The organism is Streptomyces sp. NBC_01525, assembly GCF_045040405.1.
GTDB classification, from domain to species: domain Bacteria; phylum Actinomycetota; class Actinomycetes; order Streptomycetales; family Streptomycetaceae; genus Streptomyces; species Streptomyces benahoarensis.
The window spans coordinates 2,898,762-2,953,191 of sequence record NZ_CP109397.1 but is presented as its reverse complement, the minus strand read 5'-3'; the positions used below and the strand labels follow the sequence as shown (position 1 = coordinate 2,953,191).

Sequence of the window (54,430 nt, the reverse complement as noted above, 5' to 3'; positions counted from 1 at the left end):
GCCGCGTCCGCAAGGCGCCGCCGCGCCCCGGCCCCCTCAGCCCGCCAGCCACCCGTCGATCCCCGCCAGCAGCCGCTCCCGCTCCGGCTGCGGCGCCCGCGAACCGCGTACCGACTGCCGGGCCAGCTCCGCCAACTCCGCGTCCGTGAAGCCGTGCGTGCGCCGCGCGATGTCGTACTGTGCGGCCAGCCGCGAGCCGAACAGCAGCGGATCGTCGGCGCCCAGCGCCACCGGCACCCCGGCCGCGAAGAGTGTCCGCAGCGGCACGTCCTCCTGCTTCTCGTACACCCCCAGCGCCACATTGGACGCCGGGCACACCTCGCACGTCACCCCGCGCTCCGCCAGCCGCCGCAGCAGCACCGGGTCCTCCGCGGCGCGCACCCCGTGGCCGACCCGCCCGGCGTGCAGATCGTCCAGGCAGTCCCGCACGCTCGCCGGGCCCGACAGCTCCCCGCCGTGCGGCGTCGCCAGCAGCCCGCCCTCCCGCGCGATGGCGAAGGCGCGGTCGAAGTCCCGTGCGAAACCACGGCGTTCGTCGTTGGACAGCCCGAACCCGATGACGCCCCGATCGGCATAGCGCACCGCGAGCCGGGCCAGCGTCCGGGCGTCCAGCGGATGCTTCATGCGGTTCGCGGCGATCACCACCCGCATCCCCAGCCCGGTCTCCTGCGAGGCGGCGCGCACCGCGTCCAGGATGATCTCCAGCGCCGGGATCAGCCCGCCCAGCCGCGGTGCGTACGACGTCGGGTCGACCTGGATCTCCAGCCAGCCCGACCCGTCGGCGACGTCCTCCTGGGCGGCCTCGCGCACCAGCCGCTGGATGTCCTCGGGGGCCCGCAGACACGACCGGGCGATGTCGTACAGCCGCTGGAAGCGGAACCAGCCGCGTTCGTCCGTCGCCCGCAGCCGCGGCGGCTCCCCGCCGCGCAGCGCCTCGGGCAGATGGACGCCGTACTTGTCGGCCAGCTCCAACAGGGTCGTGCTCCGCATCGACCCCGTGAAGTGCAGGTGCAGATGGGCCTTCGGCAGCTGACGCACGTCACGAACGCTCTCCATTCACCGATCTTGCCGCACGGACCCGCCACGCCGGTAGCCCGGTCCCCGAACGAGCTGACCGGGGAAAACGCGTACGGGCCACCGGGAAGCCCCGATGGCCCGTACGGACGGCATCCGCGCAGCTACCGCGCGCCCGCCAGCAGCTCCTGGATCCGCGTGACGCCCTCGGCCAGGTCGTCGTCGCCGAGCGCGTACGACAGCCGCAGATAGCCGGGGGTGCCGAACGCCTCGCCCGGGACGACCGCGACCTCCGCCTCCTCCAGGATCAGCTCCGCCAGCTCCGTGCTGCTGCCCGGCCGCCGCCCGCGGATCTCCTTGCCCAGCAGCCCCTTCACCGACGGATACGCGTAGAACGCGCCCTCCGGCTCCGGGCACACCACACCGTCGATCTCGTTCAGCATCCGCACGATGGTGCGGCGCCGCCGGTCGAAGGCGGTCCGCATCGCGTCGACGGCCGTCAGATCGCCGGTCACCGCGGCGACCGCCGCCGCCTGCGAGACGTTCGCGACGTTGGACGTGGCGTGCGACTGGAGGTTGGTCGCCGCCTTGACGATGTCCTTCGGCCCGAGCATCCACCCCACCCGCCAGCCGGTCATCGCATATGTCTTGGCCACGCCGTTGACCACCACGCACCGGTCCCGCAGCTCCGGGACGACCACCGGCAGCGAGCAGAACTCCGCGTCGCCGTAGACCAGATGCTCGTAGATCTCGTCGGTCAGCACCCACAGCCCGTGCCGCGCCGCCCAGCGGCCGATCGCCTCGACCTGTTCACGCGGGTACACCGCGCCGGTCGGGTTCGACGGCGAGACGAACACCAGCACCTTGGTGCGCTCCGTGCGGGCCGCCTCCAACTGCTCGACGCCCACCCGGTACCCGGTCGTCTCATCGGCCACCACCGGTACGGGGATGCCCCCGGCCAGCCGGATCGACTCCGGGTACGTCGTCCAGTACGGCGCCGGGATGATCACCTCGTCGCCCGGGTCGAGCAGCGCGGCGAACGCCTCGTAGATCGCCTGCTTGCCGCCGTTGGTGACCAGGACCTCGGCCGGTTCGACCACATACCCCGAATCGCGGCGCGTCTTCGCGACGATCGCCGACTTCAGCTCTGGCAGCCCGCCGGCCGGGCTGTAGCGGTGGTACTTCGGCATGCGGCAGGCGGCGACGGCCGCCTCCACGATGTAGTCGGGCGTGGGGAAGTCGGGCTCCCCGGCGCCGAACCCGATCACCGGGCGGCCGGCGGCCCGCAGGGCCTTGGCCTTGGCGTCGACGGCGAGCGTGGCGGACTCGGAGATGGCCCCGACGCGGGCGGACACGCGGCGGATCCCGCCCGCGGCGCCGGTCGGTTCTGAGGGGGGTACAGCGCTCATGACGGCATCGTCGCAGACCTCCGATCGCCCCGGCGCGGGGCTCCACCGGCACTGCCCGGGACGTTTCTGTTCGACGCCCGGCCTCGGAACACGTACACTCGCTCACCGTTGGCTCCCAACCGGGCAGCGTGTTCCACGCACTTGGTGCGCCGGACACATGAGGTAGGTTGGGGGACGCACAAAGGGTCGTAGCTCAATTGGTAGAGCACTGGTCTCCAAAACCAGCGGTTGGGGGTTCAAGTCCCTCCGGCCCTGCTACACGCACTTCTTCACCGCTGTGCGTGCACGCGTACGTACTGAAATGCACCGCCGTGCGGCCGGGCCGGACGCTGTACGGCCACGACCCGGATTCAGGTGAGGACGAGTGACGGACGCCCTGGGCTCCATCGACATGCCTGAGCGTGGTCGTTCCGAGGACGACACCGCGGAATCCAAGAAGAAGCCCCGCCGCGGCGGTAAACGCGGCAAGAAGGGCCCGCTCGCGCGTATGGCGCTCTTCTACCGCCAGATCGTCGCGGAGCTCCGCAAGGTCGTCTGGCCCTCCCGCAGCCAGCTGTCGACGTACACCACCGTGGTGATCGTCTTCGTCGTCATCATCATCGGTCTCGTAACCGTGATTGACTTGGGAATCAACCGAGTCGTCGGGTACGTCTTCGGCTGATCCCGCGGAGGGCACCTCAGCGGGGTGCCCTTTCGCATGTTCAACCCCTTGAAGCCAGGAAGAAGCAGCCACGTGTCTGACCCGAACCTGAACGACGCCGCCGAGCCCGTCACGGCCGCAGAGGCCGACGTGGACGCGGCCGTCCCGGCCGAGGTCGAGGGCGACGCTGCCGCCGTCTCCGATGGCGAGGGCGCCGTCGACATCGTCGAGAACGCCGACGGCGCAGACGAGATCGACGCCGAGGACACCGAGGCCGGTGAGCCCGCCGAATCCGCCGCCGCCGTCGACGTCGACGGCGAGGACGAGGAGGCCGAGAACGCCGCCGAGGTTGAGGACGCCGCCGAGGCCGAGGAGGAGCCGGTCGACCCGGTCACCGCCCTCCGCGACGAGCTGCGCGGTCTGCCCGGTGAGTGGTACGTCATCCACACCTACGCGGGCTACGAGAAGCGCGTGAAGGCCAACCTGGAGCAGCGCGCCGTCTCGCTCAACGTCGAGGACTTCATCTACCAGGCTGAGGTCCCCGAGGAAGAGATCGTCCAGATCAAGAACGGCGAGCGCAAGAACGTCCGCCAGAACAAGCTCCCGGGCTACGTGCTCGTGCGCATGGACCTGACGAACGAGTCCTGGGGCGTCGTCCGCAACACCCCCGGTGTCACCGGCTTCGTCGGCAACGCCTACGACCCGTACCCGCTGACGCTGGACGAGATCGTCAAGATGCTCGCCCCGGAGGCCGAGGAGAAGGCCGCCAAGGAAGCCGCCGCGGCCGAGGGCAAGCCCGCGCCGCAGCGCAGGGTCGAGGTCCAGGTGCTGGACTTCGAGGTGGGCGACTCCGTCACCGTCACCGACGGCCCGTTCGCGACGCTGCAGGCCACGATCAACGAGATCAACGCCGACTCGAAGAAGGTCAAGGGCCTCGTCGAGATCTTCGGCCGCGAGACCCCGGTCGAGCTGAGTTTCGACCAGATCCAGAAGAACTGACGCTCTTCCGGACCCCCGCTTCCGAACAGGTCAGACCGGCTGTCGCAGCCGGTCTGACCTGCTCGGTTTTTGGCCGCACGACCCTACCCGTTATCGTGGTGCGGTATGCCTCCATCCGGATGACCGGATGGCATGGCGAAAAACCTCTCACTAGGACCCGGAGAGAGCATGCCTCCCAAGAAGAAGAAGGTCACGGGGCTCATCAAGCTCCAGATCAGCGCCGGCGCCGCGAACCCGGCTCCGCCGGTCGGCCCCGCGCTGGGCCAGCACGGCGTGAACATCATGGAGTTCTGCAAGGCCTACAACGCCGCGACCGAGTCGCAGCGCGGCATGGTCGTGCCGGTGGAGATCACGGTCTACGAGGACCGTTCCTTCACCTTCGTGACCAAGACCCCGCCGGCCGCGAAGCTGATCCTCAAGGCCGCTGGTGTGGACAAGGGCTCCGGCGAGCCCCACACCAAGAAGGTCGCGAAGATCACCGACGCCCAGGTGCGCGAGATCGCCACGACCAAGATGCCCGACCTCAACGCCAACGACCTGGACGCCGCCGCGAAGATCATCGCGGGCACCGCCCGGTCCATGGGCGTCACGGTCGAGGGCTGACCAGCTCGTACCGGCGTACTCGCCACCCGTGGCAGGGCCAGGCGCTGGCCCGCACCACGACTCCATCCTCCGCGCGGTGAAAGCCGCACGGTCGCATCTGTTCAGGAGCAGCAGTGAAGCGCAGCAAGACTCTTCGCAACGCGGACGCGAAGATCGACCGGGAGCGTCTGTACGCCCCGCTCGAGGCCGTCCGTATCGCCAAGGACACCTCGTCCGCCAAGTTCGACGCGACCGTCGAGGTCGCCATGCGTCTGGGTGTCGACCCGCGCAAGGCCGACCAGATGGTCCGTGGCACCGTGAACCTCCCGCACGGCACCGGTAAGACCGCCCGGGTCCTGGTCTTCGCGACCGGCGACCGTGCTGCGGCCGCGGAAGCCGCGGGCGCCGACATCGTCGGCTCCGACGAACTGATCGACGAGGTCTCCAAGGGCCGTCTGGACTTCGACGCCGTCGTCGCCACCCCGGACCTCATGGGCAAGGTCGGCCGCCTCGGCCGCGTGCTCGGTCCCCGTGGTCTGATGCCGAACCCGAAGACCGGCACCGTCACCCCGGATGTCGCCAAGGCTGTCACCGAGATCAAGGGCGGCAAGATCGAGTTCCGCGTGGACAAGCACGCGAACCTCCACTTCATCATCGGCAAGGCCTCCTTCGACGAGACCAAGCTGGTGGAGAACTACGCCGCGGCGCTTGAGGAGATCAACCGTCTCAAGCCGTCCGCCGCGAAGGGCCGCTACATCAAGAAGGCGACCATCACCACCACGGTGGGCCCCGGCATCCCGCTGGACGCCAACCGCACCCGCAACCTCCTTGTCGAGGACGAGGCCGTCTGATCCGAGTGATCGACGTGCTCTAGCGCGCGCAGCATGACGCAGGCCCCGCCGTCCGGTTCCGGATGGCGGGGCCTGTCGCGTGCGGTGTCGGTGGGCTGCATTAGAGTCACCACCGCATTCCGCACAGCGATTCAAGGGGGAGCCTCAGATGCGTAGCACGCGAATCACCGCCGCGGTGGCGGGGGTTGTTCTGCTGGTGGGCGGTCTCAGCGCCTGTAACGACGGTTCCAAGGCGTCCGGCAGCGGCGGCGGGGGCAGCGACGCGGCGGGCGGCGACAAGGCGCCCCAGGGCCCGGTCGAGGCCCTTAAGGCGGCCAAGGAGGCCACCGCGGCCAAGAACTCCGCGAAGTTCGACGGCACGACGGAGACCACCACCTCCAACGGCCGGTTCAAGCAGACCACCAAGGGCGGTCTCGACTGGTCGCAGGGTATGCAGATGAACGTCGAGAACACCCTGACCGGCGACAAGAGCCCCACGGGCGGCAAGCCCATCAAGGCGCTCTACACCCAGGACGCGGTCTACATGAACGCGGGCGCGGCCATGCCCGGCGCGGGCGGCAAGCCGTGGGTCAAGTACTCCTACGAGGCGCTGTCGAAGCAGATGGGCGCGTCCGGCACGGCGGTCAAGGACGTCCTCGACAACGCCAACCCGAGCCAGCCGATCGATGTGCTGATCGCCTCCGGCACCGCCAAGGTCGTCGGCAAGGAGAAGGTGAACGGCGTCGAGGCGACGCACTACACCGGCACCGTCACCATGGCCGACCTGAGCAAGAACCTCGGCAAGGAGATCCGCGACGCCGTCCAGAAGCAGCTGGAGCAGGGCGGGGCGAAGAGCGAGAAGCTCGACCTCTGGATCGACGGTGACAACCTCCTGGTGAAGAAGGAGGAGCACGTCGCCGGCAAGATGCCCACCGACGCCACGGCGTTCTACTCCGACTACGGCACCAAGGTCTCCGTCGAGGCGCCGCCGGCGAGTCAGACGATGACCGCTCCCGCCGCCTGACCGAGGCGCGGAACCGCAGGCGAGGGGCGTTGCGGCGCCCCTCGCGGCGGATTTGCCTGAGCGTGGGCCGTTCGCGTACCGTACCGAGGAAGCCAAAGACCGCTGGTTGTCTCTGCGCGTCCTTTCCCGGACGTGTGGTGGCCGAAGGATCCGCTAGCTGCGGACGGCCTGCGCAGGTATGTGTGGATGAACTCCCGGACGCTCCGTCGTACGGTCGAGTCACGCCCCGTGCACCTGCGCCGGGGCGTTTGTTTTGCCCAGCCCCTTCTGCGCGGTCCTCATCACCCGGAAGGAGGCCGAGGCTCATGGCAAGTCCCGACAAGGTCGCAGCTGTCGAGGAGATCACGGACAAGTTCCGTAACTCCAACGCTGCTGTCGTCACCGCGTACACCGGACTTACCGTCGCGCAGATCAAGGATCTGCGTCGTTCGCTCGGTGACAACGCTCAGTACCGTGTGGTGAAGAACACGCTGACCAAGATCGCGGCCCAGGAGGCCGGGATCTCCGTGCTGGACGAGCACCTTCAGGGCTCGACGGCCGTCGCCTTCGTCACCGGTGACCCGGTCGAGGCGGCGAAGGGTCTTCGTGACTTCGCCAAGGAGAACCAGAACCTCGTCATCAAGGGTGGTGTCTTCGAAGGGAAGGCACTGTCCGCCGATGACATCAAGAAGCTTGCGGACCTCGAGTCCCGCGAGGTTCTGCTCAGCAAGCTGGCCGGTGCCTTCAAGGGGAAGCAGTCGCAGGCTGCCTCCGTCTTCCAGGCGCTGCCGTCGAAGCTCGTCCGCACCGTGGACGCGCTCCGTGCCCAGCAGGCCGAGCAGGGCGGTGCCGAGTAATTCGGCTCGCACATTGGCGGCTTCCGTCTAGGCGTGCCTAGGCGGAGCGGCCACAGCGGGCCCGACGTACGCCCGCCTCACATGTACATCCGGCACCAGCCGAATAGTGGAAGGACCGCCACCATGGCGAAGCTCAGCCAGGAAGACCTGCTCGCGCAGTTCGAAGAGATGACCCTCATCGAGCTCTCCGAGTTCGTGAAGGCGTTCGAGGACAAGTTCGACGTCACCGCCGCCGCTGCCGCGCCGGTCGTCGTCGCCGGTGCCGCTGGTGGCGCCGCCGCCGAGGCCGTCGAGGAGCAGGACGAGTTCGACGTCATCCTCACCGGTGCCGGCGACAAGAAGATCCAGGTCATCAAGGTCGTGCGTGAGCTGACCTCCCTGGGTCTGAAGGAGGCCAAGGACCTCGTGGACGGCACCCCGAAGCCGGTCCTGGAGAAGGTCGACAAGGCTGCCGCCGAGAAGGCCGCCGAGGCCCTCAAGGGTGCCGGCGCCTCCGTCGAGGTCAAGTAACCTCACTGAGTCTCCGACTCACGTCCTGAGCGCCCTCGTGGCGTAGCTGGACCAGCGAAGGGCGATCACCCAAGCGGGTGGTCGCCCTTCGGCGTGCTCGTCACGGCTGCGGCGCCCCGCCCGACGTGCGAGTATGGTGATCTTCGTCGTCCGGACGTCGGCCGTGTGACGTTCCCGCCGGGGCAGGGGGCCTTGACGAACCGCACGCGGCGCGCAATTCTCGGGACGCGATGCAGAAGCGATCCGCGCTCCGAGGCATGGATCGCGAACGAAGAGGGAAGCATCGAGGTGCGCCTCAGGCGCGGGGCTTTCGGCAGGCGCAGGGCTTTGGAAGCACGGCAGAACAACGAGGGGTCCCTCCGCTGCGGAGGTATCACCTCCCGGAGGGAGAAGAGCGGTATCACGGCGTTGAACCGGTCTTCCGGAAACTCGCTCTGGACATCAGTGGGCCAAGTGGCTACACTGACCCTTTGCGCTGCCTGTTAGCTGCTCCCTGCCCGTCACCAGGGGCATACCCGAAGTCGAACATCACTGATTGAGCGGCCCTGACCTGGGCTTTCCCTCAGTCTGTTCCTCTCGGGGCCGGTACGCGCGTAGTGAGTCCGAGCCCTCGGAAGGACCCCCTCTTGGCCGCCTCGCGCAACGCCTCGACTGCCAATACGAACAACGGCGACAGCACCGCCCCGCTGCGCATCTCCTTTGCGAAGATCAAGGAGCCCCTCGGGGTTCCGAACCTCCTTGCGCTGCAGACCGAAAGCTTCGACTGGCTGCTCGGCAATGCCGCATGGAAGGGTCGCGTCGAGGCTGCGCTGGAGAGTGGGCAGGAAGTTCCCACCAAGTCCGGTCTGGAAGAGATCTTCGAAGAGATCTCCCCGATCGAGGACTTCTCCGGGTCGATGTCGCTGACGTTCCGCGACCACCGCTTCGAGCCCCCGAAGAACAGCATCGACGAGTGCAAGGAGCGCGACTTCACGTACGCGGCTCCGCTCTTCGTCACCGCCGAGTTCACCAACAACGAGACCGGCGAGATCAAGTCCCAGACGGTCTTCATGGGCGACTTTCCGCTCATGACCAACAAGGGCACCTTCTGCATCAACGGCACCGAGCGTGTCGTCGTCTCGCAGCTGGTCCGCTCGCCGGGCGTCTACTTCGACAGCTCCATCGACAAGACGTCCGACAAGGACATCTTCTCCGCCAAGGTCATCCCGTCCCGCGGTGCCTGGCTGGAGCTGGAGATCGACAAGCGCGACATGGTCGGTGTGCGCATCGACCGTAAGCGCAAGCAGTCCGTGACCGTCCTGCTCAAGGCGCTCGGTTGGACGACCGAGCAGATCCTTGAGGAGTTCGGCGAGTACGAGTCCATGCGCGCCACCCTGGAGAAGGACCACACCCAGGGCCAGGACGACGCGCTGCTCGACATCTACCGCAAGCTGCGTCCGGGCGAGCCGCCGACCCGTGAGGCCGCGCAGACGCTGCTGGAGAACCTCTACTTCAACCCGAAGCGCTACGACCTCGCGAAGGTCGGCCGCTACAAGGTCAACAAGAAGCTCGGTGGCGACGAGCCGCTCGACGCCGGTGTGCTGACCACCGACGACGTCATCGCCACGATCAAGTACCTGGTGAAGCTGCACGCCGGGGAGACCGAGACGCTCGGTGAGTCGGGCCGGACGATCGTCGTCGAGACCGACGACATCGACCACTTCGGCAACCGCCGCCTGCGCAACGTCGGCGAGCTGATCCAGAACCAGGTCCGTACGGGTCTCGCCCGTATGGAGCGCGTCGTGCGTGAGCGCATGACCACCCAGGACGTCGAGGCGATCACGCCGCAGACCCTGATCAACATCCGGCCGGTCGTCGCCTCCATCAAGGAGTTCTTCGGCACCAGCCAGCTGTCGCAGTTCATGGACCAGACGAACCCGCTGTCGGGTCTGACCCACAAGCGCCGTCTGTCCGCGCTGGGCCCCGGCGGTCTCTCCCGTGAGCGGGCCGGCCTGGACGTCCGTGACGTGCACCCCTCGCACTACGGCCGCATGTGCCCGATCGAGACGCCCGAAGGCCCGAACATCGGTCTGATCGGTTCGCTCGCGTCGTACGGCCGGGTCAACGTCTTCGGCTTCATCGAGACGCCGTACCGCAAGGTCGTCGACGGCCAGGTCACGGAGGAGGTGGACTACCTCACCGCGGATGAGGAGGACCGCTTCCTGATCGCGCAGGCCAACGCCAAGCTGACCGACGACATGCGTTTCGCCGAGCAGCGTGTGCTGGTCCGCCGCCGTGGCGGCGAGGTCGACCTCGTCCCCGCCGACGAGGTGGACTTCATGGACGTCTCGCCGCGCCAGATGGTGTCGGCCGCGACCGCCATGATTCCGTTCCTGGAGCACGACGACGCCAACCGCGCGCTCATGGGATCGAACATGATGCGCCAGGCCGTTCCGCTGATCAAGGCGGAGTCGCCGCTGGTCGGCACCGGCATGGAGTACCGCTGCGCGGTCGACGCCGGTGACGTCATCAAGGCGGAGAAGGACGGTGTGGTCCAGGAGGTCTCCGCGGACTACATCACCGTCGCCAACGACGACGGCACGTACAACACGTACCGCGTCGCCAAGTTCACCCGCTCCAACCAGGGCACCTCCTTCAACCAGAAGGTCGTCGTGGATGAGGGCGCGCGGGTGATCGAGGGCCAGGTCCTCGCCGACGGTCCGTCCACGGACGAAGGCGAGATGGCGCTCGGCAAGAACCTGCTCGTGGCGTTCATGCCGTGGGAGGGTCACAACTACGAGGACGCGATCATCCTGTCGCAGCGCCTCGTGCAGGACGACGTCCTCTCCTCGATCCACATCGAGGAGCACGAGGTCGACGCCCGTGACACCAAGCTCGGCCCGGAGGAGATCACCCGGGACATCCCGAATGTCTCCGAGGAGGTGCTCTCCGACCTCGACGAGCGCGGCATCATCCGCATCGGTGCCGAGGTCGTCGCCGGCGACATCCTCGTCGGCAAGGTCACGCCCAAGGGTGAGACCGAGCTGACCCCCGAGGAGCGCCTGCTCCGCGCGATCTTCGGTGAGAAGGCGCGCGAGGTCCGTGACACCTCGCTGAAGGTGCCGCACGGCGAGATCGGCAAGGTCATCGGCGTCCGCGTCTTCGACCGCGAGGAGGGCGACGAACTGCCCCCGGGCGTGAACCAGCTGGTCCGCGTCTACGTCGCGCAGAAGCGCAAGATCACCGACGGTGACAAGCTCGCCGGCCGCCACGGCAACAAGGGCGTCATCTCGAAGATCCTGCCGGTCGAGGACATGCCGTTCCTGGAGGACGGCACCCCGGTCGACATCATCCTCAACCCGCTGGGTGTCCCGTCCCGAATGAACCCGGGACAGGTCCTGGAGATCCACCTCGGCTGGCTCGCCAGCCAGGGCTGGAAGGTCGAGGGCGCCGAGGAGGAGTGGAAGAAGCGTCTGCACGCGATCTCCGCCGACGAGGTCGCCCCCGGCTCCAACGTCGCCACCCCGGTGTTCGACGGTGCGCGCGAGGACGAGATCTCCGGTCTCTTCGACTCGACGATCCCGAACCGCGACGGCGAGCGCATGGTGAAGGGCTCCGGCAAGGCGCGGATGTTCGACGGCCGCTCCGGTGAGCCGTTCCCGGACCCGATCTCGATCGGGTACATGTACATCCTCAAGCTGCACCACCTGGTCGACGACAAGCTCCACGCCCGCTCGACCGGTCCGTACTCGATGATCACCCAGCAGCCGCTGGGTGGTAAGGCCCAGTTCGGTGGCCAGCGCTTCGGTGAGATGGAGGTGTGGGCGCTGGAGGCGTACGGCGCCGCGTACGCACTCCAGGAACTGCTCACGATCAAGTCCGACGACGTCACCGGCCGCGTGAAGGTCTACGAGGCCATCGTCAAGGGCGAGAACATCCCCGAGCCCGGCATTCCCGAGTCCTTCAAGGTGCTCATCAAGGAAATGCAGTCGCTCTGCCTCAACGTGGAGGTGCTGTCCTCGGACGGCATGTCCATCGAGATGCGCGACACCGACGAGGACGTCTTCCGCGCGGCGGAAGAGCTCGGTATCGACCTGTCCCGGCGAGAGCCGAGCAGCGTCGAAGAGGTCTGACGGGTCTGGCCGGGGCCTCCCAGCGAGGTCCCGGCCAACCCCGGACCCCGTCAGACCAAGATTGAGACTCGTCCCTGACAGCAACAATTGTCGGGGCAACCCCCGAAGGTGGGATTGACGACAGTGCTCGACGTCAACTTCTTCGACGAGCTGCGGATCGGCCTCGCCACCGCTGACGACATCCGTCAGTGGTCGCACGGTGAGGTCAAGAAGCCGGAGACCATCAACTACCGCACCCTCAAGCCCGAAAAGGACGGACTCTTCTGCGAGAAGATCTTCGGTCCGACGCGGGACTGGGAGTGCTACTGCGGTAAGTACAAGCGCGTCCGCTTCAAGGGCATCATCTGCGAGCGCTGCGGCGTCGAGGTCACTCGCGCCAAGGTGCGTCGTGAGCGGATGGGCCACATCGAGCTGGCCGCTCCCGTGACCCACATCTGGTACTTCAAGGGCGTTCCGAGCCGGCTGGGCTACCTGCTGGACCTCGCGCCGAAGGACCTTGAGAAGGTCATCTACTTCGCCGCCTACATGATCACCTGGGTGGACGAGGAGCGCCGTACGCGCGACCTGCCCTCGCTGGAGGCACACGTCTCCGTCGAGCGTCAGCAGATCGAGCAGCGCCGCGACTCCGACCTGGAGGCCCGCGCCAAGAAGCTCGAGACCGACCTGGCCGAGCTGGAGGCCGAGGGCGCCAAGGCCGATGTGCGCCGCAAGGTGCGCGAGGGCGCCGAGCGTGAGATGAAGCAGCTGCGCGACCGCGCGCAGCGCGAGATCGACCGTCTCGACGAGGTCTGGAACCGCTTCAAGAACCTCAAGGTCCAGGACCTGGAGGGCGACGAGCTGCTCTACCGCGAGCTGCGTGACCGCTTCGGCACGTACTTCGACGGTTCCATGGGCGCCGCCTCGCTGCAGAAGCGCCTGGAGACCTTCGACCTCGACGAGGAGGCCGAGCGCCTCCGCGAGATCATCCGTACCGGCAAGGGCCAGAAGAAGACCCGTGCGCTCAAGCGCCTCAAGGTCGTCTCCGCGTTCCTGCAGACCCGCAACAGCCCCAAGGGCATGGTGCTGGACTGCATCCCGGTCATCCCGCCGGACCTGCGTCCGATGGTGCAGCTGGACGGTGGCCGCTTCGCGACCTCCGACCTCAACGACCTGTACCGCCGCGTGATCAACCGCAACAACCGCCTGAAGCGGCTTCTCGACCTCGGCGCGCCCGAGATCATCGTGAACAACGAGAAGCGCATGCTCCAGGAGGCCGTCGACGCGCTCTTCGACAACGGCCGTCGTGGCCGCCCGGTGACGGGCCCCGGCAACCGTCCGCTGAAGTCGCTGTCCGACATGCTCAAGGGCAAGCAGGGCCGCTTCCGTCAGAACCTGCTCGGTAAGCGAGTCGACTACTCGGCGCGTTCCGTCATCGTCGTCGGCCCGCAGCTCAAGCTGCACCAGTGCGGTCTGCCGAAGGCCATGGCGCTGGAGCTCTTCAAGCCGTTCGTGATGAAGCGCCTGGTCGACCTGAACCACGCGCAGAACATCAAGTCGGCGAAGCGGATGGTCGAGCGCGGCCGCACGGTCGTGTACGACGTCCTCGAAGAGGTCATCGCCGAGCACCCGGTTCTGCTGAACCGTGCGCCCACCCTGCACCGCCTCGGCATCCAGGCCTTCGAGCCGCAGCTGGTCGAGGGCAAGGCCATTCAGATTCACCCGCTCGTCTGCACCGCGTTCAACGCGGACTTCGACGGTGACCAGATGGCCGTCCACCTGCCGCTCTCCGCGGAGGCGCAGGCCGAGGCCCGCATCCTGATGCTGTCCTCGAACAACATCCTCAAGCCGGCCGACGGCCGTCCGGTCACCATGCCGACCCAGGACATGGTGCTGGGCCTGTTCTTCCTCACCACCGACGAGGAGGAGCGCAAGGTCATCGGTGAGGGCCGTGCGTTCGGTTCGGTCGCCGAGGCGATCATGGCGTTCGACGCCAAGGAGCTGTCGCTCCAGGCGAAGGTCGACATCCGCTTCCCGATCGGCACGGTTCCGCCCCGCGGTTGGACCCCGCCGGCACCCGAGGAGGGTGAGCCGGAGTGGCAGCAGGGTGACTCGTTCCGTCTGCGGACGACCCTGGGCCGCGCGCTCTTCAACGAGCTGCTGCCCGAGGACTACCCGTTCGTCGACTACTCGGTGGGCAAGAAGCAGCTCTCCGCGATCGTCAACGACCTCGCCGAGCGCTACCCCAAGGTCATCGTGGCGGCGACGCTCGACAACCTGAAGGCGTCCGGTTTCCACTGGGCGACCCGTTCCGGCGTCACCGTCGCCGTCTCGGACATCGTCGTCCCGGAGGCCAAGAAGGCCATCGTCGCGGGCTACGAGGCCCAGGACGAGAAGGTCCAGAAGCAGTACGAGCGCGGTCTGATCACCAAGGACGAGCGCACTCAGGAACTGATCAACATCTGGACCAAGGCGACCAACGAGGTCGCCGAGGCGATGAACGAGAACTTCCCCAAGACGAACCCCATCTTCATGATGGTTGACTCGGGTGCCCGAGGAAACATGATGCAGATGCGGCAGATCGCCGGTATGCGTGGTCTGGTGTCGAACGCGAAGAACGAGACCATCCCGCGTCCGATCAAGGCGTCGTTCCGCGAGGGCCTGTCCGTGCTGGAGTACTTCATCTCCACGCACGGTGCCCGTAAGGGTCTGGCGGACACCGCCCTGCGTACCGCCGACTCGGGTTACCTGACCCGTCGTCTGGTCGACGTCTCGCAGGACGTGATCATCCGCGAGGAGGACTGCGGCACCGAGCGCGGCCTCAAGCTGAAGATCGCGACCCGCGGCGCCGACGGCAGCCTGCGCAAGACGGACGACGTCGAGTCGAGCGTCTACGCCCGGATGCTGGCCGAGGACGTCGTCGTTGACGGCAAGGTCGTCGCCCCGGCCAACGTCGACCTCGGTGACGTGCTCATCGACGCCCTGCTCAACGCGGGCGTCGAGGAGGTCAAGACCCGCTCGGTCCTGACCTGTGAGTCGGCGGTCGGCACCTGTGCCTTCTGCTACGGCCGTTCGCTGGCCACCGGCAAGCTGGTCGACATCGGTGAGGCGGTCGGCATCATCGCCGCCCAGTCCATCGGTGAGCCCGGCACCCAGCTGACGATGCGTACCTTCCACACCGGTGGTGTGGCGGGTGACGACATCACGCTGGGTCTGCCGCGTGTCGTCGAGCTCTTCGAGGCCCGTACGCCCAAGGGTGTCGCCCCGATCTCGGAGGCGGCCGGCCGCGTCCGGATCGAGGAGACCGAGAAGACCAAGAAGGTTGTCGTCACCCCCGACGACGGCAGCGAAGAGATGGCGTACGGCGTCTCCAAGCGCGCCCGTCTGCTGGTGGGCGAGGGCGACCACGTCGAGGTCGGCCAGCCGCTCACCCTGGGTGCCATCAACCCGCACGACGTGCTGCGGATCCTCGGCCAGCGTGCCGTCCAGGTCCACCTCGTCGGCGAGGTCCAGAAGGTCTACAACAGCCAGGGCGTGGCGATCCACGACAAGCACATCGAGATCATCATCCGGCAGATGCTGCGCCGCGTGACGATCATCGAGTCCGGCGACGCGGAGCTGCTGCCGGGCGAGCTGGTGGAGCGCTCGAAGTTCGAGGGCGAGAACCGTCGTGTCGTGGCGGAGGGTGGCCACCCGGCCTCCGGCCGTCCGCAGCTGATGGGTATCACCAAGGCTTCGCTGGCGACGGAATCCTGGCTGTCGGCCGCCTCCTTCCAGGAGACGACCCGGGTGCTGACGGACGCGGCGATCAACGCCAAGTCCGACAGCCTCATCGGCCTCAAGGAGAACGTCATCATCGGTAAGCTCATCCCGGCCGGTACGGGCCTGTCCCGCTACCGCAACATCCGGGTGGAGCCGACCGAGGAGGCCAAGGCCGCGATGTACTCGGCCGTCGGTTACGACGACATCGACTACTCGCCGTTCGGCACCGGCTCCGGCCAGGCGGTCCCGCTGGAGGACTACGACTACGGTCCGTACAACCAGTAAGGGTCCGGTTCGTACGACGTCGACAGGGCGGTCATCCCGTAAGGGGTGGCCGCCCTGCGGCGTTGTTGACGCAGGCGCCACCGGTTGGGGAACTCGCGCTCCCATTGCTGCGTCTGTGATGAGAAGATGGGGATCAACTGTCGAGCGGGGGAGGATCGCGCATGGCATTCCAGCCCTGGCAGGGTGGGCAACCCGCTCAGCCGCATCAGGTACCGGCGATGCGTGCCTCGCACGCCGACCGTGAGCGTACGGTCGACGTGCTGAAGGCAGGGTTCGCCGAGGGGCGGCTCGCGCAGGGGGAGTACGAGCAGCGGATCGGGCGGGCCTACCAGGCGCAGACCCATGCCGAGCTGCAGATGCTGGTGGCGGATCTGCCGACGGGCCCGGTGCCGCAGTCGCAGTTCGAGCCGCGTCCGGTCCCGGCGACGTTCATGCCGGTCGCGCCGATGCCCGCGCCGCAGCACACCAACAGCTCCGCCACCGCCGCGCTGGTCTGCGGCATCCTGACGCCGGTGACGTGGGGGTTGACCGCGATCCCCGCGGTGATCCTCGGCCACAAGGCGCGCGCGGAGATGCGCCGCACCGGCGAGCGCGGTGAAGGCCAGGCGCTGGCCGGGGTGGTCCTGGGCTGGCTCGGTATCGGCGGCTGGGCGCTGTTCATCCTGCTCATGATGGTCGCGGTGGTCAGCCACGGCTGATCCGGCGGTTCGCGCCGGGCGGGCCGTCCGGGTGACGGGCGGGTGACATCCGTTCGGCCGTCCGGATGACGGTCCGTGAGCACTCCGTCCGGTTGCGCCCGGCGTGTCGGCCGCGGGGCATTTGTTTTGACCGGAGTCGGTGAGGTAGGTACGCTCAGACCTTGTGCCTGGGGTGTGCCCTGGCTGCCATGCGTGTCTTCAACCGTATGGGGAGCCACTACCGGCCGCGCCGCAATCTGCGCCCTTCTTCCGCCTCGCGGAGAGTGTTGCAGTGTTCGACACACCCGACCTCGTGGGTCGGTGCGTGTTCCAGGTTAGCTTTAACGTGATCGGCACACAGAAACCGGAGAAGTAGTGCCTACGATCCAGCAGCTGGTCCGTAAGGGCCGGCAGGACAAGGTCGAGAAGAACAAGACGCCCGCACTGGAGGGTTCGCCCCAGCGCCGTGGCGTCTGCACGCGTGTGTTCACGACCACCCCGAAGAAGCCGAACTCGGCCCTGCGTAAGGTCGCGCGTGTGCGTCTGACCAGCGGGATCGAGGTCACCGCTTACATTCCGGGTGAGGGCCACAACCTGCAGGAGCACTCGATCGTGCTCGTGCGTGGCGGCCGTGTGAAGGACCTGCCGGGTGTTCGGTACAAGATCATCCGCGGCTCCCTCGACACGCAGGGCGTCAAGAACCGTAAGCAGGCTCGCAGCCGCTACGGCGCCAAGAAGGAGAAGTAAGAATGCCTCGTAAGGGCCCCGCCCCGAAGCGCCCGGTCATCATCGACCCGGTCTACGGCTCTCCTCTGGTGACCTCCCTCATCAACAAGGTTCTGCTGAACGGCAAGCGCTCCACCGCTGAGCGCATCGTTTACGGCGCCATGGAGGGTCTGCGCGAGAAGACCGGTAACGACCCGGTCATCACGCTCAAGCGCGCGCTCGAGAACATCAAGCCGACCCTTGAGGTCAAGTCCCGCCGTGTCGGTGGCGCGACCTACCAGGTCCCGGTCGAGGTCAAGCCCGGCCGCGCCGCCACCCTCTCGCTCCGCTGGCTCGTGGGCTACTCCCGCGCCCGTCGCGAGAAGACCATGACCGAGCGCCTCATGAACGAACTGCTCGACGCCTCCAACGGCCTCGGCGCTTCGGTCAAGAAGCGTGAGGACACGCACAAGATGGCCGAGTCCAACAAGGCCTTCGCGCACTACCGCTGGTAGCCGCAACCCCCATCGAGACCGAGAGAAGACTGAGCCGATATGGCTACCACTTCGCTTGACCTGGCCAAGGTCCGCAACATCGGGATCATGGCCCACATCGACGCGGGCAAGACGACCACCACCGAGCGGATCCTGTTCTACACCGGTGTCTCGTACAAGATCGGTGAAGTCCACGACGGCGCTGCCACGATGGACTGGATGGAGCAGGAGCAGGAGCGCGGCATCACCATCACGTCCGCCGCGACGACCTGCCACTGGCCGCTGGAGGACGTCGACCACACGATCAACATCATCGACACCCCGGGGCACGTCGACTTCACCGTTGAGGTGGAGCGCTCCCTGCGCGTGCTCGACGGTGCCGTGACCGTGTTCGACGGCGTCGCCGGTGTCGAGCCCCAGTCCGAGACTGTCTGGCGTCAGGCGGACCGCTACGGCGTTCCGCGTATCTGCTTCGTCAACAAGCTCGACCGCACCGGCGCCGACTTCCTGCGCTGCGTCGACATGATCGTGGACCGCCTGGGCGCGGTGCCGATCGTGATGCAGCTGCCGATCGGTGCCGAGGCGGACTTCCAGGGCGTCATCGACCTGGTCCGCATGAAGGCCCTGGTCTACTCCGCCGAGGCGGCCAAGGGCGAGATGTACGACGTCCTCGACATCCCGGCCGACAAGGTCGAGCTCGCCGAGGAGTACCGCGGCAAGCTGATCGAGGCCGTCGCCGAGAACGACGAAGAGATCATGGAGCTGTACCTGGAGGGCGAGGAGCCCACCGAGGAGCAGCTGTACGCCGCGATCCGTCGTATCACGATCGCCGCCGGCAAGGCCGAGAACACCACCGTCACCCCGGTGTTCTGCGGTACCGCGTTCAAGAACAAGGGCGTGCAGCCCCTGCTCGACGCCGTGGTCCGTTACCTGCCGTCGCCGCTCGACGTCGAGGCCATCGAGGGCCACGCGGTCAACGACTCCGAGCAGGTCGTCACCCGCAAGCCCTCCGAGGACGAGCCGCTCGCGGCGCTGGCGTTCAAGATCGCCAGCGACCCGCACCTGGGCAAGCTCACCTTCATCCGTGTGTACTCGGGCCGCCTTGAGGCCGGCTCGCAGGTGCAGAACTCGGTGAAGGGCAAGAAGGAACGCATCGGCAAGATCTACCGGATGCACGCGAACAAGCGTGAGGAGATCGACTCGGTGGGTGCCGGTGACATCGTCGCCGTCATGGGTCTGAAGCAGACCACCACCGGTGAGACCCTCTGCGACGCGGGCAACCCCGTGATCCTGGAGTCGATGGAGTTCCCGGCCCCGGTCATCCAGGTCGCCATTGAGCCCAAGTCCAAGGGCGACCAGGAAAAGCTGGGTGTCGCCATCCAGCGTCTCGCCGAGGAAGACCCCTCGTTCCAGGTGCACACCGACGAGGAGACCGGCCAGACCATCATCGCGGGTATGGGCGAGCTGCACCTCGATGTGCTGGTCGACCGTATGAAGCGTGAGTTCCGCGTCGAGGCCAACGTCGGTAAGCCGCAGGTCGCGTACCGCGAGACGCTGCGCAAGCCGGTGGAGCGCCTGGACTACACGCACAAGAAGCAGACCGGTGGTTCCGGTCAGTTCGCGAAGGTCCAGATCGCCATCGCGCCGCTCGAGGGCGACGGGTACGAGTTCGAGAACAAGGTCACCGGTGGCCGCATCCCGCGGGAGTACATCCCGTCCGTGGACGCGGGCTGCCAGGAGGCCATGGAGTTCGGCGTGCTCGCCGGCTACCCGCTGACCGGCGTCAAGGTCACCCTTCTCGACGGTGCCTACCACGAGGTCGACTCCTCCGAGATGGCCTTCAAGATCGCCGGTTCGATGGCCTTCAAGGAGGCCGCCCGCAAGGCCAGCCCGGCCCTGCTGGAGCCGATGATGAAGGTCGAGGTGACGACGCCCGAGGACTACATGGGTGACGTCATCGGCGACATCAACTCCCGTCGCGGTCAGATCCAGTCCATGGAGGACCGCCACGGCGCCAAGCTCGTCACGGGCCTGGTTCCGCTGTCGGAGATGTTCGGCTACGTCGGCGACCTCCGCAGCAAGACCTCGGGTCGCGCAAGCTACTCGATGCAGTTCGACTCCTACGCCGAGGTTCCCCGGAACGTCGCCGAGGAGATCATCGCGAAGGCCAAGGGCGAGTAGCTCCGCCAGCCGGAACACGCTTTAGGCTTGACACCGTCCGCCGGGGCAAACCCCGCAATCCGTGAGGATTGCCCCGGCGGCCGGCATCCCAGCAAAGATCACCTGGCGCCGATGAGTAAGGCGTACAGAACCACTTCAGGAGGACCCAGTGGCGAAGGCGAAGTTCGAGCGGACTAAGCCGCACGTCAACATCGGCACCATCGGTCACATTGACCACGGTAAGACGACCCTCACGGCCGCCATTACCAAGGTGCTGCACGACGAGTACCCCGACCTGAACGAGGCCTCGGCCTTCGACCAGATCGACAAGGCTCCCGAGGAGCGTCAGCGCGGTATCACGATCTCGATCGCGCACGTCGAGTACCAGACGGAGAGCCGTCACTACGCCCACGTCGACTGCCCCGGTCACGCGGACTACATCAAGAACATGATCACCGGTGCCGCCCAGATGGACGGCGCGATCCTCGTGGTCGCCGCGACCGATGGTCCGATGCCGCAGACCAAGGAGCACGTGCTCCTGGCCCGCCAGGTCGGCGTTCCCTACATCGTTGTCGCCCTGAACAAGGCCGACATGGTGGACGACGAGGAGATCCTGGAGCTCGTCGAGCTCGAGGTCCGTGAGCTCCTCTCCGAGTACGAGTTCCCGGGCGACGACGTCCCGGTCGTCAAGGTCTCGGCGCTGAAGGCGCTTGAGGGCGACCCCGAGTGGGCCAAGTCCGTCGTGGACCTGATGAAGGCCGTCGACGAGGCGATCCCGCAGCCCGAGCGCGACGTCGACAAGCCGTTCCTGATGCCGATCGAGGACGTCTTCACGATCACCGGCCGTGGCACCGTTGTCACCGGTCGTATCGAGCGTGGTGTCCTCAAGGTCAACGAGACCGTCGACATCATCGGCATCAAGCAGGACAAGACCACCACCACGGTCACCGGCATCGAGATGTTCCGGAAGCTCCTCGACGAGGGCCAGGCCGGTGAGAACGTCGGTCTGCTCCTCCGCGGCATCAAGCGCGAGGACGTCGAGCGCGGCCAGGTCATCATCAAGCCGGGCTCGGTCACGCCGCACACCTCCTTCGAGGCGCAGGCGTACATCCTGTCGAAGGACGAGGGTGGCCGCCACACCCCGTTCTTCAACAACTACCGCCCGCAGTTCTACTTCCGTACCACGGACGTGACCGGCGTCGTGACCCTCCCCGAGGGCACCGAGATGGTCATGCCGGGCGACAACACCGAGATGAGCGTCGAGCTCATCCAGCCCGTCGCCATGGAGGAGGGCCTGAAGTTCGCCATCCGTGAGGGTGGCCGGACCGTCGGCGCCGGCCAGGTCACCAAGATCAACAAGTAAGTGTTGATCGGGGTGACCCGGTAGCTCCCTGCGAGCATTCGAGCCTCGGCTCACGGAGGCGCCCGTACGGCTTCGGCTGTACGGGCGCTTTCCGCTGCCCGGAATCGGGCCGGACGGCGCGCTCCGGGGGTGCGGCCGGGGCCGGATGGCGCGCCCGGAGGCGCGGTGGCAGGTGTAAGTGATCGTCGGGTGGGATAGCCTCTAAGGCTCGATTGGCCTCGGCCCTGAGCTGTGTGGCACACTGTCCAGGTTGCTCGGTTGAGTGCCGATGTTGCGCGCCTCCCGCCGGGGGGACCGGAAGCGAGTCCTAGGTATTCGTCGCCTCTTATCAGGGGCGGAAGTACGGGAATCTTCCGGGAAGCGTCAGCGGGGTGCCTCAGTCAGGCGCTCGGTGGGTGTTCCGCCCCCACGTCTCCTTCTCGAAGGATTTCCGTACGGAAATTTCTCCGATGGGAGTGCGACACGCCCGACCGCGTGGGTCGGAGGCGGGACGCGTACGCACCGAGTCCCAGAGCGTTACGAGAGACAGGACTACGAAGTAGCCATGGCGGGACAGAAGATCCGCATCCGGCTCAAGGCCTACGACCACGAGGTCATCGACAGCTCGGCGAAGAAGATCGTCGAGACGGTGACCCGCACTGGTGCGTCGGTCGCAGGCCCGGTGCCGCTGCCCACTGAGAAGAACGTGTACTGCGTCATCAAGTCGCCGCACAAGTACAAGGACTCGCGCGAGCACTTCGAGATGCGCACGCACAAGCGCCTGATCGACATCCTCGACCCGACGCCCAAGACCGTTGACTCGCTGATGCGCCTGGACCTTCCGGCCGGCGTTGACATCGAGATCAAGCTCTGAGAGGCGCGGAAGAGATGGCTAAGCAGATCAAGGGCATCCTGGGCGAGAAGCTCGGCATGACCCAGGTCTGGGACGACAACAACCGTGTCGTTCCGGTGACCGTGGTGAAGGCCGGCCCCTGTGTCGTTACCCAGGTGCGCACCAATGACCAGGACGGCTACGACTCCGTCCAGATCGCCTTTGGCGAGATCGACCCGCGCAAGGTGAACAAGCCCCTCAAGGGCCACTTCGCGAAGGCCGACGTCACCCCCCGCCGTCACCTCGTCGAGGTCCGTACCACCGACGCCGGTGAGTACACCCTCGGCCAGGAGCTGACCGCTGAGACCTTCGAGTCCGGCGTCAAGGTGGACGTGACCGGCAAGAGCAAGGGCAAGGGCTTCGCCGGCGTCATGAAGCGTCACGGCTTCCACGGCGGCAAGGCTTCCCACGGTGCCCACCGCGTGCACCGTAAGCCGGGCTCCATCGGTGGCTGCGCCACCCCGGGCCGCGTGTTCAAGGGCATGCGGATGGCCGGTCGTATGGGCAACGAGCGGGTCACCACCCAGAACCTGACCGTCCATGCCGTTGACGCGGAGAAGGGTCTGCTGCTCATCAAGGGCGCAGTTCCTGGTCCGAACGGCGGCCTCGTCCTGGTCCGTACCGCGGCCAAGGGGGCCTGAGGTAACCGATGAGCACCATTGACATCCTTTCGCCGGCAGGCGACAAGGCCGGGACCGTCGAGCTCCCCGCGGAGATCTTCGACGCGAAGGTCAGCATTCCGCTGATCCACCAGGTCGTTGTCGCGCAGCTGGCCGCTGCCCGTCAGGGCACGCACAAGACCAAGACCCGTGGCGAGGTCCGCGGCGGTGGCAAGAAGCCGTACCGCCAGAAGGGCACCGGCCGCGCGCGCCAGGGTTCGACCCGTGCGCCGCAGTTCGCCGGCGGTGGCGTCGTCCACGGCCCGCAGCCGCGTGACTACTCGCAGCGGACGCCCAAGAAGATGAAGGCCGCCGCCCTGCGCGGTGCCCTCTCCGACCGGGCGCGCAACAGCCGTATCCACGTCGTCTCCGGCGTGGTCGACGGCGCGATCTCCACCAAGGCCGCCAAGGGTCTCCTCGGCAAGGTCAGCGAGCGGAAGAACCTGCTCCTGGTCGTCGAGCGCTCCGACGAGGCCGCGTGGCTGTCCGCCCGCAACCTGCCCCAGGTTCACATCCTGGAGCCGGGCCAGCTGAACACGTACGACGTGCTCGTCTCGGACGACGTGGTCTTCACCACGGCCGCTTTCGAGTCCTTCGTGTCTGGCCCCAAGGCCGATGAGACCGAAGGGAGCGACGCCTGATGACTGAGGCCGTCGTCACCAGCAAGACCTTCTCGGACCCGCGCGACATTCTCGTCAAGCCGGTTGTCTCGGAGAAGAGCTACGCGCTGCTGGACGAGAACAAGTACACGTTCGTCGTCGACCCGCGCGCCAACAAGACCCAGATCAAGCAGGCCGTCGAGGCGGTCTTCTCGGTCAAGGTCACCGGGGTCAACACGATCAACCGGCAGGGTAAGCGCAAGCGCACCAAGACCGGTTTCGGCAAGCGCGCTGACACCAAGCGCGCCATCGTGACCCTCGCCGAGGGCGACCGTATCGACATCTTCGGCGGCCCGACCTCCTGACGGAGGTCGAGTCGTCCGGAATCGGACGAGGACTGAGAAATGGGTATCCGCAAGTACAAGCCGACGACCCCGGGCCGTCGTGGCTCCAGCGTCGCCGACTTTGTCGAGATCACGCGGTCCACGCCGGAGAAGTCGCTGGTCCGCCCGCTGCACAGCAAGGGCGGCCGTAACAACGCCGGTCGTGTGACCGTTCGCCACCAGGGTGGTGGCCACAAGCGCGCCTACCGAGTGATCGACTTCCGTCGTCACGACAAGGACGGCGTGCCGGCCAAGGTCGCGCACATCGAGTACGACCCCAACCGCACCGCGCGCATCGCGCTGCTGCACTACGCAGACGGCGAGAAGCGCTACATCATCGCGCCCCGTGGCCTGTCGCAGGGTGACCGGATTGAGAACGGCCCCGGCGCCGACATCAAGCCCGGTAACAACCTGCCGCTGCGCCACATCCCCGTGGGTACGACGATCCACGCGATCGAGCTGCGTCCGGGCGGCGGTGCGAAGTTCGCCCGCTCGGCCGGTGCCTCCGTGCAGCTGCTGGCGCGGGAGGGCTCCATGGCCCACCTGCGTATGCCCTCCGGTGAGATCCGCCTGGTCGACGTCCGCTGCCGCGCCACTGTTGGCGAGGTCGGCAACGCCGAGCAGTCGAACATCAACTGGGGCAAGGCCGGCCGTATGCGCTGGAAGGGCGTCCGCCCGACCGTGCGTGGTGTCGTGATGAACCCCGTCGACCACCCGCACGGTGGTGGTGAGGGCAAGACCTCCGGTGGTCGCCACCCGGTCTCGCCGTGGGGTCAGAAGGAGGGTCGTACGCGTTCGCCGAAGAAGGCTTCGAACAAGTACATCGTCCGCCGCCGCAAGACGAACAAGAAGCGCTAGGAGCGGGTTTAGATGCCGCGTAGTCTCAAGAAGGGGCCCTTCGTCGACGACCACCTCTCCAAGAAGGTGGATGTTCAGAACGAAGCCGGCACCAAGAACGTCATCAAGACCTGGTCCCGCCGCTCCATGATCGTCCCGGCCATGCTCGGCCACACGATCGCGGTGCACGACGGCCGCAAGCACATCCCGGTGTTCGTCACCGAGTCGATGGTTGGCCACAAGCTCGGCGAGTTTGCGCCGACCCGCACCTTCCGCGGCCACGAGAAGGACGACCGCAAGTCGCGGCGTCGTTGATCGGCGGAGTGCGAAGACTATGACTGACACCGAAGGGACAACCATGGAAGCCAGGGCCCAGGCGCGGTACATCCGCGTCACGCCCATGAAGGCCCGCCGCGTGGTGGACCTTATCCGTGGCATGGATGCCACGGAGGCTCAGGCGGTCCTGCGTTTCGCCCCGCAGGCCGCGAGCGTGCCGGTGGGCAAGGTGCTGGACAGCGCCATTGCCAACGCCGCGCACAACTACGACCACACCGACGCCGACAGCCTCTTCATCTCCGAGGCGTACGTCGACGAGGGCCCGACCCTGAAGCGGTTCCGTCCGCGTGCCCAGGGCCGCGCCTACCGGATCCGCAAGCGGACCAGCCACATCACCGTGGTCGTCAGCAGCAAGGAAGGAACCCGGTAATGGGCCAGAAGGTAAACCCGCACGGGTTCCGGCTCGGCATCACCACCGACTTCAAGTCGCGTTGGTACGCCGACAAGCTGTACAAGGACTACGTCAAGGAAGACGTCGCCATTCGTCGCATGATGACGAAGGGCATGGAGCGCGCCGGTATCTCCAAGGTGGAGATCGAGCGCACCCGTGAGCGCGTCCGCGTTGACATCCACACCGCTCGTCCGGGCATCGTCATCGGCCGCCGTGGCGCCGAGGCCGACCGCATCCGCGGCGAACTGGAGAAGCTGACCGGCAAGCAGGTCCAGCTGAACATCCTCGAGGTCAAGAACCCCGAGACCGATGCTCAGCTCGTGGCCCAGGCCGTCGCCGAGCAGCTGTCCTCCCGCGTCTCCTTCCGTCGCGCCATGCGTAAGAGCATGCAGTCGACGATGAAGGCCGGCGCCAAGGGCATCAAGATCCAGTGCGGTGGCCGTCTCGGCGGCGCCGAGATGTCCCGCTCGGAGTTCTACCGCGAGGGCCGTGTGCCCCTGCACACCCTCCGGGCCAACGTCGACTACGGCTTCTTCGAGGCCAAGACCACCTTCGGCCGTATCGGCGTGAAGGTCTGGATCTACAAGGGCGACGTCAAGAACATCGCCGAGGTTCGTGCGGACAACGCTGCCGCCCGTGCGGGTAACCGCCCGGCGCGTGGTGGCGGCAACGACCGCCCGCGCCGCGGTGGCGAGCGTGGCGGCCGCGGCCGCAAGCCGCAGCAGCAGAACGCCGCTGCCGAGGCCCCCAAGGCCGAGGCCGCAGCCGCTGCTCCGGCTGAGAGCACCGGACAGGAGGCCTGACCGACATGCTGATCCCTCGCAGGGTCAAGCACCGCAAGCAGCACCACCCCAAGCGCAACGGCATGGCCAAGGGTGGCACCGAGCTTGCCTTCGGTGAGTACGGCATCCAGGCCGTCACCCCGGCGTACGTGACGAACCGTCAGATCGAGTCGGCTCGTATCGCCATGACCCGTCACATCAAGCGTGGCGGCAAGGTCTGGATCAACATTTACCCGGACCGCCCGCTCACGAAGAAGCCGGCCGAGACCCGCATGGGTTCCGGTAAGGGTTCTCCGGAGTGGTGGGTCGCGAACGTCAAGCCCGGTCGGGTGATGTTCGAGCTGTCCTTCCCGAACGAAAAGGTTGCCAAGGAGGCGCTGACCCGCGCCGCCCACAAGCTTCCGATGAAGTGCCGCATTGTGCGGCGCGAGGCAGGTGAGTCGTGATGGCGGCCGGTATCAAGGCGACCGAGCTGCGCGAGCTGAACAGCGAGGACCTCGTTGCCAAGCTTCGTGAGGCCAAGGAGGAGCTGTTCAACCTCCGCTTCCAGGCGGCGACCGGACAGCTTGAGAACCACGGTCGGCTCAAGTCCGTCCGTAAGGACATCGCCCGGATCTACACCCTGATGCGTGAGCGTGAGCTGGGCATCGAGACGGTGGAGAGCGCCTGATGAGCGAGAAGAATGTGACTGAGACGAACGACCGCGGCTTCCGCAAGACCCGCGAGGGTCTCGTCGTCAGCGACAAGATGGACAAGACCGTCGTCGTCGCCGTCGAGGACCGCGTCAAGCACGCGCTGTACGGCAAGGTCATCCGCCGTACCAACAAGCTCAAGGCGCACGACGAGCAGAACGCCGCGGGTGTCGGCGACCGTGTCCTCCTCATGGAGACCCGGCCGCTGTCCTCCTCGAAGCGCTGGCGCATCGTCGAGATCCTCGAGAAGGCCAAGTAGGCAGTTTCCGTAAGGGAGCTCCACGAAATACCGCCTGAGGGTTCCCCCTCAGGTCAGTTCCGCCAGGCTCGGCGGGGCCCCGCCTCACCGCGGGGCCCCGCCGGGAACCGGCAGACGATCAGGAGATAGACGTGATCCAGCAGGAGTCGCGACTTCGGGTCGCCGACAACACGGGTGCGAAGGAAATTCTCACCATCCGTGTTCTCGGTGGCTCGGGTCGCCGCTACGCGGGCATCGGTGACGTCATCGTCGCCACCGTGAAGGACGCGATCCCCGGTGGCAACGTGAAGAAGGGTGACGTCGTCAAGGCCGTCATCGTTCGCACCGTCAAGGAGCGCCGCCGTCCGGACGGCTCGTACATCCGCTTCGATGAGAACGCGGCCGTCATCCTCAAGAACGATGGCGACCCCCGCGGCACCCGTATCTTCGGCCCCGTGGGCCGTGAGCTGCGCGAGAAGAAGTTCATGAAGATCATCTCGCTCGCGCCGGAGGTGCTGTAACCGATGAAGATCAAGAAGGGCGACCTGGTCCAGGTCATCACCGGTAAGGACAAGGGCAAGCAGGGCAAGGTCATCGTGGCCTTCCCCCGCGAGGACCGTGTCCTGGTCGAGGGTGTCAACCGGGTCAAGAAGCACACCAAGGCCGGCCAGACCGCCCGCGGTTCGCAGACCGGCGGCATTGTCACGACCGAGGCCCCGATCCACGTCAGCAACGTTCAGCTGGTTGTGGAGAAGGACGGCAACAAGGTTGTCACCCGCGTCGGGTTCCGGTTCGACGATGACGGCAACAAGATCCGCGTTGCCAAGCGGACCGGTGAGGACATCTGATGACTGCCACCACCAACGCGCCGCGTCTCAAGCAGCGCTACCGCGAAGAGATCGCCGGGAAGCTGAAGGACGAGTTCTCGTACGAGAACGTCATGCAGATCCCCGGTCTGACCAAGATCGTGGTCAACATGGGTGTGGGCGACGCCGCCCGCGACTCCAAGCTGATCGACGGTGCCATCAAGGACCTCACCACGATCACCGGCCAGAAGCCGGCTGTCACCAAGGCTCGGAAGTCCATCGCGCAGTTCAAGCTGCGTGAGGGTCAGCCGATCGGTGCCCACGTCACCCTCCGCGGTGACCGTATGTGGGAGTTCCTGGACCGCCTGCTGTCGCTCGCGCTGCCGCGCATCCGCGACTTCCGTGGTCTGTCGCCGAAGCAGTTCGACGGCCGGGGCAACTACACCTTCGGTCTCACGGAGCAGGTCATGTTCCACGAGATCGACCAGGACAAGATCGACCGTACCCGGGGTATGGACATCACCGTGGTCACCACGGCGACCAACGACGACGAGGGCCGTGCCCTTCTGCGTCACCTCGGCTTCCCGTTCAAGGAGGCGTGAGCGAGATGGCGAAGAAGGCTCTGATCGCGAAGGCTGCTCGCAAGCCCAAGTTCGCTGTGCGCGCTTACAACCGCTGCCAGCGCTGCGGCCGCCCGCACTCCGTGTACCGCAAGTTCGGCCTCTGCCGCGTGTGCCTTCGTGAGATGGCTCACCGTGGCGAGCTGCCGGGCGTGACCAAGAGCTCCTGGTAATCCCCTAGTTGGGATGACCCGGAAGCTCTCGGTAAGCATCCGGTCGGCAGGCGCCCCGCTCTTCGTCCCGTAAGGTAGAAGGGTTGGGCGCCCCGCCGCCCGAGACCGACCGCGGGCATCTCGCCCGCATAACGTCGCTTACTACGCCGTAGGTCCCCGTGCCGCACCCGTCCCGACACTGATCGGGGAGAGGGATGGCACATATAGGAAACCCCGGCGAGAGAGGCCGAAGGCCAATTCATGACCATGACTGATCCCATCGCAGACATGCTGACCCGTCTGCGGAACGCGAACTCGGCATACCACGACACCGTCGTGATGCCGCACAGCAAGATCAAGTCTCACATCGCGGAGATCCTCCAGCAGGAGGGCTACATCACCGGCTGGAAGGTTGAGGACGCCGAGGTCGGCAAGAACCTCATCCTCGAGCTGAAGTTCGGCCCGAACCGCGAGCGCTCGATCGCCGGCATCAAGCGCATTTCGAAGCCGGGCCTGCGGGTCTACGCAAAGTCCACCAACCTGCCGAAGGTCCTCGGCGGCCTGGGCGTGGCGATCATCTCCACGTCCCACGGTCTCCTGACCGGCCAGCAGGCCAGCAAGAAGGGCGTGGGTGGGGAAGTCCTCGCCTACGTCTGGTAACCAGGGAACGGAGGAAGAGCTCATGTCGCGTATTGGCAAGCTGCCCATCCAGGTTCCCGCTGGTGTGGACGTCACCATCGAGGGCCGCACGGTCAATGTGAAGGGTCCCAAGGGCTCCCTTTCGCACACCGTCGCCGCGCCCATCGAGGTCGCCAAGGGTGAGGACGGCGTCGTCAACGTCTCCCGCCCGAACGACGAGCGTCAGAACAAGGCCCTTCACGGCCTGTCCCGCACGCTGGTGGCGAACATGATCACCGGCGTGACCGCGGGCTACAGCAAGGCGCTCGAAATCAGCGGTGTCGGCTACCGCGTCCAGGCCAAGGGCTCCAACCTGGAGTTCTCCCTGGGCTACAGCCACCCGATCCTCATCGAGGCGCCCGAAGGTATCTCCTTCAAGGTCGAGTCCCCGACCAAGCTCAGCGTCGAGGGCATCGACAAGCAGAAGGTCGGCGAGGTTGCGGCGAACATCCGCAAGCTGCGCAAGCCTGACCCGTACAAGGCCAAGGGCGTCAAGTACGCCGGCGAGGTCATCCGCCGCAAGGTCGGAAAGGCTGGTAAGTAAGCCATGGCATACGGTGTGAAGATCGCGAAGGGCAATGCCCGTAAGGGTGCCGCCCTCAAGCGGCGCCACATCCGCATCCGTAAGCGGATTGCGGGTACCCCGGCGCGTCCGCGTCTGGTCGTGACGCGTTCCAACCGTGGCATCACCGCCCAGGTCATCGACGACATCGCGGGCCACACGCTCGCGTCGGCGTCGCACCTGGACGCGTCGATCCGTGGTGGTGAAGGCAGCAAGGGCGACCAGGCCAAGCAGGTCGGTTCCCTGGTCGCCGAGCGCGCCAAGGCCGCCGGCGTCGAGGCCGTCGTGTTCGACCGCGGTGGCAACCAGTACGCCGGGCGCATTGCCGCTCTGGCGGACGCCGCCCGCGAAGCCGGGCTGAAGTTCTAAGCCCCGGTTCCGGAGCTAGCGGACGTAACAGAGAGAGGTAAATCCAATGGCTGGACCCCAGCGCCGCGGCAGCGGTGCCGGTGGCGGCGAGCGGCGGGACCGGAAGGGTCGCGACGGTGGCGCTGCCGCCGAGAAGACCGCATACGTTGAGCGCGTTGTCGCGATCAACCGTGTCGCCAAGGTTGTCAAGGGTGGTCGTCGTTTCAGCTTCACTGCGCTGGTCGTGGTGGGCGACGGTGACGGCACCGTAGGTGTCGGTTACGGCAAGGCCAAGGAAGTTCCGGCTGCCATCGCCAAGGGCGTGGAAGAGGCCAAGAAGAACTTCTTCAAGGTCCCCCGTATCCAGGGCACCATCCCGCACCCCATCCAGGGCGAGAAGGCTGCGGGCGTCGTCCTGCTCAAGCCGGCTTCCCCTGGTACCGGTGTGATCGCCGGTGGCCCGGTGCGCGCCGTTCTGGAGTGCGCGGGCATCCACGACGTCCTGAGCAAGTCGCTCGGCTCGTCGAACCCGATCAACATCGTGCACGCCACGGTGACCGCGCTTCAGGGCCTTCAGCGCCCCGAGGAGATCGCGGCCCGTCGTGGCCTGCCGCTGGAGGACGTTGCTCCCGCAGCCCTGCTGCGTGCGCGTGCCGGGGTGACCGCGTAATGGCGCACCTCAAGATCACGCAGACTAAGTCCTACATCGGTAGCAAGCAGAACCACCGCGACACCCTTCGTTCGCTGGGCCTCAAGCGGCTCAACGACGTGGTTGTCAAGGAGGATCGTCCCGAGTTCCGCGGCATGGTGCACACCGTCCGCCACCTCGTGACGGTTGAGGAGGTCGACTGACATGGCGGAGCAGAACCCGCTGAAGGTCCACAACCTCCGTCCTGCCCCGGGCGCCAAGACCGCCAAGACCCGTGTGGGTCGTGGTGAGGCGTCCAAGGGTAAGACCGCTGGTCGTGGTACCAAGGGCACCAAGGCCCGTTACCAGGTTCCGGAGCGTTTCGAGGGCGGGCAGATGCCCCTCCACATGCGCCTCCCGAAGCTGAAGGGCTTCAAGAACCCCGCCCACAAGCAGTTCCAGGTCGTGAACCTGGAGAAGCTGGCCGCGCTCTACCCGCAGGGTGGCGAGGTCACGGTGGCCGACCTGGTTGCCAAGGGCGCGGTGCGCAAGAACGAGCTCGTCAAGGTCCTGGGCCAGGGCGAGATCTCCGTGGCGCTGCAGGTGACGGTGGACTCCGTCTCCGGCTCCGCCAAGGAGAAGATTGCCGCTGCCGGCGGCACCGTCACCGAACTCCTCTGAGTTCGTTGGTTCAACTGACCGGGGATGCCCATCGTTTGGGGCATCCCCGGTTGGTCGTTCCACGGGGGTACGGTCGCCGGTAAGGTGGCCTGCCGGTGCAACTTTTTACGGGGGAAGCACCGGACCCCCGCCGCACGGCCCGACCGTGCGGCGTTTCAGGCCGCTTTTATTCGTCGATCCTCAAGACCGTCACCTCTCGCCCGTCCGGCGGGAGGCGCAGGAGGCACCGTGCTCACCGCGTTCGCCCGAGCGTTCAAGACGCCCGACCTGCGCAAAAAGCTGCTGTTCACGTTGGGCATCGTGGTGCTCTACCGGATCGGTGCGCATGTCCCGATCCCCGGGGTGAACTACGCGAATGTCGAGACCTGCATGAAGCAGGCCGGCTCCAACAGCGGATTGTTCGCCCTGGTGAACATGTTCAGCGGTGGTGCGCTGCTGCAGATCACGATCTTCGCGCTGGGGATCATGCCGTACATCACGGCGAGCATCATCCTCCAGCTGCTGACCGTCGTGATTCCTCGGCTGGAGGCCCTCAAGAAAGAGGGCCAGACCGGTCAGGCGAAGATCACCCAGTACACCCGCTATCTGACCATCGCACTGGCGATCCTGCAGGGCACCGGCCTGGTGGCCACGGCCCGCAGCGGCGCGCTCTTCCAGAACTGCCCGGTCGCCAGCGAGATCGTGCCGAGCGACTCGATCTTCACCACCATCACCATGGTCATCACGATGACCGCCGGTACGGCGGTGGTCATGTGGCTCGGTGAGCTGGTCACCGACCGCGGTATCGGCAACGGCATGTCGATCCTGATGTTCATCTCGATCGCCGCCGGTTTCCCGGGCGCGCTGTGGCAGATCAAGCTGACCGGCAAGCTCGCCGACGGCTGGGTCGAGTTCTTCGCGGTGATCGCCGTCGGCCTGGCGATGGTCGCCCTGGTGGTCTTCGTCGAGCAGGCGCAGCGCCGCATTCCGGTGCAGTACGCGAAGCGCATGATCGGGCGCCGTTCTTATGGCGGTACGTCCACGTACATCCCGCTCAAGGTGAATCAGGCGGGTGTGATTCCCGTCATCTTCGCGTCGTCGTTGCTCTACATTCCGGCCCTGATCGCACAGTTCAGCGGCTCGGACGCGGAGTGGGCCCGGTGGATCGCCACCAACTTCACCAAGGGAAACCACCCCGTTTACATCGTTACGTACTTCTTGTTGATCGTGTTCTTCGCCTTCTTCTACGTGGCGATCTCCTTCAACCCCGAAGAAGTTGCCGACAACATGAAGAAGTATGGTGGCTTCATCCCGGGTATCCGGGCTGGTCGCCCGACGGCCGAGTACCTCAGCTACGTGCTCAACCGGATCACGTGGCCGGGCTCGCTGTACCTGGGGCTGATCGCACTCGTACCAACAGTGGCGTTGGTGCTGTTCAACGCGAACCAGAACTTCCCGTTCGGCGGGACGAGCATCCTGATCATCGTGGGTGTGGGTCTGGAGACCGTGAAGCAGATCGAGAGCCAGCTTCAGCAGCGCAACTACGAAGGGTTCCTCCGCTGATGCGAATCGTCCTCGTCGGACCCCCGGGAGCCGGTAAGGGTACGCAGGCCGCGTACCTCGCCCGGAACCTTGAGATCCCGCACATCTCCACGGGCGACCTGTTCCGCGCCAACATCAGCCAGGGCACGCCCCTCGGCGTGCAGGCGAAGTCCTACATGGACGCCGGGAACCTGGTCCCCGACGAGGTCACGATCGGCATGGCCGAGGACCGTCTGGAGCAGGCCGACGCCGCCGGCGGCTTCCTGCTCGACGGATTCCCGCGCAACCTCAAGCAGGCCGAGGCCCTGGACGTCTACCTCAAGGGCAAGGGCATCACGCTGGACGCGGTGCTCGACCTGGAGGTCCCCGAGGACGAGGTCGTCAAGCGGATCGCCGGCCGCCGGATCTGCCGGAAGAACTCCGCGCACGTCTTCCACGCCGAGTACAGCAAGCCGAAGACCGAGGGCGTCTGCGACGTCTGCGGCGGCGAGCTCTACCAGCGCGACGACGACCACGAGGACACGGTGCGCAAGCGCCTGGAGGTCTACCACTCGGAGACCGAGCCGATCATCGACTACTACAAGGCGCAGGAACTCGTCGTGACGATTCCCGCCCTCGGCAAGGTCGAAGAGGTCACCCGGCGGGCGATGTCCGCCCTCGGACGCGGCGAGTAACCTCCGCGTACGCTTCGATACGGCCGCGGTGCCCTGTGCGGGCACCGCGGCCGTATCGTATGGAGGGGCGGGCGCGCCCGCGCGGTGGTCGGCCGTGCGAACGACGCGGTTGTCGGCACAGTCGGTTCAGGAAGGCGTTACCCGCCATGGTGGAGATCAAGACCCCTCAGCAGATCGCGAAGATGCGCGAGGCGGGCCTGGTGGTCGCCGCCATTCACGCCGCGACCCGTGAGGCGGCGGTGCCGGGCGCGACCACCCGCGATCTGGACGAGGTGGCCCGCAAGGTCCTCGCCGAGCACGGCGCGACGTCGAACTTCCTCGGGTACGGCGGTTTCCCCGCGACGATCTGCACGTCGGTGAACGACGTGGTCGTCCACGGCATCCCGGACGGCGAAACGGTCCTCCGCGACGGCGACATCATCTCCATCGACTGCGGCGCGATCATCGACGGCTGGCACGGCGACGCCGCGTACACCGCGTTCGTCGGGTCCGGGCACTCCGCGGAGCTGGTCGAGCTGAGCCGGGTGACCGAGGAGTCCATGTGGGCCGGGGTCGCCGCGGTCGCCAAGGGCAACCGGCTGATCGACATCTCCAAGGCGATCGAGGGCTACATCCGCCGCCAGCCGCGCCCGTCGACCGGGAAGTACGGCATCGTCGAGGAGTACGGCGGCCACGGCATCGGCTCGCAGATGCACATGGACCCGCATCTGCTGAACTACGTCGACCGCAAGCGCGGCCGCGGTCCGAAGCTGGTGCCCGGTTTCTGCATCGCGATCGAGCCGATGGTCAATCTTGGCACGCACAAGACGCACGTCCTCGACGACGAGTGGACGGTCAAGACGAACGACGGCGGCTGGTCCTCGCACTGGGAGCACTCGGTGGCGTTGACCGAGGAGGGGCCGCTGGTGCTGACCGCGGTCGACGGCGGTCGCGCGAAGCTCGCCGAGCTGGGCGTCACGGCGGCGCCGGACCCGGCCGCGGGAGCCTGACGGCGGGTGCCGCGCGGGGCCCGGCGTGAAGGAAGTGCGACGGGTCGCGGGGCGGTGGCATAAGGATCTCCTGGGTTGGGCAATAATCGTGGATTCGTCTTTCCGTGGCCTCTGACGTAGACTGACGCGTCGGCTCTCGTGCATCCGTGTGCCTGCCTTCAAGGTAGGTGACACTTTTGATGTCACGCGGACACTGCGAGAGCCGATCAAGGTAGCCGATTCGAAAGGCGAAGCGTGGCCAAGAAGCAAGGTGCCATCGAGATCGAGGGCACCGTGATCGAGTCTCTGCCGAACGCGATGTTCAAGGTAGAGCTCCAGAACGGTCACAAGGTCCTCGCGCACATCAGCGGCAAGATGCGGATGCACTACATCCGCATCCTCCCGGATGACCGGGTCGTGGTGGAGCTCTCTCCGTACGACCTGACGCGTGGCCGGATCGTCTACCGCTACAAGTAGATCTTGTCGGCGCCCCGCTCCGCCGGGGTGACGGCACTGACCCGGAGAACCTCACACCCATGAAGGTCAAGCCGAGCGTCAAGAAGATCTGCGACAAGTGCAAGGTGATCCGCCGCCACGGCCGGGTCATGGTCATCTGCGACAACCTGCGCCACAAGCAGCGCCAGGGCTGACGCACGACCACCTGCATTTCGCAGTTCGCGCGACGCACGTAATTCGTACATACGCAGACACCCGACCCCCGCGTTCTTCGCGTGGGACGAAACCCCCGGCTCGGAGGCCGGGGCCCGGCTCGTAATTCAGCTGAGTTTTACGGGAACGGTGCTGTGGAAGACCTCCGAATAGCCATCAGGAGCCACATCAATGGCACGCCTCGCAGGCGTTGATCTCCCGCGCGAAAAGCGCGTCGAGGTCGCCCTCACCTACGTCTTCGGCATCGGGCGCACGCTGTCGCAGCAGACCCTCGCCGCCACCGGCGTGGACCCGAACACCCGGGTTCGCGACCTGGCCGAGGAAGACCTGGTCAAGATCCGCGAGTACGTGGACGACAACCTCAAGACCGAGGGTGACCTCCGTCGCGAGATCCAGGCCGACATCCGCCGCAAGGTCGAGATCGGCTGCTACCAGGGTCTGCGTCACCGCCGCGGCCTTCCGGTCCACGGCCAGCGCACCAGCACGAACGCCCGTACCCGCAAGGGCCCGCGTCGCGCGATCGCCGGCAAGAAGAAGCCGGGCAAGAAGTAGTCCTCAGCAGGACGCACTGCGGTCCGGTTTCCCGGACCGCGGAAGTCAGCGGTCTTCGCTGTAGGACCGACCACCTCCATTAGGAGAATTTCATGCCTCCGAAGGGCCGTACGGCCGGCGCCAAGAAGGTGCGCCGCAAGGAGAAGAAGAACGTCGCCCACGGGCACGCTCACATCAAGAGCACGTTCAACAACACGATCGTTTCGATCACCGACCCGACCGGCAACGTGATTTCCTGGGCCTCGGCCGGGCACGTGGGCTTCAAGGGTTCGCGTAAGTCGACTCCGTTCGCCGCGCAGATGGCTGCCGAGTCGGCCGCCCGTCGCGCGCAGGAGCACGGCATGCGCAAGGTCGACGTGTTCGTCAAGGGTCCCGGCTCCGGCCGTGAGACCGCGATCCGCTCGCTCCAGGCCACCGGCCTTGAGGTGGGTTCGATCCAGGACGTCACCCCGACCCCGCACAACGGCTGCCGCCCTCCCAAGCGCCGCCGCGTCTGACCCACTGAAGTAGGAGACAACTAGACAATGGCGCGTTACACCGGGGCCGACTGCAAGCGTTGCCGTCGGGAGAAGCAGAAGCTCTTCCTCAAGGGGAGCAAGTGCGAGAGCGCGAAGTGCCCGATCGAGATCCGTCCTTACCCCCCGGGTGAGCACGGTCGCGGGCGCACCAAGGACAGCGAGTACCTGCTCCAGCTTCGTGAGAAGCAGAAGTGCAGCCGTATCTACGGTGTCCTTGAGAAGCAGTTCGTGAACTACTACAAGGAAGCGAACCAGAAGTCCGGCAAGACCGGTGAGAACCTTCTGCGCATCCTTGAGACCCGCCTCGACAACGTGGTCTACCGGGCAGGCTTCGCCAAGTCCCGCGACCACGCCCGTCAGCTGGTGCGTCACGGACACATCAACGTGAACGGCCGCAAGACCGACATCCCGTCGGCCCGCGTCGCCGTGAACGACATCATCGAGGTCCGCGAGGGCTCCCGGAACCTGACCCCCTTCGAGGTGGCCAAGGCCGAGGCCGGCGAGAAGACCGTTCCGGCGTGGCTGGAATCGATCCCGTCGAACCTCCGGGTCCTCGTGCACAGCCTGCCCGAGCGCCAGGTGATCGACACCCAGGTGCAGGAGCAGCTGATCGTTGAGCTCTACTCCAAGTAAGTAGGGCGACGGGCTCGGGCGGCACAGGTTCTTAGGAACCGCGTGCCGCCCGTACCCTTGTCAGCAGAGGGCGTCAAATAGTGGGCGCCCACGACTGAAGGAACACACATGCTTATCGCTCAGCGTCCGTCGCTGACCGAAGAGGTCGTCGACGAGTACCGCTCCCGGTTCGTGATCGAGCCCCTGGAGCCGGGCTTCGGTTACACCCTCGGTAACTCCCTCCGCCGTACGCTCCTCTCCTCGATTCCGGGTGCGGCGGTCACGTCGATCCGTGTCGACGGTGTCCTGCACGAGTTCACCACCGTGCCGGGCGTCAAGGAGGACGTCACCGACCTCATCCTCAACATCAAGCAGCTGGTCGTCTCCTCGGAGCACGACGAGCCGGTCGTGATGTACCTGCGCAAGCAGGGCCCGGGTCTGGTCACCGCCGCCGACATCGCGCCCCCGGCCGGTGTCGAGGTCCACAACCCGGACCTGGTCCTGGCGACCCTGAACGCCAAGGGCAAGCTGGAGATGGAGCTGACCGTCGAGCGCGGTCGCGGCTACGTCTCCGCCGTGCAGAACAAGCAGGTCGGCCAGGAGATCGGCCGGATCCCGGTCGACTCGATCTACTCGCCGGTGCTCAAGGTCACGTACAAGGTCGAGGCGACCCGTGTCGAGCAGCGCACCGACTTCGACAAGCTGATCGTCGACGTCGAGACCAAGCAGGCCATGCGGCCGCGTGACGCCATGGCGTCGGCCGGTAAGACCCTGGTCGAGCTGTTCGGTCTCGCCCGTGAGCTGAACATCGACGCCGAGGGCATCGACATGGGTCCGTCCCCGACGGACGCCGCCCTCGCCGCCGATCTGGCGCTGCCGATCGAGGAGCTGGAGCTCACCGTTCGGTCGTACAACTGCCTCAAGCGTGAGGGCATCCACTCGGTGGGCGAGCTGGTGGCCCGCTCCGAGGCGGACCTGCTCGACATCCGCAACTTCGGTGCGAAGTCGATCGACGAGGTCAAGGCCAAGCTCGCGGGCATGGGCCTGGCGCTGAAGGACTCGCCTCCCGGGTTCGACCCGACCGCTGCGGCCGACGCGTTCGGCGCGGACGACGACGCGGACGCGGGTTTCGTGGAGACCGAGCAGTACTGAGTTTCACCGGCCGGGCCCGGGGCGTGTACCCCGGGCCCGGCCGTGCGTGATCTTCCGCGGGGCGCCCGCTTCGTGGGAACTGACACCGGTACCTGATACGGCCGGTGCAGCAATGAAGGAGAAACACCATGCCGAAGCCTGCCAAGGGTGCCCGTCTGGGCGGCAGCGCCGCGCACGAGCGTCTCATGCTGCGCAACCTGGCCACCGCGCTCTTCGAGCACGGCCGCATCACGACGACCGAGGCCAAGGCCCGTCGTCTGCGCCCGTACGCCGAGCGTCTGGTGACCAAGGCGAAGAAGGGCGACCTTCACAACCGCCGCCAGGTCATGCAGCTGATCTCGGACAAGAGCGTCGTGCACACGCTCTTCACCGAGGTTGCCCCGCGGTTCGAGAACCGTCCGGGTGGCTACACCCGCATCACCAAGATCGGTAACCGCCGTGGCGACAACGCTCCCATGGCCGTCATCGAGCTGGTGGAGGCGCTGACCGTGGCCCAGCAGGCCACCGGTGAGGCCGAGGCCGCCACCAAGCGTGCGGTCAAGGAAGACGCGCTGAAGAAGGACGCCGCCGAGGCGACCGAGGCGCCGGCCGAGGAGTCCAAGGACGCCTGAGGCCGCTGAGTCCCGCGGGCGGGCCCGTTCCCTTCGGGGAGCGGGCCCGTTCCGTTTGCCGTGCTCTGAGAGGATCGACGGGTGAGCGATGAGGTGGAGCCCGGGAGTGTCCGGGTGCGGCTGGATCTTTCGTACGACGGCGCGGAGTTCTCCGGCTGGGCGAAACAGCGCGAACGGCGCACCGTCCAGGGCGAGTTGGAGGAAGCGCTGCGGACGGTGACCCGTTCCGGTGAGACGTACGAGCTGACCGTGGCCGGGCGGACGGACGCCGGGGTGCATGCGCGCGGGCAGGTGGCGCACGTGGATCTGCCCGCGGAGCTGTGGGCCGAGCACGGTGACCGGCTGCGGCGGCGGCTGGCGGGGCGGCTGCCGAAGGACGTCCGGGTGTGGCGGGCGGCGGAGGCGCCGTACGGCTTCAACGCGCGGTTCTCGGCGATCTGGCGGCGGTACGCGTACCGGGTCACCGATCATCCCGGGGGAGTGGACCCGCTGCTGCGCGGCCATGTGCTGTGGCACGACTGGGCGCTGGACGTGGACGCGATGAACGCGGCGTCGCAGGCGCTGCTGGGGGAGCACGACTTCGCGGCGTACTGCAAGCGGCGCGAGGGGGCGACGACGATCCGCACGCTCCAGGAGCTGAGCTGGGTGCGGGACGCGGACGGAATCGTCACGGCGACGGTGAAGGCGGACGCGTTCTGTCACAACATGGTGCGTTCGCTGGTGGGCGCGCTGCTGTTCGTCGGGGACGGGCACCGGCCGGTCGACTGGCCGGGGAAGGTGCTGGCCGCGGGCGTGCGGGACTCGGCGGTGCATGTGGTGCGGCCGCACGGGCTGACGCTGGAGGAGGTCGGCTACCCGGCCGACGACCAGCTGATGGCGCGGAATCTGGAGGCGCGGAACCGGCGGACGCTGCCGGGGGCGGGGTGCTGCTGAGGGGGCGGTGAGCCGGGCCCGGCCGGGTGCGTGCGGCCGGATCCGGCGCCGGGCACCGCGGGCGCCCGGCCCCCGCTCGTCAGCCCTGCCGTTCCTGCGCCTGGGCGGCCTTCGCCGCTTGGTCCTTGCCGCGCTGGATGATGCGGGCGAAGGCGTAGGACTCGCCGTCCCGGCCGATCTGGAGGGCGGGGGCGGACGTCTCGGTGACGCGCTTGCCGTCGAGGTACCCGGCGATGGTGAAGTACGCGTACCGGCCGGTGGCGTTGGCGGTCATCCGGCAGGCGGTGCCGCGGCAGAACTCCTCGCCGACGTGGCCTCCGGCGAGCGGGGCGAGGTTGCCCTGGGCCTTCGCCTTGACGCGTTCGGCGGCGTCGGCGGAGTCCAGGGCGGCGATGCCGATGGTGACCGCGACGCCGTCCTTGGCGTAGGTGGCGCGCAGCAGCGCCTCGCAGCCGTTGTGCTTCAGCAGCGAGCCGAGCGCGCCCTGGGTGCCCGAGGTGCAGTCCTTCGACGCGGACGCCGCGGTGCGCGGATAGGTGTGCTCGCCGAGGACCATGGCCTTGTCGGGGAAGAGGGCGGCCGTGGTCAGCGGGGCGCGGTCCTTCGTACGGTCCGTGATGTAGTCCCGCGGGTTGGGCGGCGGGGGGACCGAGACGTCGGAGAAGGACGGGTGCGGTTCCGGGGCGCCGGAGCCGGAGGCGGCCACGTCGTCGGGATGCTTGTTGTCGGAGGTGCCCCCGACGAGCATGGCGGTCACGACGATGCCCGCGACGGCGAGGGCGGCCAGCGCACCGCCGCCGATCATCAGCCAGCGCTTGCGCCGGGCGCCCGCCTGGCTCTGCTCGGCGAGTGCCTCCCAGTCCGGGGTGGAACCGGATCCCCCTGGGCCGTCGAACGGCCCCCCTTGCCCAAAGCTCATGCCGCGCATCCTAGCGACCCGGTGCGGGGCGGGGGCCGGTGCTCCCACCCCCGTAATCCGGTTGGGGAATATGGCGGCGGGCGGCGACAATCCGGTCCATGGGACATGTGGAGGCCGGGCACCTGGAGTACTACCTGCCGGACGGGAGGGTGCTGCTCGGGGACGTCTCGTTCCGGGTCGGCGAGGGCTCGTCGGTGGCGCTGGTGGGGGCGAACGGCGCGGGCAAGACGACGCTGCTGCGGCTGCTCGCCGGGGAGCTGACGCCGCACGGCGGGTCGGTCACGGTCGGTGGCGGCCTCGGGGTGATGCCGCAGTTCGTGGGCTCGGTGCGGGACGAGCGGACCGTGCGTGACCTGCTGGTCTCCGTCGCGCCGCGGCGGCTGCGGACGGCGGCGGAGGCGGTGGACGCGGCCGAGGAGGCCGTGATGACGGTCGACGACGAGGCCGCGCAGATGGCGTACGCGCAGGCGCTCAGCGACTGGGCGGAGGCGCGCGGCTACGAGGCCGAGACGGTCTGGGACATGTGCACCACCGCCGCGCTGGGGATGCCGTACGAGAAGGCGCAGTGGCGGCTGGTGCGGACGCTCTCCGGCGGTGAGCAGAAGCGGCTGGTGCTGGAGTCGCTGCTGCGCGGCACCGACGAGGTGCTGCTGCTGGACGAGCCGGACAACTATCTGGACGTGCCGGGCAAGCGGTGGCTGGAGGAGCAGCTGCGGCGGACGAAGAAGACGGTGCTCTTCGTCAGCCACGACCGGGAGCTGCTGGCGCGCGCCGCCGACAAGATCGTCAGCGTGGAGCCGGGGCCTGCCGGGTCGGACGTCTGGGTGCACGGCGGTGGCTTCGCGACGTACCACGCGGCGCGCAAGGAGCGGTTCGCGCGCTTCGAGGAGCTGCGGCGGCGCTGGGACGAGAAGCACGAGCAGCTGAAGAAGCTGGTACGGAATCTGCGGCAGGCCGCCGAGAACAGCCATGAGCTGGCCTCGCGCTACCACGCGGCGCAGACCCGGCTGCGGAAGTTCGAGGAGGCCGGGCCGCCGCCGGAGCCGCCGCGGGAGCAGGAGATCACCATGCGGCTGCGCGGCGGCCGTACCGGCGTACGGGCAGTGACCTGCGCGGACCTGGAGCTGACGGGACTGATGAAGCCGTTCTCGCTGGAGGTCTTCTACGGCGAGCGGGTCGCGGTGCTGGGCTCGAACGGCTCCGGCAAATCGCACTTCCTGCGGTTGCTGGCGCAGGACGCGGAGCGGCCGGTCACGCACACCGGGCAGTGGAAGCTCGGCGCCCGGGTGGTGCCCGGGTACTTCGCGCAGACCCACGCCCACCCGGAGCTGACCGGCCGCACCCTGCTCGACATCCTCTGGACGGAGCACGCCAGGGACCGGGGCGCGGCGATGAGCGCGCTGCGCCGGTACGAGCTGGAGCGCCAGGCGGAGCAGCGGTTCGAGCGGCTGTCGGGCGGACAGCAGGCGCGGCTGCAGATCCTGCTGCTGGAGCTGGCGGGCACGACGGCGCTGTTGCTGGACGAGCCGACCGACAACCTCGACCTGGAGAGCGCCGAGGCGCTGCAGGAGGGCCTGGACGCGTTCGACGGCACGGTGCTCGCGGTGACGCACGACCGCTGGTTCGCCCGCTCCTTCGACCGCTTCCTGGTCTTCGGCGCGGACGGCGTGGTCCGGGAGACGACGGAGCCGGTGTGGGACGAGGGGCGCGTGGCGCGGGAGCGGTGAGGGGCGGCCGGGGCTCCCGGAGTCGTCCCGGAGTCGTCCCGGAGGCATCCTGGAGTCGTCCACCGGTTCGAGCCGCGTTTTGACCCGGCCGGGGGCGGGCCGGTATTCTGCCAGTTCGTTATGCGTATTGGCTTGCTCTATCTCACGTGAGGGGCCCTTACGCCGGCCACCGGGCCGATGAACCGGCGGCGGACGATCGGGTTGCGTCACCCGTAGCGCCGCACTGCCGGTCCGATCGACCGAGGTGCCAGTACAGGACCCCGTCTCCTGAGCCTCCTCCGGAGGCGTGGGAGACCCCATCACTGAAGAAGCGAAGGCTACGACCGTGCGTACGTTCAGCCCCAAGCCCGGCGATGTCCAGCGCCAGTGGCACGTCATTGACGCGCAGGACGTTGTCCTGGGCCGTCTGGCCTCTCAGGCCGCGTCCCTTCTGAGGGGCAAGCACAAGCCGGTGTACGCGCCGCACGTTGACACCGGTGACTTCGTCATCATCGTCAACGCCGACAAGGTGCACCTGTCCGGCAACAAGCGCAGCCAGAAGCTGGCCTACCGCCACTCCGGTTTCCCCGGTGGTCTGCGCTCCGTCCGGTACGACGAGCTGCTCGACAAGAACCCCGAGAAGGCCGTCGAGAAGGCCATCAAGGGCATGCTCCCCAAGAACACCCTCGGCCGTCAGATGCTCTCGAAGCTGAAGGTCTACGCGGGCGCCGAGCACCCGCACGCTGCTCAGCAGCCGGTCCCGTTCGAGATCACCCAGGTCGCGCAGTAATTCCGGCCACCCCCTAAGACGAAAAGAATCTGAGGAGCATCGTGGCCGAGACCACTCCCGAGACCGTCATCGAGAACGAAGACGCCGTCGAGGAATACACCACCGAGACCGAGGTCGTGGAGGGTGAGTACACCTCCGAGTCCCTCGCCTCCCGCTTCGGCGACCCGCAGCCGGCCGCCGGCCTGGGCCGTCGCAAGAACGCCATCGCCCGCGTCCGGATCGTTCCGGGCACCGGTCAGTGGAAGATCAACGGTCGCACCCTTGAGGGTTACTTCCCCAACAAGGTGCACCAGCAGGAAGTCAACGAGCCCTTCAAGGTGCTGGAGCTCGACAACCGCTACGACGTCGTGGCCCGCATCTCCGGTGGCGGCATCTCCGGCCAGGCCGGTGCGCTGCGCCTGGGCGTCGCCCGTGCGCTGAACGAGGCGGACGTCGAGAACAACCGCGGCGCCCTGAAGAAGGCCGGGTTCCTCAAGCGTGACGACCGTGCGGTCGAGCGCAAGAAGGCCGGTCTCAAGAAGGCCCGCAAGGCGCCGCAGTACAGCAAGCGCTAATCGCGCCTGCTGCGCGCGCAGCACGTGGCGAACGCCCCGGTCGGCACTTTCCGTGCAGCCGGGGCGTTCGGCTATCCGGGACCAGCGCCTCATTCAGGCGTCCGGGGGCGTATACCTGGACGCAATGCTCTGGTTCAAGCTCATCTATGCGGAGGACACCAGTGGGACGACTCTTCGGAACGGACGGGGTGCGCGGTGTCGCCAATGCGGATCTGACGGCGGAGCTGGCGCTCGGCCTGTCGGTCGCTGCGGCGCACGTACTCGCAGAGGAGGAGTCGGGGCACGGTCGCGCCCTGGAGGGACGCAGGCCGGTGGCCGTCGTCGGGCGGGACCCGCGGGCCTCCGGTGAGTTCCTGGAGGCGGCGGTCGTCGCCGGGCTCGCGAGCGCCGGGGTGGACGTGCTGCGGGTGGGCGTGCTGCCGACCCCGGCGGTGGCGTATCTGACCGGTTCGCTCGGCGCGGACCTCGGCGTGATGCTCTCCGCGAGCCACAACCCGATGCCCGACAACGGCATCAAGTTCTTCGCCCGCGGCGGCCACAAGCTCGCCGACGAGCTGGAGGACCACATCGAGCGGACGTACCGGGCGCACGCCGCCGGTGAGCCGTGGGAGCGGCCGACCGGCGCCGGGGTGGGCCGGGTCACCGTCTACGACGAGGGCTTCGACAACTACGTCGCGCACCTCGTCGGGGTGCTGCCCAACCGCCTCGACGGCCTGAAGATCGTCATCGACGGGGCGCACGGCGCGGCGGCGCGGGTCTCCCCGGAGGCGTTCGCGCGCGCCGGTGCGGACGTCATCACCATCGGCACGGACCCGGACGGCCTCAACATCAACGACGGCTGCGGCTCGACCCACCTGGGACTGCTGCGCGCGGCGGTCGTCGAGCACGGCGCCGATCTGGGCGTGGCGCACGACGGTGACGCGGACCGCTGCCTGGCCGTGGACCGCGCGGGCAACGAGATCGACGGCGACCAGATCCTCGCCGTGCTGGCGCTCGGGATGCGCGACGCGGGGACGCTGCGGAAGAACACCGTCGTCGCGACCGTCATGTCCAACCTCGGCTTCAAGCTGGCGATGGAGCGGGCCGGGATCGAGATGGTGGCGACCGCCGTCGGCGACCGGTACGTCCTGGAGGAGATGAAGGGGCAGGGCTTCGCGCTCGGCGGTGAGCAGTCCGGGCACGTCATCGTGCTGGACCACGCGACCACCGGTGACGGCACCCTCACGGGCCTGATGCTGGCCGCGCGGGTCGCCGCGACGGGCCGGGGCCTGAACGAGCTGGCCGCCGTGATGGAGCGGCTGCCGCAGGTGCTGATCAACGTCCCCGACGTCGACAAGTCGAGGGTCGCGACCTCCCCGGCGCTCTCCGCGGCCGTTGCCGAGGCGGAGCGGGAGCTGGGCGCGACCGGCCGGGTGCTGCTGCGTCCGTCGGGTACGGAGCCGCTGGTGCGGGTGATGGTCGAGGCGGCCGACATCGAGCAGGCGCGGGCGGTCGCGGAGCGGCTGGCCGACGCGGTGAAGTCGGCGCTGGGCTGATCCCGCCGTCGTCCGCATACCGTGCCCCCGGTCGCTCACTGCGGCCGGGGGCACGGGCGTTGCAGGTCAGAAAGCCGGTCCGTAGTCGCGGCACTCCGGGGTGAAGCGCGGGTCGTTCGGGCCGAGGGCGTTGACGACGTTCTGGAGGGTGGGGCCGTCGAGGAAGAGGCCGGCGTGGCCGGTTTTGTCGTCGGGGCACTGGTCCTGGAGCGTGATGTCGGTGACGTCGCCGCCGTGCAGGAAGCCGTTGGTGTACGGGGTGACGACCGTGTCCTGGCGGGTGCCGATCACGACGTAGCGGACGCCGGGCACGGTGTCGCCGTCCTTCCACAGCTCCTTCTGGAAGTCGGACTCCGCCTCCTGCTGCTTGAGGCCGGTGAGCCCGGTGGTGTCGAGGAGGTTGTTGACGAAGCCGAGGGCGTTCATCTGCTTGCCGAGGGTGAGGAGGCCGTCGAGGGTGGTGCCGTGGTTGCTGGGCGCGATGCCGACGAGGGTGCGGACCTTGGCGGCGCCGCCCAGCCGCTTGAGGTAGTAGTGCGGCATCATGCCGCCCTGGGAGTGGCCGACGATGTCGGCCTTCTTCGCGCCGGTGGCGGCGAGCACCTTGTCGACGAAGGCGCCGAGCTGCCGCGCCGAGTCGCCGATGTCGGTGAGGCCGCCGACCCGGCCCGCCGACAGATGGTTCATGCCGTAGTTGAGCGCGTAGACGCAGTAGCCCTGGTTGGCGAGGGTGGGGGCGAGGGCGACCCAGTTGGCGCCGGCGTTGGCGAGGGTGCCGTGCGCGAGGACGACCGGGTAGGGGTGCGCCGCGCTCGGTGTGCAGTGCCAGTCGTTGGCGCCCGCGACGGCGTCCGGGCTGAAGAGGAAATTGTGGACGGCGGTGCCGAGGTCGCCGATGGGCAGGGCGGCGGTCCTCGTGGGGGCCTTCGTGGCGGGCGCCGGGGCGGGTGTGGCCTGGGCGGGGGCGGCGAGGGCGAGTCCGGCCGCGGCGAGGCAGAGCGCGGCAGCCGCGGCCCGGCGCGGCGGGCGGTGGCGGACGGTCCGGCGGGGCGAGGGTGCACGGGTCATGGGGGGCTCCTGGTGAGAGGGCTGACCGGCTCCGGGCGGACCGGAGCGACCGGCGGACTGTCAACGAGGGGGGAGCGCGCAAGGGCATGCCGCGGCGTGCCGGACGGCGTACGGGGCGGGTACGGGGGGCGTACAGCGTCGGTTCGCGTCGTGCGGGCCACGGTCCGGAAAGATCCGTGCACGGACCGTATTACCTGACGGTAGGGCGGGGGCGGCGCCGGTGACAAGACGCGGGACGCGGCCAATTGCCGGGCATGCACGGGGAGTTGAGGGCCGGGCTGACGGCTCTCCGGCCGGTGGTCCGCCGGGCGCGGGTGCCTCCGGCGGCCATCCGTGGGCGTGCGGTCAGAGCTTCCGCAGCGACAGCCGCTGGACCTTGTGGTCGGGGCCCTTGCGCAGGACGAGGTTGGCGCGGCCGCGGGTGGGGGCGACGTTCTGTTCCAGGTTGGGCTTGTTGACGGTCCGCCAGATCTTCCGCGCGTACTCCAGCGCCTCCTCCTCGGAGACCTGGGTGTACCGGCGGAAGTACGAGGACGGGTCCTGGAACGCGGTCTCCCGCAGCTTCCGGAAGCGGCCGAGGTACCACTTCTCGATGTCCTCGATCCGCGCGTCGACGTAGACGGAGAAGTCGAAGAAGTCGGCGAGACCGAGGCGGGTGCGGCCGTCCTTGCCGGGCAGCGCGGGCTGGAGGACGTTCAGGCCCTCCACGATCAGGACGTCGGGGCGGTGCACGGTGAGCCGTTCGCCCGGCACGATGTCGTAGATCAGATGCGAGTAGACGGGCGCGGTGACCTCGGCGCGGCCGGACTTCACATCGGCGACGAAGCGGGTCAGCGCCCGCCGGTCGAACGACTCCGGGAAACCCTTACGGGACATCAGCCCGCGGCGGTGCAGCTCGGCGTTGGGGTGCAGGAAGCCGTCGGTGGTGACCAGTTCGACGCGCGGGTGCTCGGGCCAGCGGGCCAGCAGCGCCTGGAGCAGCCGCGCGGTGGTCGACTTGCCGACTGCGACGCTGCCCGCCACGCCTATGACGAACGGGGTGCCCGGCTGCGCGCCGTGGCCGCCGCCCGCGTCGCCGAGGAAGGTGTTGAGCGCGCCGCGCAGATTGCTGGTGGCGCCGACGTAGAGGTTGAGCAGCCGGGAGAGCGGGAGGTAGACGTCGCGGACCTCGTCGAGGTCGATGACGTCCCCCAGACCGCGCAGCCGCTCGACCTCTTCGGCGGTGAGCGGCAGTGGGGTCTTCTCCCGCAGCGCGCTCCACTCCGTACGTGTCAGATCGACGTACGGGGAGCGCTCGGCGCGGCGTCGTTGCTGCGGATCGGTCGTCGGGGCCACGGGTTCATTGTGCGGGGGCGGGCCGGGGCGGCGACCCCGGGGTCCCGGGCGCGCCCGGGGCGGGCGGAAGAGGGCGCGCGGGGCGGGAACGGTTGGCTGCCGGTCGCCGTCTTCGAGCATGGACCGGGTTGCCCGGGGTGGACGGTGCGGTGCAGGGCCCGGAGCGGGCCGGGAGGGGTGGTCGGGATGGGTGGACGGCAGGGCAGGGGCGTACTGCGGCGGCGCCGGGGCGGGGAGGTGGCGGCCCGTGCGTCGTTCGCCGCCCTGGTCCACGCCGAGCTCGCCGAGGAGCTGCCGGACGTGGACCTGGACGAGGATCTTGCCGGGTTCCTGGAGCGGTACGAGTCCCCGGCGTGCACGGACGCGGAGGCCGAGGAGGAGTTCCTGGACACGGTCCGGCAGGCGGCGGAGCGGCTGGAGCGCGGGTACTGAGAGCCGGGCGCGGGGGCGCGCCGCGGTCCGGAAGGTGTCCCCCGGGGGACACCTTCGCCGCGCCTCCGGGGGCGCACGGCCGGGGCCGCGCGCCGGGTCCGGATCCGGTCGCGCGGTGCCCGGATCCCGCCCGTCGGTGTGCCGGATGTGGCCGTGCGGCTGCCGGGCGCGGGGGCGCATGGGCCCGGCGCGTACGCTGCCCCCATGTGCGGAATCGTGGGTTATGTGGGTGGACAGAGCGCCCTGGACGTCGTGCTGGCCGGACTGCGCCGACTGGAGTACCGCGGGTACGACTCGGCGGGCGTCGCGGTGCTGGCCGACGGTGGGCTGGCGTCGGCGAAGAAGGCCGGGAAGCTCGCCAATCTGGAGAAGGAGCTGGCGGCGCGGCCGCTGCCGGCGGGGACGACCGGCATCGGGCACACCCGGTGGGCCACCCATGGCGGGCCCACGGACGTCAACGCCCATCCCCATCTGGACAACGCCGGGCGGGTCTCGGTCGTCCACAACGGCATCATCGAGAACTTCGCCGCGCTCCGTGCCGAACTGACCGACCGCGGCCATGAGCTGACGTCCGAGACGGACACCGAGGCCGTCGCCCATCTGCTGGCCGAGGCGTACTCGTCCTGCGGCGACCTGGCCGAGGCGATGCGGCAGGTGTGCCGCCGTCTGGAGGGCGCGTTCACCCTCGTCGCGGTGCACGCCGACGCGCCGGACGTGGTCGTCGGCGCGCGCCGCAACTCCCCGCTGGTGGTCGGCGTCGGCGAGGACGAGGCGTTCCTCGCGTCCGATGTGGCGGCGTTCATCGCGCACACCCGTGAGGCGATCGAGCTGGGCCAGGACCAGGTCGTGGAGCTGCGCCGGGAAGGTGTGACCGTTACCGACTTCGACGGGGCGGCCGCGCAGGTCCGTGCGTACCACGTCGACTGGGACGTGTCCGCCGCCGAGAAGGACGGCTACGACTACTTCATGCTCAAGGAGATCGCCGAGCAGCCCAAGGCGGTCGCCGACACGCTGCTGGGCCGGGTCGACGAGTCCGGGGTGCTGTCGCTGGACGAGGTGCGGATCCCGCAGGAGGTGCTGCGGGAGGTCGACAAGGTCGTCATCGTCGCCTGCGGTACGGCGTACCACGCGGGCATGATCGCGAAGTATGCGATCGAGCACTGGACGCGGATCCCCTGCGAGACGGAGCTGGCCAGCGAGTTCCGCTACCGCGACCCGATCATGGGGCCGCGCACGCTGGTCATCGCGATCAGCCAGTCCGGCGAGACGATGGACACGCTGATGGCGCTGCGGCACGCCCGTGAGCAGGGCGCCAAGGTCCTCGCCATCTGCAACACCAACGGCTCGACCATCCCGCGCGAGTCGGACGCGGTGCTCTACACGCACGCCGGTCCCGAGGTCGCGGTCGCCTCGACGAAGGCGTTCCTGACGCAGCTGGTCGCCTGCTACCTGGTGGCGCTCTACCTCGGCCAGGTCCGGGGCACGAAGTGGGGCGACGAGATCCGCGAGGTCGTGCGGGAGCTGGCCGCGATCGGCACCCAGGTCGAGCAGGTGCTCGGCACGATGGAGCCGGTGCGGGAGCTGGCCCGGGGACTGGCCGACAAGAACACCGTGCTGTTCCTGGGGCGGCACGTCGGCTACCCGGTGGCGCTGGAGGGTGCGCTCAAGCTCAAGGAGCTGGCGTACATGCACGCCGAGGGCTTCGCGGCGGGTGAGCTGAAGCACGGTCCGATCGCGCTGATCGAGCAGGACGTGCCGGTCGTGGTGGTCGTCCCGTCGCCGCGCGGCCGGTCGGTGCTGCACGACAAGATCGTCTCCAACATCCAGGAGATCCGGGCCCGCGGTGCCCGCACCATCGTCATCGCGGAGGAGGGCGACGAGGCAGTGGTGCCCTACGCCGACCACCTCGTCCGGATCCCGCGCACCCCGGTGCTGCTCCAGCCGCTGGTCTCGGCCGTCCCGCTCCAGGTCTTCGCCTGCGAGTTGGCCACCGCCCGCGGCAACGAGGTCGACCAGCCGCGCAACCTCGCCAAGTCGGTGACGGTGGAGTGAGCCGCCGTCAGTGGTGCCGCCCGGCGGACCCCCTGGGAGGGGTGCGCCGGTGATCATCGGGGTGGGGATCGACGTCGCCGAGATCGACCGTTTCGGGGCGGCGCTGGAGCGTACGCCGGAGCTGGCGCGGCGGCTGTTCATCGAGGCGGAGTTGGTGCTGCCGAGCGGGGAGCGGCGCGGCACCGCCTCCCTGGCGGCCCGCTTCGCCGCGAAGGAGGCCGTGGCCAAGGCGCTCGGTGCGCCCGGCGGGCTGCACTGGACGGACGCCGAGGTGTATGTCGAGGACAGCGGCCAGCCCCGCCTGCGCGTCCGCGGCACCGTCGCCGCCCGCGCCGCCGAACTGGGCGTCCGTGCCTGGCACATCTCGCTCAGCCATGACGCGGGCGTGGCGTCGGCGGTGGTGGTGGCGGAGGGGTGAGGCCGGGGGCCTGGGGCGGTGGCGCGCCCTGGAGCAGTGGCGCGCCCTGGGCCGTCCCTTACGGGGCTGCCTTCCCCCTACGGGGGCGGGGCTGACCCTTACGGGCTCGCGGTCCCTTACGGGGTAAGGCCGTCCCCTACGGGTTCCGTGTCCCCTACTGGCTCTGCCAGCCCTTACGGGGCGCTCGTCCCCTACTGGCTCTGCCAGCCCTTACGGGGCGCTCGTCCCCTACGGGCTCTGCCAGCCCTTACGGGGCGCTCGTCCCCAACGGGCGGTGCGCCCACCCCGCCCCACCCCACCCGCTCCGTCCCCGTGCCGCGGCCCGGCCCCGGTGTGAGACTGGCCCCATGAGGACTGCGTACAGCGTGGCGGACGTGCGGGCGGCGGAGCGGGAGTTGATGGCGCGGGTGCCCGAGGGGGCGCTGATGCAGCGGGCCGCGGCCGGGCTCGCGGCGGTCTGCGCGCGGCTGCTGAGCGGGGCGCGCGGCGTGTACGGCTCCCGCGTGGTGCTGCTGGTCGGCAGCGGCGACAACGGTGGTGACGCCCTGTACGCCGGGGCACGGCTGGCGCGCCGGGGCGCCGCGGTCGGCGTGGTCCTGCTGACGCCGGAGCGGGCGCACGCCGGGGGACTGGCGGCGCTGCGGGCGGCCGGTGGCACCGTCGTCGCCGACGCGGAGCGCGCCGTGACCCGCGCCGACCTCGTGGTCGACGGCATCGTCGGCATCGGCGGACGCGGCGGACTCCGTCCCCGCGCCGCCCAACTCGCCGCACTGGCCGCCGAGTCGGCCACCGTCGTCGCCGTCGACCTGCCGAGCGGCGTGGACGCGGACACCGGCGAGGTCCCGGGCGAGGTGGTCCGCGCCGATGTCACCGTGACGTTCGGGGCGTACAAACCGGGGCTGCTGATCGACCCGGCACGGGAGCGGGCCGGGGTGGTGCACCACGTCGGCATCGGCCTCGCGCCGACCGCGGAGCCCGCCGCCGAGGCGTTGCAGCACGTGGACGTGGCGCGGCTGCTGCCGCTGCCGTCGGCGGAGAGCGACAAGTACCGGCGCGGCGTGGTCGGCGTGGTCGCCGGGTCCGCGCGTTACCCGGGCGCGGCGGTGCTGGCGGTCGCCGGTGCGCTGCGCGGCGGCGCGGGCGCCGTCCGGTACGTCGGCCCGGCCGCCGACGCGGTCCTCGCGCGCTTCCCGGAGACCCTGGTGCATGCCGGTCCGCCGCACCGCGCGGGCCGGGTCCAGGCATGGGTGATCGGCCCCGGCCTCGGCGATGAGGCGGACGCCATGGAGGATGTGCTCGCCGCCGAGGTGCCGGTGCTGGTGGACGCCGACGGGCTGCGGTTCCTGACGCCGGAGCGGGTACGGGCCCGGACCGCGGGCACCCTGCTGACGCCGCACGCGGGGGAGGCCGCCGCACTGCTCGGCGGGGACCGCGCCGCGGTGGAGGCGGGCCGGTGGCGGGCGGTCCGTGAGCTGGCCGCGGCGTTCGGCGCGACGGTGCTGCTCAAGGGCTCGACGACGCTGGTCGCGGACGCCGCGAGCCCCGTACGGGTCAACCCCACCGGGACCGGCTGGCTGGCGACCGCGGGCAGCGGTGACGTGCTGTCGGGCCTGACCGGTTCGCTGCTCGCCGCCGGTCTTCCACCGCGTGACGCGGCGGCGGCGGGCGCGTATCTGCACGGCCTCGCGGCCCGCTTCGCCGCCGGTCCGGACGGTGCGCCGGTCACCGCGACGCAGGTCGCCGGGCGGCTCGCCGCGGCCTGGCGGGACGTCGGACGGCGCACGCCGCGACCGGGCGGGGCGAAGCACTGAACGGCCGCCGCGGGCCGGTCCCCGCACCCCTGGCGGACGCCGTCCCCGGGCCGGTCCGCGCCGGTCGGCCGGGGCCCGCGCGCCCCGCTTCGCCGGACGTACCCCAGGCCCGCGGGGCGGCGCCTGAGACACTGAGGGGGATGAACGAGACAGCAACGCGGGCCCGCGCCGCCATCGACCTCGCCGCTGTGCGGTCGAATGTGCGAGTGCTGCGCGGCCGCGCACCCGGGGCAGAGCTGATGGCCGTGGTCAAGGCCGACGGTTACGGACACGGTGCGGTGCCCTGTGCGGGCGCCGCCCGCGCGGCCGGAGCCAGCTGGCTGGGCACCGCGCTGCCCGAGGAGGCGTTCGCGCTCCGCGCGGCCGGTGACACCGGGCGGCTGATGTGCTGGCTGTGGACGCCGGGCGGCCCCTGGCGCACCGCCGTCGAGCAGGACATCGACGTCTCCGTCAGCGCGCTGTGGGCGCTGCGCGAGGTGACCGACGCGGCCCGCGCCGCCGGGCGCCCCGCCCGGGTGCAGCTCAAGGCCGACACGGGCCTGGGCCGCAGCGGCTGCCAGCCCGCCGACTGGCCGGAGCTGACCGCCGCCGCCCGCGACGCCGAGCGCGCCGGGCTGCTCTCCGTCACCGGCGTCTGGTCCCACTTCGCCTGCGCCGACGAGCCGGGCCACCCCTCGATCGCCGCGCAGCTCACCGCGTACCGCGCGGCGCTGGCCGTCGCCGACGCCGCGGGGCTGCGTCCGGAGGTGCGGCACATGGCAAACACCCCGGCGCTGCTGACCCTCCCCGAGTCCCACTTCGACCTGGTCCGCACGGGCATCGGGATCTACGGCATCTCGCCCGCCCCCGAGGTCGGCACCGCCCGGGAGCTGGGGCTGCGCCCCGCGATGACGCTGGAGGCGTCGCTCGCCTCGGTCAAGAGCGCCCCGGCCGGGCACGGCATCTCGTACGGCCACCACTACACGACGGCGGACGACACCACGCTTGCGCTGGTGCCGCTGGGCTACGCGGACGGCATCCCGCGGGACGCCTCCGGCCGCGGGCCCGTGTTCGTCGCAGGGAAGCGGCGGACGATCGCCGGGCGGATCGCGATGGACCAGTTCGTCGTCGATCTGCACGGCGACACCGCGCTGCCCGGCGACCGCGCGGTGCTCTTCGGGCCGGGCGACGACGGCGAGCCGACCGCCGAGGACTGGGCGCGGGCCACCGGCACCATCGCGTACGAGATCGTCACGCGGATCGGCGGCCGGGTGGCGCGGATACACCGCGACAGCGCGCCGGAGCCCACCGTGCCCGCGGCGGCGGGCTGCCGCGACGCGGGGGGTACCGGATGACGGACGGCGCGGACGCGGCGGCAGCGGCCACGTCCGCGGGCAACTGGGCGAAGGCCGGACGCCACGCGGGCCTGGCGGGCGCGGCGATCGGCATCGTCGCCGCGGGCGCCGCCGCCGGGGTGGCGATGGAGCGGATGACGGTCGGCCGCGGGATGCGCCGCCGCGCCCGCGTCGCGCTGGACGCCGCGGGCCCCTACGGATCGCTGCGCGGCACCCCGGGCACCGCCGTCGCCGAGGACGGCACCCCGCTGTACTACGAGATCGACGAGGCCGACGGCGCGGCCGCGACGCCCCACGGCCGTACGGCCAAGGGTTCGGCCGCCTCGTCCGGCCGTGCGGAGCGGGCCGCCGCGCAGCAGGCCGCGGAGGTCCGCAGGCGGCTCGCCGGGCCGCGCCGCCGCTCGCCCGCGCCCACCGTCGTCTTCTGCCACGGCTACTGCCTCAACCAGGACTCCTGGCACTTCCAGCGCGCCGCGCTGCGCGGCGCGGTCCGCACCGTCCACTGGGACCAGCGCAGCCACGGCCGCTCGGGCCGCTCCCGCCCGGTGGGCGACGGCGGCGAGCCGGTCACCATCGATCTGCTGGGCCGCGATCTGAAGGCGGTGCTGGACGCGGCGGCGCCCGA

The 54,430-nt window shown here is 68.7% G+C and carries 61 protein-coding genes and 1 tRNA gene (1 of these 62 running past the window's edge); 57 read left to right on the top strand and 5 right to left on the bottom strand.

Annotated elements, in window-relative coordinates:
- Positions 1-36: 36 nt before the first annotated feature.
- The gene (locus OG422_RS13095) at positions 37-1,056 is read right to left on the bottom strand and encodes an adenosine deaminase (protein ID WP_143940021.1); all 1,020 of its coding nucleotides are present in this window, start codon (positions 1,054-1,056) and stop codon (positions 37-39) included.
- 122 nt (positions 1,057-1,178) lie between these two features.
- Positions 1,179-2,423 carry a pyridoxal phosphate-dependent aminotransferase gene (locus OG422_RS13090; protein WP_405742860.1) on the bottom strand — a complete coding sequence of 415 codons (1,245 nt, stop codon included), beginning with the start codon at positions 2,421-2,423 and terminating at the stop codon, positions 1,179-1,181.
- 182 nt (positions 2,424-2,605) lie between these two features.
- Between OG422_RS13090 and OG422_RS13085 the strand changes: the two genes are divergently transcribed.
- From OG422_RS13085 to truA, 47 genes are all read left to right on the top strand, one after another.
- Positions 2,606-2,678 (top strand) — tRNA-Trp (locus OG422_RS13085).
- A 109-nt stretch (positions 2,679-2,787) separates the two neighbouring features.
- On the top strand, positions 2,788-3,084 hold the full coding sequence (secE, locus tag OG422_RS13080; protein ID WP_143940023.1) for a preprotein translocase subunit SecE: 297 nt from the start codon (positions 2,788-2,790) through the stop codon (positions 3,082-3,084).
- Positions 3,085-3,156: 72 nt separating this feature from the next.
- On the top strand, positions 3,157-4,062 hold the full coding sequence (nusG, locus tag OG422_RS13075) for a transcription termination/antitermination protein NusG (RefSeq protein ID WP_405742858.1): 906 nt from the start codon (positions 3,157-3,159) through the stop codon (positions 4,060-4,062).
- Positions 4,063-4,230: 168 nt separating this feature from the next.
- Positions 4,231-4,665 (top strand): 50S ribosomal protein L11, encoded by a 435-nt coding sequence (gene rplK, locus OG422_RS13070; RefSeq protein WP_143940025.1) that lies wholly within the window; start codon positions 4,231-4,233, stop codon positions 4,663-4,665.
- Positions 4,666-4,778: 113 nt separating this feature from the next.
- A complete protein-coding gene (gene rplA / locus OG422_RS13065) occupies positions 4,779-5,495 on the top strand; it encodes a 50S ribosomal protein L1 (protein ID WP_143940026.1) in 717 nt (238 codons plus the stop codon).
- Between the two features lie 148 nt (positions 5,496-5,643).
- Complete coding sequence (locus OG422_RS13060; protein ID WP_405742855.1) at positions 5,644-6,498, top strand: hypothetical protein; 855 nt, start codon at positions 5,644-5,646, stop codon at positions 6,496-6,498.
- A gap of 305 nt (positions 6,499-6,803) precedes the next feature.
- On the top strand, positions 6,804-7,334 hold the full coding sequence (rplJ, locus tag OG422_RS13055; RefSeq protein WP_143940028.1) for a 50S ribosomal protein L10: 531 nt from the start codon (positions 6,804-6,806) through the stop codon (positions 7,332-7,334).
- A 123-nt stretch (positions 7,335-7,457) separates the two neighbouring features.
- Entirely contained in the window at positions 7,458-7,844 is a 387-nt protein-coding gene (gene rplL / locus OG422_RS13050; RefSeq protein ID WP_143940029.1) for a 50S ribosomal protein L7/L12, read from the top strand.
- A gap of 626 nt (positions 7,845-8,470) precedes the next feature.
- Positions 8,471-11,956: a DNA-directed RNA polymerase subunit beta gene (gene rpoB, locus OG422_RS13045; RefSeq protein ID WP_143940030.1), complete on the top strand. Its 3,486-nt coding sequence runs from the start codon at positions 8,471-8,473 to the stop codon at positions 11,954-11,956.
- A 123-nt stretch (positions 11,957-12,079) separates the two neighbouring features.
- The gene (locus OG422_RS13040; protein WP_143940057.1) at positions 12,080-15,979 is read left to right on the top strand and encodes a DNA-directed RNA polymerase subunit beta'; all 3,900 of its coding nucleotides are present in this window, start codon (positions 12,080-12,082) and stop codon (positions 15,977-15,979) included.
- A 218-nt stretch (positions 15,980-16,197) separates the two neighbouring features.
- On the top strand, positions 16,198-16,677 hold the full coding sequence (locus tag OG422_RS13035) for a DUF1707 and DUF4190 domain-containing protein (RefSeq protein WP_405747765.1): 480 nt from the start codon (positions 16,198-16,200) through the stop codon (positions 16,675-16,677).
- Positions 16,678-17,031: 354 nt separating this feature from the next.
- On the top strand, positions 17,032-17,403 hold the full coding sequence (rpsL, locus tag OG422_RS13030) for a 30S ribosomal protein S12 (RefSeq protein WP_003948652.1): 372 nt from the start codon (positions 17,032-17,034) through the stop codon (positions 17,401-17,403).
- 2 nt (positions 17,404-17,405) lie between these two features.
- Complete coding sequence (gene rpsG / locus OG422_RS13025) at positions 17,406-17,876, top strand: 30S ribosomal protein S7 (protein WP_004571813.1); 471 nt, start codon at positions 17,406-17,408, stop codon at positions 17,874-17,876.
- 39 nt (positions 17,877-17,915) lie between these two features.
- Positions 17,916-20,036 carry an elongation factor G gene (gene fusA / locus OG422_RS13020; protein ID WP_143940031.1) on the top strand — a complete coding sequence of 707 codons (2,121 nt, stop codon included), beginning with the start codon at positions 17,916-17,918 and terminating at the stop codon, positions 20,034-20,036.
- Positions 20,037-20,184: 148 nt separating this feature from the next.
- Positions 20,185-21,378, top strand: coding sequence for an elongation factor Tu (gene tuf, locus OG422_RS13015; protein ID WP_143940032.1), 1,194 nt, complete (start codon positions 20,185-20,187; stop codon positions 21,376-21,378).
- Between the two features lie 544 nt (positions 21,379-21,922).
- On the top strand, positions 21,923-22,231 hold the full coding sequence (gene rpsJ, locus OG422_RS13010; RefSeq protein ID WP_003948644.1) for a 30S ribosomal protein S10: 309 nt from the start codon (positions 21,923-21,925) through the stop codon (positions 22,229-22,231).
- A gap of 14 nt (positions 22,232-22,245) precedes the next feature.
- Complete coding sequence (gene rplC, locus OG422_RS13005) at positions 22,246-22,890, top strand: 50S ribosomal protein L3 (RefSeq protein ID WP_030283457.1); 645 nt, start codon at positions 22,246-22,248, stop codon at positions 22,888-22,890.
- An 8-nt stretch (positions 22,891-22,898) separates the two neighbouring features.
- On the top strand, positions 22,899-23,549 hold the full coding sequence (rplD, locus tag OG422_RS13000; protein WP_143940033.1) for a 50S ribosomal protein L4: 651 nt from the start codon (positions 22,899-22,901) through the stop codon (positions 23,547-23,549).
- Positions 23,549-23,872, top strand: coding sequence for a 50S ribosomal protein L23 (gene rplW / locus OG422_RS12995; RefSeq protein WP_143940034.1), 324 nt, complete (start codon positions 23,549-23,551; stop codon positions 23,870-23,872). Before rplD ends, rplW begins: the two co-directional genes overlap by 1 nt.
- A 39-nt stretch (positions 23,873-23,911) precedes the next feature.
- Positions 23,912-24,748: a 50S ribosomal protein L2 gene (rplB, locus tag OG422_RS12990; RefSeq protein WP_030283452.1), complete on the top strand. Its 837-nt coding sequence runs from the start codon at positions 23,912-23,914 to the stop codon at positions 24,746-24,748.
- A gap of 12 nt (positions 24,749-24,760) precedes the next feature.
- Positions 24,761-25,042, top strand: coding sequence for a 30S ribosomal protein S19 (gene rpsS / locus OG422_RS12985; RefSeq protein WP_143940035.1), 282 nt, complete (start codon positions 24,761-24,763; stop codon positions 25,040-25,042).
- Between the two features lie 43 nt (positions 25,043-25,085).
- Positions 25,086-25,433 carry a 50S ribosomal protein L22 gene (gene rplV / locus OG422_RS12980; protein ID WP_003974262.1) on the top strand — a complete coding sequence of 116 codons (348 nt, stop codon included), beginning with the start codon at positions 25,086-25,088 and terminating at the stop codon, positions 25,431-25,433.
- Positions 25,433-26,257: a 30S ribosomal protein S3 gene (gene rpsC / locus OG422_RS12975; RefSeq protein ID WP_143940036.1), complete on the top strand. Its 825-nt coding sequence runs from the start codon at positions 25,433-25,435 to the stop codon at positions 26,255-26,257. The genes rplV and rpsC overlap by 1 nt, the downstream gene beginning before the upstream one ends.
- Before the next feature lie 5 nt (positions 26,258-26,262).
- Positions 26,263-26,682 carry a 50S ribosomal protein L16 gene (gene rplP, locus OG422_RS12970; RefSeq protein ID WP_004571829.1) on the top strand — a complete coding sequence of 140 codons (420 nt, stop codon included), beginning with the start codon at positions 26,263-26,265 and terminating at the stop codon, positions 26,680-26,682.
- Positions 26,682-26,906, top strand: a complete 225-nt coding sequence (gene rpmC / locus OG422_RS12965; RefSeq protein ID WP_143940037.1) for a 50S ribosomal protein L29 — start codon at positions 26,682-26,684, stop codon at positions 26,904-26,906. The genes rplP and rpmC overlap by 1 nt, the downstream gene beginning before the upstream one ends.
- A complete protein-coding gene (rpsQ, locus tag OG422_RS12960; protein ID WP_143940038.1) occupies positions 26,906-27,187 on the top strand; it encodes a 30S ribosomal protein S17 in 282 nt (93 codons plus the stop codon). Before rpmC ends, rpsQ begins: the two co-directional genes overlap by 1 nt.
- 131 nt (positions 27,188-27,318) lie before the next feature.
- Positions 27,319-27,687, top strand: coding sequence for a 50S ribosomal protein L14 (rplN, locus tag OG422_RS12955; RefSeq protein ID WP_003974257.1), 369 nt, complete (start codon positions 27,319-27,321; stop codon positions 27,685-27,687).
- A gap of 3 nt (positions 27,688-27,690) precedes the next feature.
- On the top strand, positions 27,691-28,014 hold the full coding sequence (rplX, locus tag OG422_RS12950; RefSeq protein WP_143940039.1) for a 50S ribosomal protein L24: 324 nt from the start codon (positions 27,691-27,693) through the stop codon (positions 28,012-28,014).
- Positions 28,014-28,574 carry a 50S ribosomal protein L5 gene (rplE, locus tag OG422_RS12945; RefSeq protein WP_143940040.1) on the top strand — a complete coding sequence of 187 codons (561 nt, stop codon included), beginning with the start codon at positions 28,014-28,016 and terminating at the stop codon, positions 28,572-28,574. Before rplX ends, rplE begins: the two co-directional genes overlap by 1 nt.
- Positions 28,575-28,579: 5 nt before the next feature.
- Positions 28,580-28,765 (top strand): type Z 30S ribosomal protein S14, encoded by a 186-nt coding sequence (locus tag OG422_RS12940; protein WP_030890724.1) that lies wholly within the window; start codon positions 28,580-28,582, stop codon positions 28,763-28,765.
- Positions 28,766-29,005: 240 nt separating this feature from the next.
- Entirely contained in the window at positions 29,006-29,404 is a 399-nt protein-coding gene (rpsH, locus tag OG422_RS12935; protein ID WP_004571835.1) for a 30S ribosomal protein S8, read from the top strand.
- Positions 29,405-29,426: 22 nt separating this feature from the next.
- Positions 29,427-29,966, top strand: coding sequence for a 50S ribosomal protein L6 (gene rplF / locus OG422_RS12930; RefSeq protein ID WP_143940042.1), 540 nt, complete (start codon positions 29,427-29,429; stop codon positions 29,964-29,966).
- Between the two features lie 3 nt (positions 29,967-29,969).
- Positions 29,970-30,353, top strand: a complete 384-nt coding sequence (rplR, locus tag OG422_RS12925; RefSeq protein ID WP_143940043.1) for a 50S ribosomal protein L18 — start codon at positions 29,970-29,972, stop codon at positions 30,351-30,353.
- A 46-nt stretch (positions 30,354-30,399) separates the two neighbouring features.
- Positions 30,400-31,002 carry a 30S ribosomal protein S5 gene (gene rpsE / locus OG422_RS12920; RefSeq protein ID WP_006604888.1) on the top strand — a complete coding sequence of 201 codons (603 nt, stop codon included), beginning with the start codon at positions 30,400-30,402 and terminating at the stop codon, positions 31,000-31,002.
- Entirely contained in the window at positions 31,002-31,184 is a 183-nt protein-coding gene (gene rpmD, locus OG422_RS12915) for a 50S ribosomal protein L30 (RefSeq protein WP_006604889.1), read from the top strand. Before rpsE ends, rpmD begins: the two co-directional genes overlap by 1 nt.
- A gap of 1 nt (position 31,185) precedes the next feature.
- Positions 31,186-31,641: a 50S ribosomal protein L15 gene (rplO, locus tag OG422_RS12910; RefSeq protein ID WP_030283439.1), complete on the top strand. Its 456-nt coding sequence runs from the start codon at positions 31,186-31,188 to the stop codon at positions 31,639-31,641.
- Positions 31,642-31,869: 228 nt separating this feature from the next.
- Entirely contained in the window at positions 31,870-33,183 is a 1,314-nt protein-coding gene (secY, locus tag OG422_RS12905) for a preprotein translocase subunit SecY (RefSeq protein ID WP_143940044.1), read from the top strand.
- Entirely contained in the window at positions 33,183-33,836 is a 654-nt protein-coding gene (locus tag OG422_RS12900) for an adenylate kinase (protein ID WP_405742845.1), read from the top strand. The genes secY and OG422_RS12900 overlap by 1 nt, the downstream gene beginning before the upstream one ends.
- Positions 33,837-33,982: 146 nt before the next feature.
- Entirely contained in the window at positions 33,983-34,825 is an 843-nt protein-coding gene (map, locus tag OG422_RS12895) for a type I methionyl aminopeptidase (protein WP_143940046.1), read from the top strand.
- 234 nt (positions 34,826-35,059) lie between these two features.
- Positions 35,060-35,281 (top strand): translation initiation factor IF-1, encoded by a 222-nt coding sequence (infA, locus tag OG422_RS12890; RefSeq protein ID WP_003956442.1) that lies wholly within the window; start codon positions 35,060-35,062, stop codon positions 35,279-35,281.
- A 59-nt stretch (positions 35,282-35,340) separates the two neighbouring features.
- Positions 35,341-35,454, top strand: a complete 114-nt coding sequence (gene rpmJ / locus OG422_RS12885) for a 50S ribosomal protein L36 (RefSeq protein ID WP_003956441.1) — start codon at positions 35,341-35,343, stop codon at positions 35,452-35,454.
- A gap of 190 nt (positions 35,455-35,644) precedes the next feature.
- Positions 35,645-36,025, top strand: coding sequence for a 30S ribosomal protein S13 (rpsM, locus tag OG422_RS12880; RefSeq protein ID WP_143940047.1), 381 nt, complete (start codon positions 35,645-35,647; stop codon positions 36,023-36,025).
- Between the two features lie 92 nt (positions 36,026-36,117).
- The gene (gene rpsK, locus OG422_RS12875) at positions 36,118-36,522 is read left to right on the top strand and encodes a 30S ribosomal protein S11 (protein WP_004571845.1); all 405 of its coding nucleotides are present in this window, start codon (positions 36,118-36,120) and stop codon (positions 36,520-36,522) included.
- 27 nt (positions 36,523-36,549) lie between these two features.
- Positions 36,550-37,176, top strand: a complete 627-nt coding sequence (gene rpsD / locus OG422_RS12870) for a 30S ribosomal protein S4 (protein WP_143940048.1) — start codon at positions 36,550-36,552, stop codon at positions 37,174-37,176.
- A 108-nt stretch (positions 37,177-37,284) separates the two neighbouring features.
- Positions 37,285-38,307: a DNA-directed RNA polymerase subunit alpha gene (locus tag OG422_RS12865; RefSeq protein WP_405742842.1), complete on the top strand. Its 1,023-nt coding sequence runs from the start codon at positions 37,285-37,287 to the stop codon at positions 38,305-38,307.
- A gap of 128 nt (positions 38,308-38,435) precedes the next feature.
- Positions 38,436-38,918, top strand: coding sequence for a 50S ribosomal protein L17 (gene rplQ / locus OG422_RS12860; protein WP_143940050.1), 483 nt, complete (start codon positions 38,436-38,438; stop codon positions 38,916-38,918).
- An 81-nt stretch (positions 38,919-38,999) separates the two neighbouring features.
- Entirely contained in the window at positions 39,000-39,851 is an 852-nt protein-coding gene (gene truA, locus OG422_RS12855) for a tRNA pseudouridine(38-40) synthase TruA (protein ID WP_405742839.1), read from the top strand.
- A gap of 79 nt (positions 39,852-39,930) precedes the next feature.
- Here the strand turns inward: truA and OG422_RS12850 are convergent, their stop codons facing one another.
- Entirely contained in the window at positions 39,931-40,770 is an 840-nt protein-coding gene (locus OG422_RS12850; protein WP_185993800.1) for a hypothetical protein, read from the bottom strand.
- A gap of 98 nt (positions 40,771-40,868) precedes the next feature.
- On the opposite strand from OG422_RS12850, the gene OG422_RS12845 reads away from it, so the two are divergent.
- The 4 genes from OG422_RS12845 (at position 40,869) to glmM (ending at position 45,355) form a co-directional block, all read left to right on the top strand.
- The gene (locus OG422_RS12845; RefSeq protein WP_405742837.1) at positions 40,869-42,497 is read left to right on the top strand and encodes an ABC-F family ATP-binding cassette domain-containing protein; all 1,629 of its coding nucleotides are present in this window, start codon (positions 40,869-40,871) and stop codon (positions 42,495-42,497) included.
- Between the two features lie 325 nt (positions 42,498-42,822).
- The gene (rplM, locus tag OG422_RS12840) at positions 42,823-43,266 is read left to right on the top strand and encodes a 50S ribosomal protein L13 (RefSeq protein WP_030283422.1); all 444 of its coding nucleotides are present in this window, start codon (positions 42,823-42,825) and stop codon (positions 43,264-43,266) included.
- 41 nt (positions 43,267-43,307) lie between these two features.
- On the top strand, positions 43,308-43,820 hold the full coding sequence (gene rpsI / locus OG422_RS12835) for a 30S ribosomal protein S9 (RefSeq protein WP_143940054.1): 513 nt from the start codon (positions 43,308-43,310) through the stop codon (positions 43,818-43,820).
- 161 nt (positions 43,821-43,981) lie between these two features.
- Complete coding sequence (gene glmM / locus OG422_RS12830) at positions 43,982-45,355, top strand: phosphoglucosamine mutase (RefSeq protein WP_405742835.1); 1,374 nt, start codon at positions 43,982-43,984, stop codon at positions 45,353-45,355.
- A gap of 66 nt (positions 45,356-45,421) precedes the next feature.
- Here the strand turns inward: glmM and OG422_RS12825 are convergent, their stop codons facing one another.
- Together OG422_RS12825 and coaA are read right to left on the bottom strand one after the other, a co-directional pair.
- Entirely contained in the window at positions 45,422-46,423 is a 1,002-nt protein-coding gene (locus OG422_RS12825; protein ID WP_405742833.1) for an esterase/lipase family protein, read from the bottom strand.
- Between the two features lie 345 nt (positions 46,424-46,768).
- Positions 46,769-47,758: a type I pantothenate kinase gene (gene coaA, locus OG422_RS12820; RefSeq protein WP_405742831.1), complete on the bottom strand. Its 990-nt coding sequence runs from the start codon at positions 47,756-47,758 to the stop codon at positions 46,769-46,771.
- A 186-nt stretch (positions 47,759-47,944) separates the two neighbouring features.
- Between coaA and OG422_RS12815 the strand changes: the two genes are divergently transcribed.
- The 6 genes from OG422_RS12815 to OG422_RS12790 form a co-directional block, all read left to right on the top strand.
- Positions 47,945-48,190, top strand: coding sequence for a hypothetical protein (locus OG422_RS12815; RefSeq protein ID WP_186000481.1), 246 nt, complete (start codon positions 47,945-47,947; stop codon positions 48,188-48,190).
- Between the two features lie 204 nt (positions 48,191-48,394).
- Complete coding sequence (gene glmS, locus OG422_RS12810; protein WP_405742829.1) at positions 48,395-50,242, top strand: glutamine--fructose-6-phosphate transaminase (isomerizing); 1,848 nt, start codon at positions 48,395-48,397, stop codon at positions 50,240-50,242.
- Positions 50,243-50,291: 49 nt separating this feature from the next.
- Complete coding sequence (locus OG422_RS12805) at positions 50,292-50,660, top strand: holo-ACP synthase (RefSeq protein ID WP_143944482.1); 369 nt, start codon at positions 50,292-50,294, stop codon at positions 50,658-50,660.
- Positions 50,661-51,007: 347 nt separating this feature from the next.
- Entirely contained in the window at positions 51,008-52,471 is a 1,464-nt protein-coding gene (locus tag OG422_RS12800; protein ID WP_405742827.1) for an NAD(P)H-hydrate dehydratase, read from the top strand.
- 140 nt (positions 52,472-52,611) lie between these two features.
- Positions 52,612-53,805, top strand: coding sequence for an alanine racemase (alr, locus tag OG422_RS12795; protein ID WP_405742825.1), 1,194 nt, complete (start codon positions 52,612-52,614; stop codon positions 53,803-53,805).
- On the top strand, positions 53,802-54,430 hold the beginning of the coding sequence (locus OG422_RS12790) for an alpha/beta fold hydrolase (protein WP_405742823.1). Its footprint extends 649 nt past the window's final position; the window shows 629 of its 1,278 coding nt (coding positions 1-629); it begins with the start codon at positions 53,802-53,804; the stop codon falls past the right edge of the window. Before alr ends, OG422_RS12790 begins: the two co-directional genes overlap by 4 nt.

What these genes read in the sequence shown, in the direction of transcription:
- OG422_RS13095 (WP_143940021.1), bottom strand. Translation starts at nt 1,056, where the DNA reads ATGGAGAGCGTTCGTGACGTGCGTCAGCTGCCGAAGGCCCATCTGCAC.
- OG422_RS13090 (WP_405742860.1), bottom strand. Translation starts at nt 2,423, where the DNA reads ATGAGCGCTGTACCCCCCTCAGAACCGACCGGCGCCGCGGGCGGGATC.
- rplK (WP_143940025.1), top strand. Translation starts at nt 4,231, where the DNA reads ATGCCTCCCAAGAAGAAGAAGGTCACGGGGCTCATCAAGCTCCAGATC.
- OG422_RS13060 (WP_405742855.1), top strand. Translation starts at nt 5,644, where the DNA reads ATGCGTAGCACGCGAATCACCGCCGCGGTGGCGGGGGTTGTTCTGCTG.
- rplJ (WP_143940028.1), top strand. Translation starts at nt 6,804, where the DNA reads ATGGCAAGTCCCGACAAGGTCGCAGCTGTCGAGGAGATCACGGACAAG.
- rplL (WP_143940029.1), top strand. Translation starts at nt 7,458, where the DNA reads ATGGCGAAGCTCAGCCAGGAAGACCTGCTCGCGCAGTTCGAAGAGATG.
- OG422_RS13035 (WP_405747765.1), top strand. Translation starts at nt 16,198, where the DNA reads ATGCGTGCCTCGCACGCCGACCGTGAGCGTACGGTCGACGTGCTGAAG.
- rpsG (WP_004571813.1), top strand. Translation starts at nt 17,406, where the DNA reads ATGCCTCGTAAGGGCCCCGCCCCGAAGCGCCCGGTCATCATCGACCCG.
- fusA (WP_143940031.1), top strand. Translation starts at nt 17,916, where the DNA reads ATGGCTACCACTTCGCTTGACCTGGCCAAGGTCCGCAACATCGGGATC.
- rpsJ (WP_003948644.1), top strand. Translation starts at nt 21,923, where the DNA reads ATGGCGGGACAGAAGATCCGCATCCGGCTCAAGGCCTACGACCACGAG.
- rplC (WP_030283457.1), top strand. Translation starts at nt 22,246, where the DNA reads ATGGCTAAGCAGATCAAGGGCATCCTGGGCGAGAAGCTCGGCATGACC.
- rplD (WP_143940033.1), top strand. Translation starts at nt 22,899, where the DNA reads ATGAGCACCATTGACATCCTTTCGCCGGCAGGCGACAAGGCCGGGACC.
- rplW (WP_143940034.1), top strand. Translation starts at nt 23,549, where the DNA reads ATGACTGAGGCCGTCGTCACCAGCAAGACCTTCTCGGACCCGCGCGAC.
- rplB (WP_030283452.1), top strand. Translation starts at nt 23,912, where the DNA reads ATGGGTATCCGCAAGTACAAGCCGACGACCCCGGGCCGTCGTGGCTCC.
- rpsS (WP_143940035.1), top strand. Translation starts at nt 24,761, where the DNA reads ATGCCGCGTAGTCTCAAGAAGGGGCCCTTCGTCGACGACCACCTCTCC.
- rplV (WP_003974262.1), top strand. Translation starts at nt 25,086, where the DNA reads ATGGAAGCCAGGGCCCAGGCGCGGTACATCCGCGTCACGCCCATGAAG.
- rpsC (WP_143940036.1), top strand. Translation starts at nt 25,433, where the DNA reads ATGGGCCAGAAGGTAAACCCGCACGGGTTCCGGCTCGGCATCACCACC.
- rplP (WP_004571829.1), top strand. Translation starts at nt 26,263, where the DNA reads ATGCTGATCCCTCGCAGGGTCAAGCACCGCAAGCAGCACCACCCCAAG.
- rpmC (WP_143940037.1), top strand. Translation starts at nt 26,682, where the DNA reads ATGGCGGCCGGTATCAAGGCGACCGAGCTGCGCGAGCTGAACAGCGAG.
- rpsQ (WP_143940038.1), top strand. Translation starts at nt 26,906, where the DNA reads ATGAGCGAGAAGAATGTGACTGAGACGAACGACCGCGGCTTCCGCAAG.
- rplX (WP_143940039.1), top strand. Translation starts at nt 27,691, where the DNA reads ATGAAGATCAAGAAGGGCGACCTGGTCCAGGTCATCACCGGTAAGGAC.
- rplE (WP_143940040.1), top strand. Translation starts at nt 28,014, where the DNA reads ATGACTGCCACCACCAACGCGCCGCGTCTCAAGCAGCGCTACCGCGAA.
- OG422_RS12940 (WP_030890724.1), top strand. Translation starts at nt 28,580, where the DNA reads ATGGCGAAGAAGGCTCTGATCGCGAAGGCTGCTCGCAAGCCCAAGTTC.
- rpsH (WP_004571835.1), top strand. Translation starts at nt 29,006, where the DNA reads ATGACCATGACTGATCCCATCGCAGACATGCTGACCCGTCTGCGGAAC.
- rplF (WP_143940042.1), top strand. Translation starts at nt 29,427, where the DNA reads ATGTCGCGTATTGGCAAGCTGCCCATCCAGGTTCCCGCTGGTGTGGAC.
- rplR (WP_143940043.1), top strand. Translation starts at nt 29,970, where the DNA reads ATGGCATACGGTGTGAAGATCGCGAAGGGCAATGCCCGTAAGGGTGCC.
- rpsE (WP_006604888.1), top strand. Translation starts at nt 30,400, where the DNA reads ATGGCTGGACCCCAGCGCCGCGGCAGCGGTGCCGGTGGCGGCGAGCGG.
- rpmD (WP_006604889.1), top strand. Translation starts at nt 31,002, where the DNA reads ATGGCGCACCTCAAGATCACGCAGACTAAGTCCTACATCGGTAGCAAG.
- rplO (WP_030283439.1), top strand. Translation starts at nt 31,186, where the DNA reads ATGGCGGAGCAGAACCCGCTGAAGGTCCACAACCTCCGTCCTGCCCCG.
- OG422_RS12900 (WP_405742845.1), top strand. Translation starts at nt 33,183, where the DNA reads ATGCGAATCGTCCTCGTCGGACCCCCGGGAGCCGGTAAGGGTACGCAG.
- map (WP_143940046.1), top strand. Translation starts at nt 33,983, where the DNA reads ATGGTGGAGATCAAGACCCCTCAGCAGATCGCGAAGATGCGCGAGGCG.
- rpmJ (WP_003956441.1), top strand. Translation starts at nt 35,341, where the DNA reads ATGAAGGTCAAGCCGAGCGTCAAGAAGATCTGCGACAAGTGCAAGGTG.
- rpsM (WP_143940047.1), top strand. Translation starts at nt 35,645, where the DNA reads ATGGCACGCCTCGCAGGCGTTGATCTCCCGCGCGAAAAGCGCGTCGAG.
- rpsK (WP_004571845.1), top strand. Translation starts at nt 36,118, where the DNA reads ATGCCTCCGAAGGGCCGTACGGCCGGCGCCAAGAAGGTGCGCCGCAAG.
- rpsD (WP_143940048.1), top strand. Translation starts at nt 36,550, where the DNA reads ATGGCGCGTTACACCGGGGCCGACTGCAAGCGTTGCCGTCGGGAGAAG.
- OG422_RS12865 (WP_405742842.1), top strand. Translation starts at nt 37,285, where the DNA reads ATGCTTATCGCTCAGCGTCCGTCGCTGACCGAAGAGGTCGTCGACGAG.
- rplQ (WP_143940050.1), top strand. Translation starts at nt 38,436, where the DNA reads ATGCCGAAGCCTGCCAAGGGTGCCCGTCTGGGCGGCAGCGCCGCGCAC.
- OG422_RS12850 (WP_185993800.1), bottom strand. Translation starts at nt 40,770, where the DNA reads ATGAGCTTTGGGCAAGGGGGGCCGTTCGACGGCCCAGGGGGATCCGGT.
- OG422_RS12845 (WP_405742837.1), top strand. Translation starts at nt 40,869, where the DNA reads ATGGGACATGTGGAGGCCGGGCACCTGGAGTACTACCTGCCGGACGGG.
- OG422_RS12825 (WP_405742833.1), bottom strand. Translation starts at nt 46,423, where the DNA reads ATGACCCGTGCACCCTCGCCCCGCCGGACCGTCCGCCACCGCCCGCCG.
- OG422_RS12815 (WP_186000481.1), top strand. Translation starts at nt 47,945, where the DNA reads ATGGGTGGACGGCAGGGCAGGGGCGTACTGCGGCGGCGCCGGGGCGGG.
- glmS (WP_405742829.1), top strand. Translation starts at nt 48,395, where the DNA reads ATGTGCGGAATCGTGGGTTATGTGGGTGGACAGAGCGCCCTGGACGTC.
- OG422_RS12800 (WP_405742827.1), top strand. Translation starts at nt 51,008, where the DNA reads ATGAGGACTGCGTACAGCGTGGCGGACGTGCGGGCGGCGGAGCGGGAG.
- alr (WP_405742825.1), top strand. Translation starts at nt 52,612, where the DNA reads ATGAACGAGACAGCAACGCGGGCCCGCGCCGCCATCGACCTCGCCGCT.